This is a genomic window from Sphingomonas aracearum, assembly GCF_003345355.1.
GTDB lineage: Bacteria > Pseudomonadota > Alphaproteobacteria > Sphingomonadales > Sphingomonadaceae > Sphingomonas > Sphingomonas aracearum.
In genome coordinates this window covers 443,959-499,729 of sequence record NZ_QQNB01000001.1, presented here as the reverse complement: position 1 = coordinate 499,729, position 55,771 = coordinate 443,959, and the positions used below count along the sequence as shown (strand labels likewise).

At 69.2% G+C, this 55,771-nt stretch carries 56 protein-coding genes and 1 tRNA gene (1 of these 57 cut by a window edge); 35 read left to right on the top strand and 22 right to left on the bottom strand.

Annotated features, from left to right (window positions below; genetic code table 11):
- Positions 1–217: 217 nt before the first annotated feature.
- Both DVW87_RS02470 and ald read right to left on the bottom strand, forming a co-directional pair.
- Positions 218–436: a DUF3072 domain-containing protein gene (locus DVW87_RS02470; protein ID WP_114686173.1), complete on the bottom strand. Its 219-nt coding sequence runs from the start codon at positions 434–436 to the stop codon at positions 218–220.
- A gap of 38 nt (positions 437–474) precedes the next feature.
- Positions 475–1,581, bottom strand: a complete 1,107-nt coding sequence (gene ald, locus DVW87_RS02465) for an alanine dehydrogenase (RefSeq protein ID WP_114686172.1) — start codon at positions 1,579–1,581, stop codon at positions 475–477.
- Positions 1,582–1,718: 137 nt separating this feature from the next.
- Between ald and DVW87_RS02460 the strand changes: the two genes are divergently transcribed.
- The 5 genes from DVW87_RS02460 (at position 1,719) to trxB (ending at position 6,216) form a co-directional block, all read left to right on the top strand.
- Positions 1,719–2,180: an Lrp/AsnC family transcriptional regulator gene (locus DVW87_RS02460; protein ID WP_114686171.1), complete on the top strand. Its 462-nt coding sequence runs from the start codon at positions 1,719–1,721 to the stop codon at positions 2,178–2,180.
- Positions 2,181–2,306: 126 nt separating this feature from the next.
- A complete protein-coding gene (locus tag DVW87_RS02455) occupies positions 2,307–4,247 on the top strand; it encodes a potassium transporter Kup (protein ID WP_114686170.1) in 1,941 nt (646 codons plus the stop codon).
- 14 nt (positions 4,248–4,261) lie between these two features.
- Positions 4,262–4,771 (top strand): 2'-5' RNA ligase family protein, encoded by a 510-nt coding sequence (locus tag DVW87_RS02450; protein ID WP_114687016.1) that lies wholly within the window; start codon positions 4,262–4,264, stop codon positions 4,769–4,771.
- Positions 4,772–4,815: 44 nt separating this feature from the next.
- Positions 4,816–4,892, top strand: a tRNA-Met gene (locus DVW87_RS02445).
- Between the two features lie 352 nt (positions 4,893–5,244).
- A complete protein-coding gene (trxB, locus tag DVW87_RS02440) occupies positions 5,245–6,216 on the top strand; it encodes a thioredoxin-disulfide reductase (protein ID WP_239017721.1) in 972 nt (323 codons plus the stop codon).
- 14 nt (positions 6,217–6,230) lie between these two features.
- Here trxB and DVW87_RS02435 read toward each other — a convergent pair whose 3' ends face one another.
- From DVW87_RS02435 to DVW87_RS02425, 3 genes are read right to left on the bottom strand one after another with little or no spacing between them, the layout of a single operon-like run.
- Positions 6,231–7,004: a hydrolase 1, exosortase A system-associated gene (locus DVW87_RS02435; RefSeq protein WP_114686169.1), complete on the bottom strand. Its 774-nt coding sequence runs from the start codon at positions 7,002–7,004 to the stop codon at positions 6,231–6,233.
- Positions 6,992–7,711 (bottom strand): hypothetical protein, encoded by a 720-nt coding sequence (locus DVW87_RS02430; RefSeq protein WP_114686168.1) that lies wholly within the window; start codon positions 7,709–7,711, stop codon positions 6,992–6,994. The genes DVW87_RS02435 and DVW87_RS02430 overlap by 13 nt, the downstream gene beginning before the upstream one ends.
- Entirely contained in the window at positions 7,708–7,974 is a 267-nt protein-coding gene (locus DVW87_RS02425) for an acyl carrier protein (RefSeq protein WP_114687014.1), read from the bottom strand. Before DVW87_RS02425 ends, DVW87_RS02430 begins: the two co-directional genes overlap by 4 nt.
- Before the next feature lie 65 nt (positions 7,975–8,039).
- Between DVW87_RS02425 and DVW87_RS02420 the strand changes: the two genes are divergently transcribed.
- From DVW87_RS02420 to DVW87_RS02355, 14 genes are all read left to right on the top strand, one after another.
- Positions 8,040–9,536 (top strand): AMP-binding protein, encoded by a 1,497-nt coding sequence (locus DVW87_RS02420; RefSeq protein WP_114686167.1) that lies wholly within the window; start codon positions 8,040–8,042, stop codon positions 9,534–9,536.
- Positions 9,533–10,756, top strand: coding sequence for a pyridoxal-dependent decarboxylase, exosortase A system-associated (locus DVW87_RS02415; RefSeq protein ID WP_114686166.1), 1,224 nt, complete (start codon positions 9,533–9,535; stop codon positions 10,754–10,756). The genes DVW87_RS02420 and DVW87_RS02415 overlap by 4 nt, the downstream gene beginning before the upstream one ends.
- Positions 10,757–10,883: 127 nt before the next feature.
- Complete coding sequence (locus DVW87_RS02410; protein ID WP_114686165.1) at positions 10,884–11,501, top strand: XrtA/PEP-CTERM system exopolysaccharide export protein; 618 nt, start codon at positions 10,884–10,886, stop codon at positions 11,499–11,501.
- 10 nt (positions 11,502–11,511) lie between these two features.
- Positions 11,512–13,029 carry an XrtA system polysaccharide chain length determinant gene (locus tag DVW87_RS02405; protein ID WP_114686164.1) on the top strand — a complete coding sequence of 506 codons (1,518 nt, stop codon included), beginning with the start codon at positions 11,512–11,514 and terminating at the stop codon, positions 13,027–13,029.
- Positions 13,026–13,979, top strand: a complete 954-nt coding sequence (locus tag DVW87_RS02400; protein ID WP_114686163.1) for a P-loop NTPase family protein — start codon at positions 13,026–13,028, stop codon at positions 13,977–13,979. The genes DVW87_RS02405 and DVW87_RS02400 overlap by 4 nt, the downstream gene beginning before the upstream one ends.
- Positions 13,976–15,577: a TonB-dependent receptor gene (locus tag DVW87_RS02395; protein WP_114686162.1), complete on the top strand. Its 1,602-nt coding sequence runs from the start codon at positions 13,976–13,978 to the stop codon at positions 15,575–15,577. The genes DVW87_RS02400 and DVW87_RS02395 overlap by 4 nt, the downstream gene beginning before the upstream one ends.
- A gap of 43 nt (positions 15,578–15,620) precedes the next feature.
- On the top strand, positions 15,621–16,706 hold the full coding sequence (locus DVW87_RS02390) for an ExeA family protein (RefSeq protein WP_114686161.1): 1,086 nt from the start codon (positions 15,621–15,623) through the stop codon (positions 16,704–16,706).
- A gap of 13 nt (positions 16,707–16,719) precedes the next feature.
- Complete coding sequence (locus DVW87_RS02385) at positions 16,720–17,559, top strand: XrtA system polysaccharide deacetylase (protein WP_114686160.1); 840 nt, start codon at positions 16,720–16,722, stop codon at positions 17,557–17,559.
- Positions 17,556–18,623: a FemAB family XrtA/PEP-CTERM system-associated protein gene (locus DVW87_RS02380; protein ID WP_420822313.1), complete on the top strand. Its 1,068-nt coding sequence runs from the start codon at positions 17,556–17,558 to the stop codon at positions 18,621–18,623. Before DVW87_RS02385 ends, DVW87_RS02380 begins: the two co-directional genes overlap by 4 nt.
- Entirely contained in the window at positions 18,623–19,804 is a 1,182-nt protein-coding gene (locus tag DVW87_RS02375) for a TIGR03087 family PEP-CTERM/XrtA system glycosyltransferase (RefSeq protein ID WP_114686158.1), read from the top strand. Before DVW87_RS02380 ends, DVW87_RS02375 begins: the two co-directional genes overlap by 1 nt.
- Positions 19,801–21,324, top strand: coding sequence for an exosortase A (gene xrtA / locus DVW87_RS02370; RefSeq protein WP_114686157.1), 1,524 nt, complete (start codon positions 19,801–19,803; stop codon positions 21,322–21,324). The genes DVW87_RS02375 and xrtA overlap by 4 nt, the downstream gene beginning before the upstream one ends.
- A 9-nt stretch (positions 21,325–21,333) precedes the next feature.
- Positions 21,334–23,226, top strand: a complete 1,893-nt coding sequence (locus tag DVW87_RS02365; RefSeq protein ID WP_114686156.1) for an XrtA/PEP-CTERM system amidotransferase — start codon at positions 21,334–21,336, stop codon at positions 23,224–23,226.
- Positions 23,227–23,566: 340 nt separating this feature from the next.
- Complete coding sequence (gene parC, locus DVW87_RS02360; RefSeq protein ID WP_114686155.1) at positions 23,567–25,813, top strand: DNA topoisomerase IV subunit A; 2,247 nt, start codon at positions 23,567–23,569, stop codon at positions 25,811–25,813.
- A gap of 51 nt (positions 25,814–25,864) precedes the next feature.
- Entirely contained in the window at positions 25,865–27,604 is a 1,740-nt protein-coding gene (locus DVW87_RS02355) for a putative bifunctional diguanylate cyclase/phosphodiesterase (RefSeq protein WP_239017719.1), read from the top strand.
- Here DVW87_RS02355 and DVW87_RS02350 read toward each other — a convergent pair.
- From DVW87_RS02350 to DVW87_RS02335, 4 genes are read right to left on the bottom strand one after another with little or no spacing between them, the layout of a single operon-like run.
- Positions 27,577–28,776 carry a CCA tRNA nucleotidyltransferase gene (locus tag DVW87_RS02350; protein ID WP_114686154.1) on the bottom strand — a complete coding sequence of 400 codons (1,200 nt, stop codon included), beginning with the start codon at positions 28,774–28,776 and terminating at the stop codon, positions 27,577–27,579. The genes DVW87_RS02355 and DVW87_RS02350 overlap by 28 nt on opposite strands.
- Entirely contained in the window at positions 28,764–29,354 is a 591-nt protein-coding gene (locus DVW87_RS02345) for a CoA pyrophosphatase (protein WP_114686153.1), read from the bottom strand. The genes DVW87_RS02350 and DVW87_RS02345 overlap by 13 nt, the downstream gene beginning before the upstream one ends.
- Entirely contained in the window at positions 29,351–29,914 is a 564-nt protein-coding gene (locus DVW87_RS02340) for a DUF1285 domain-containing protein (RefSeq protein ID WP_114686152.1), read from the bottom strand. The genes DVW87_RS02345 and DVW87_RS02340 overlap by 4 nt, the downstream gene beginning before the upstream one ends.
- A 57-nt stretch (positions 29,915–29,971) precedes the next feature.
- Entirely contained in the window at positions 29,972–30,493 is a 522-nt protein-coding gene (locus DVW87_RS02335) for a GNAT family N-acetyltransferase (protein WP_114686151.1), read from the bottom strand.
- A gap of 133 nt (positions 30,494–30,626) precedes the next feature.
- On the opposite strand from DVW87_RS02335, the gene DVW87_RS02330 reads away from it, so the two are divergent.
- Positions 30,627–30,998: a dihydroneopterin aldolase gene (locus tag DVW87_RS02330; protein WP_114686150.1), complete on the top strand. Its 372-nt coding sequence runs from the start codon at positions 30,627–30,629 to the stop codon at positions 30,996–30,998.
- Between the two features lie 3 nt (positions 30,999–31,001).
- Here DVW87_RS02330 and DVW87_RS02325 read toward each other — a convergent pair whose 3' ends face one another.
- Entirely contained in the window at positions 31,002–31,844 is an 843-nt protein-coding gene (locus DVW87_RS02325; protein WP_181814683.1) for a hypothetical protein, read from the bottom strand.
- 226 nt (positions 31,845–32,070) lie between these two features.
- Here DVW87_RS02325 and DVW87_RS02320 point away from each other — a divergent pair, with 226 nt between their 5' ends.
- The 5 genes from DVW87_RS02320 (at position 32,071) to DVW87_RS17950 (ending at position 35,877) form a co-directional block, all read left to right on the top strand.
- On the top strand, positions 32,071–32,751 hold the full coding sequence (locus tag DVW87_RS02320) for an energy transducer TonB (RefSeq protein WP_114686149.1): 681 nt from the start codon (positions 32,071–32,073) through the stop codon (positions 32,749–32,751).
- Positions 32,752–32,833: 82 nt separating this feature from the next.
- Positions 32,834–33,637: a MotA/TolQ/ExbB proton channel family protein gene (locus DVW87_RS02315; protein WP_114686148.1), complete on the top strand. Its 804-nt coding sequence runs from the start codon at positions 32,834–32,836 to the stop codon at positions 33,635–33,637.
- 96 nt (positions 33,638–33,733) lie between these two features.
- Positions 33,734–34,216 (top strand): ExbD/TolR family protein, encoded by a 483-nt coding sequence (locus tag DVW87_RS02310; RefSeq protein ID WP_114686147.1) that lies wholly within the window; start codon positions 33,734–33,736, stop codon positions 34,214–34,216.
- Between the two features lie 43 nt (positions 34,217–34,259).
- Positions 34,260–34,688 carry an ExbD/TolR family protein gene (locus tag DVW87_RS02305; RefSeq protein ID WP_114686146.1) on the top strand — a complete coding sequence of 143 codons (429 nt, stop codon included), beginning with the start codon at positions 34,260–34,262 and terminating at the stop codon, positions 34,686–34,688.
- 835 nt (positions 34,689–35,523) lie between these two features.
- Positions 35,524–35,877: a tetratricopeptide repeat protein gene (locus DVW87_RS17950; RefSeq protein ID WP_181814682.1), complete on the top strand. Its 354-nt coding sequence runs from the start codon at positions 35,524–35,526 to the stop codon at positions 35,875–35,877.
- 184 nt (positions 35,878–36,061) lie between these two features.
- On the opposite strand, the gene dcd is transcribed toward DVW87_RS17950, so the two are convergent.
- The 3 genes from dcd to DVW87_RS02285 form a co-directional block, all read right to left on the bottom strand.
- Positions 36,062–36,616, bottom strand: coding sequence for a dCTP deaminase (gene dcd / locus DVW87_RS02295; RefSeq protein ID WP_114686144.1), 555 nt, complete (start codon positions 36,614–36,616; stop codon positions 36,062–36,064).
- A gap of 94 nt (positions 36,617–36,710) precedes the next feature.
- Positions 36,711–37,172 (bottom strand): cytidine deaminase, encoded by a 462-nt coding sequence (locus DVW87_RS02290; protein ID WP_114686143.1) that lies wholly within the window; start codon positions 37,170–37,172, stop codon positions 36,711–36,713.
- A 5-nt stretch (positions 37,173–37,177) separates the two neighbouring features.
- The gene (locus DVW87_RS02285) at positions 37,178–37,660 is read right to left on the bottom strand and encodes a UPF0262 family protein (protein WP_114686142.1); all 483 of its coding nucleotides are present in this window, start codon (positions 37,658–37,660) and stop codon (positions 37,178–37,180) included.
- Between the two features lie 98 nt (positions 37,661–37,758).
- Between DVW87_RS02285 and DVW87_RS02280 the strand changes: the two genes are divergently transcribed.
- Entirely contained in the window at positions 37,759–39,249 is a 1,491-nt protein-coding gene (locus DVW87_RS02280; protein ID WP_114686141.1) for a replicative DNA helicase, read from the top strand.
- Between the two features lie 9 nt (positions 39,250–39,258).
- Here the strand turns inward: DVW87_RS02280 and DVW87_RS02275 are convergent, their stop codons facing one another.
- A complete protein-coding gene (locus DVW87_RS02275; RefSeq protein ID WP_114686140.1) occupies positions 39,259–39,798 on the bottom strand; it encodes a putative antibiotic biosynthesis monooxygenase in 540 nt (179 codons plus the stop codon).
- A complete protein-coding gene (locus DVW87_RS02270; protein WP_114686139.1) occupies positions 39,795–41,252 on the bottom strand; it encodes a DUF4403 family protein in 1,458 nt (485 codons plus the stop codon). The genes DVW87_RS02275 and DVW87_RS02270 overlap by 4 nt, the downstream gene beginning before the upstream one ends.
- A gap of 132 nt (positions 41,253–41,384) precedes the next feature.
- On the opposite strand from DVW87_RS02270, the gene DVW87_RS02265 reads away from it, so the two are divergent.
- Positions 41,385–41,741 carry a hypothetical protein gene (locus tag DVW87_RS02265; protein WP_147276183.1) on the top strand — a complete coding sequence of 119 codons (357 nt, stop codon included), beginning with the start codon at positions 41,385–41,387 and terminating at the stop codon, positions 41,739–41,741.
- 17 nt (positions 41,742–41,758) lie between these two features.
- Here the strand turns inward: DVW87_RS02265 and DVW87_RS02260 are convergent, their stop codons facing one another.
- Genes DVW87_RS02260 through cobA form a run of 5 tightly spaced genes read right to left on the bottom strand, consistent with a single transcriptional unit; the run spans position 41,759 to position 45,668 of the window.
- Positions 41,759–42,514, bottom strand: a complete 756-nt coding sequence (locus DVW87_RS02260) for a phosphoadenylyl-sulfate reductase (RefSeq protein WP_114686137.1) — start codon at positions 42,512–42,514, stop codon at positions 41,759–41,761.
- Positions 42,507–42,965, bottom strand: a complete 459-nt coding sequence (locus tag DVW87_RS02255) for a DUF934 domain-containing protein (protein WP_114686136.1) — start codon at positions 42,963–42,965, stop codon at positions 42,507–42,509. Before DVW87_RS02255 ends, DVW87_RS02260 begins: the two co-directional genes overlap by 8 nt.
- Positions 42,958–44,586, bottom strand: a complete 1,629-nt coding sequence (locus DVW87_RS02250; protein ID WP_114686135.1) for a nitrite/sulfite reductase — start codon at positions 44,584–44,586, stop codon at positions 42,958–42,960. Before DVW87_RS02250 ends, DVW87_RS02255 begins: the two co-directional genes overlap by 8 nt.
- Positions 44,587–44,883, bottom strand: coding sequence for a DUF2849 domain-containing protein (locus DVW87_RS02245; protein ID WP_114686134.1), 297 nt, complete (start codon positions 44,881–44,883; stop codon positions 44,587–44,589).
- Positions 44,880–45,668, bottom strand: coding sequence for a uroporphyrinogen-III C-methyltransferase (gene cobA, locus DVW87_RS02240; RefSeq protein ID WP_114687011.1), 789 nt, complete (start codon positions 45,666–45,668; stop codon positions 44,880–44,882). Before cobA ends, DVW87_RS02245 begins: the two co-directional genes overlap by 4 nt.
- Before the next feature lie 109 nt (positions 45,669–45,777).
- Here cobA and DVW87_RS02235 point away from each other — a divergent pair, with 109 nt between their 5' ends.
- Entirely contained in the window at positions 45,778–46,500 is a 723-nt protein-coding gene (locus tag DVW87_RS02235) for a TonB family protein (RefSeq protein ID WP_114686133.1), read from the top strand.
- Here DVW87_RS02235 and astD read toward each other — a convergent pair whose 3' ends face one another.
- Both astD and DVW87_RS02225 read right to left on the bottom strand, forming a co-directional pair.
- Complete coding sequence (gene astD, locus DVW87_RS02230; protein ID WP_114686132.1) at positions 46,501–47,913, bottom strand: succinylglutamate-semialdehyde dehydrogenase; 1,413 nt, start codon at positions 47,911–47,913, stop codon at positions 46,501–46,503.
- A 28-nt stretch (positions 47,914–47,941) separates the two neighbouring features.
- Positions 47,942–49,306 carry a protein adenylyltransferase SelO family protein gene (locus DVW87_RS02225; RefSeq protein WP_114686131.1) on the bottom strand — a complete coding sequence of 455 codons (1,365 nt, stop codon included), beginning with the start codon at positions 49,304–49,306 and terminating at the stop codon, positions 47,942–47,944.
- A 37-nt stretch (positions 49,307–49,343) separates the two neighbouring features.
- Between DVW87_RS02225 and DVW87_RS02220 the strand changes: the two genes are divergently transcribed.
- The 7 genes from DVW87_RS02220 to DVW87_RS02190 form a co-directional block, all read left to right on the top strand.
- Positions 49,344–50,219 carry an alpha/beta fold hydrolase gene (locus tag DVW87_RS02220; protein ID WP_114686130.1) on the top strand — a complete coding sequence of 292 codons (876 nt, stop codon included), beginning with the start codon at positions 49,344–49,346 and terminating at the stop codon, positions 50,217–50,219.
- A 35-nt stretch (positions 50,220–50,254) separates the two neighbouring features.
- A complete protein-coding gene (locus DVW87_RS02215; protein WP_114686129.1) occupies positions 50,255–51,046 on the top strand; it encodes an SDR family oxidoreductase in 792 nt (263 codons plus the stop codon).
- Positions 51,043–52,161, top strand: coding sequence for a glycoside hydrolase family 130 protein (locus DVW87_RS02210; protein WP_114686128.1), 1,119 nt, complete (start codon positions 51,043–51,045; stop codon positions 52,159–52,161). Before DVW87_RS02215 ends, DVW87_RS02210 begins: the two co-directional genes overlap by 4 nt.
- A gap of 47 nt (positions 52,162–52,208) precedes the next feature.
- Complete coding sequence (locus DVW87_RS02205; RefSeq protein WP_114686127.1) at positions 52,209–53,345, top strand: glycosyltransferase; 1,137 nt, start codon at positions 52,209–52,211, stop codon at positions 53,343–53,345.
- A gap of 96 nt (positions 53,346–53,441) precedes the next feature.
- Positions 53,442–54,845 (top strand): NAD(P)H-dependent flavin oxidoreductase, encoded by a 1,404-nt coding sequence (locus DVW87_RS02200; RefSeq protein ID WP_114686126.1) that lies wholly within the window; start codon positions 53,442–53,444, stop codon positions 54,843–54,845.
- Between the two features lie 2 nt (positions 54,846–54,847).
- Positions 54,848–55,594, top strand: coding sequence for a TlyA family RNA methyltransferase (locus DVW87_RS02195; RefSeq protein ID WP_114686125.1), 747 nt, complete (start codon positions 54,848–54,850; stop codon positions 55,592–55,594).
- Between the two features lie 85 nt (positions 55,595–55,679).
- Positions 55,680–55,771 carry the 5' portion of a TspO/MBR family protein gene (locus tag DVW87_RS02190; protein ID WP_181814681.1) on the top strand. The gene runs 463 nt beyond the window's last position, so the window shows 92 of its 555 coding nt (coding positions 1–92); its start codon is at positions 55,680–55,682; its stop codon lies off the right edge, out of view.

The following is a 55,771-nucleotide window of genomic DNA, read 5'->3' as shown; positions in this document are numbered from 1 at the left end:
AGCGCGACGAACTAGGGCAGTCATCGGCAATGGATGCCGACCGGCCGCCGGTGGAGCCGAGTGTTTGGGGGATCAACCCGCGCCCAGGAGGCGCCGAAGTTCGCGCGCCGCTCCGACAGTGCGGGTATGCCACTGCCGACCTCCATGGCGTCGCTCCGGCTCGACCGTCGCGCAGAGCTGCGCAAACAAACCTTCGGCTCCGCTTCCGTGGGTGGGCTTACTGGCCGCGTCCGGTCTTCGCCTGCAATTCGTCGATCCGCTTGGAGGCGTCCGCCTTGTTCAGCGTGTCGTCAAAGCCTTCGCCGGCTTCCTCGCTCAGCGTCTTGAGGTAGGAGGCCTGCGCACCCGTCATCGGTTCGCCGCCTGTGGTCCAGTCGTCCGGATCCTTCTCGGCATTGCCGGTGGGGTGATCCTTGGGATTGGGGTGGTCGGTCATGGAAGTTCCTTTCTCGACCACCCCAACGCGGGCGTTCCTTATCCGTTCCACTTCTCGAACGGCAGGCCGAGATCGTCGGCAACCGCTTGGAACGCGATCTTGCCCTTGTAGACGTTGAGACCGTTGGCCAGGTGCGGATCGGCGGCCATCGCCGCCTCGGCACCCAGATTGGCGAGCTTGAGCGCGAAGGGCAGGGTGGCGTTGTTCAGCGCGAAGGCGGAGGTGCGCGCCACCGCGCCCGGCATGTTGGCCACGCAATAATGGATGACGCCGTCCACTTCGAACACGGGGTCCTGATGGGTGGTGGCGTGGCTGGTCTCGAAGCAGCCACCCTGGTCGATGGCGATGTCGACCATCACCGCGCCGCGCTTCATGGTCTTGACCATCTCGCGCGTCACGAGCTTCGGCGCCGCCGCGCCGGGGACGAGCACCGCCCCGATGACCAGATGCGCGTTCTTCACCGCCGAGGCGATCGCCGCGCGGCTGGCATAGGCGGTCTTGATCTGGCTGGAGAAGAACATGTCCAGCTCGGCCAGGCGGCTCATGTTGATGTCATAGATCGTCACGTCGGCACGCATGCCGACCGCCATCTGCGCGGCGTTGATGCCCGAGATACCGCCACCCAGGATCGCTACCTTGGCCGGCGCCACGCCCGGCACGCCGCCCAGCAGGATGCCGCGGCCGCCCTGTTCCTTTTCCAGATAGTGCGCGCCGACCTGCACCGACATGCGGCCGGCAACCTCGCTCATCGGCTTCAGCAGCGGCAGGCCGCCGTTCGGCGCGGTCACCGTTTCATAGGCGATGCAGGTCGCGCCGGACTTCATCAGGCCTTCCGCCTGCGGCTTGTCGGCGGCGAGATGGAGGTAAGTGAAGAGCAGGTGGCGCGGCTCCAGCAGGGCGATCTCGCTGGCCTGCGGCTCCTTCACCTTCACGATCATGTCGCTCTGCGCGAACACCTCGGCGGGCGTGCCGACGATGCGGGCGCCGGCCGCGACATAGTCGTCATCCTCGAAATCGATGCCGGAGCCGGCCTTGGTCTCGACGATCACCTCGTGGCCGGCGGCGACCAGCTCGGCGACCGACGGCGGGGTGAGGCCGACGCGATATTCGTGGTTCTTGATTTCCTTGGGCACGCCGACGCGCATGGGAACTCTCCTGATAGTCTGTTGCGTCGCTGTACCGCGTGTCCGTGGTGCAAATCCCTGCAAACTTCGCGGCCGCAGCGGCGTTGCTTGCATAAATCCGCTGCCTTCCCACCTTTGTTCCGGTAGATCATGCGTTCATGGACCGAATCGATCTGGCAATCCTGAAATCGCTGGCCGACGACGCGCGCGCGCCGGTGGCGCAGGTGGCGGGGCAGGTGGGCTTGTCGCAATCCGCCTGCACGCGCCGCATCCAGGCGCTGGAGGGGCGCGGGCTGGTGCGCGGCTATGGCGCGCGGCTCGACCATCGGCGGCTCGGCTTCCGGGTGACAGCGCTGGTGGACATCACGCTCGGCACGCAGGTGGAGGAGGATCTCGCGCAGTTCGAGCATGCGGTGGCAAATATCGACGGCGTGGTGGAATGCGCGCTGGTTTCCGGCGGGCAGGATTACCGGCTGAAGATCGTGTGCCGCGACCTGGACGATTACGAGCGGCTGCACCGCGAGCATCTGGGCCGGTTGCCGGGCGTGATGACGATCAACTCCAGCTTCGTGCTGCGCGCGGTGCCGACCCGGAGCGAGGCCGATGCGCTGTTCGCCTGAAGCTTCGGGCCATGCGATTTGCAGCGCCGGGGCGGGGGTGCTAGGGGCGCCGCCGCTCGATGGGGGACTTTGCGGGCCGATGAACGTTATGACCTCGATGCGCCTCTCGACGCCGAATCTCGCCCGATGAACGTCGCCGCCACCGGCGAGGCGCAGGTCGGCCTGCCTGCCGTCGGGCATGCGCCGCACGGCCCACCGGGTCATGGCGGGCACCAGGGCGTGGCGCGTCTGGCGCTGGGCGCGATCGGCGTCGTGTTCGGCGACATCGGCACCAGCCCGCTCTACGCCTTTCGCGAAACCTTTGCCGGCCACCATCCGCTGACGCTCAACCCGGCGCATATCACCGGCGTCATCAGCCTGATGTTCTGGTCGATGATGATCGTGGTGACGCTGAAATACGTCACCATCATCATGCGCGCCGACAACAAGGGCGAGGGCGGCAGCCTGGCGCTGCTCGCGCTGGTTTCGGGGCAAACGAAGACGCGACGCTGGTCCACCGGGATCGTGCTGCTGGGCGTGTTCGCCACCGCCCTGTTCTACGGCGACTCGATGATCACGCCGGCGGTGTCGGTGCTGTCGGCGGTGGAAGGGCTGGGGGTCGCCGCGCCGGGGCTCGCCGGGCTCGTTCTGCCGATCGCGGTGGTGATCCTGATCGGCCTGTTCGCGATCCAGTCGAGCGGCACCGCCAAGGTCGGCCTGTTCTTCGGCCCGATCATGCTGGTCTATTTCGGCGTGATCGCGGTGCTGGGCCTGCTGAGCGTGGTGCAGACGCCGGGCATCCTGTGGGCCTTCTCCCCGCATTATGCGGTGCAGTTCTTCCTGATGGACCCGGTGCGCGCCTTCCTGGCGCTCGGCTCGGTGGTGCTGGCCGTCACCGGGGCAGAGGCGCTGTATGCCGATATGGGGCATTTCGGGCGCAATCCGATCCGCGTGTCGTGGCTGTTCTTCGTGCTGCCCGCACTGATGCTGAACTATATGGGGCAGGGCGCCCTGCTATTTCGCGACGGCACGTCCGCGCTGGAAAGCCCGTTCTACCTGCTCGCGCCCGAGGCGCTGCGCTTTCCGCTGGTGCTGCTGGCGACGATGGCGGCGGTGATCGCCAGCCAGGCGGTGATTTCCGGCGCCTTTTCGGTGACGCAGCAGGCGATCCAGCTCGGCTTCATCCCGCGCCTGCGCATCGAGCATACCAGCGCGGCGACCGCGGGGCAGATCTACATCCCGCTCATCAACTACATGCTGATGACGATGGTGCTGCTGCTGGTGCTATTCTTCCGCAGCTCGTCCAACCTGACCTCCGCCTATGGCATCGCGGTGACGGGCGCGATGACGATCGACACCTGCCTGCTGGCGGTGGTGCTGTTCCGCCTGTGGCGCTGGCCCCGCTATGCGGCGATCCCGCTGCTGGTGTTGCTGTTCCTGGTCGACGGCGCGTACCTGGCGGCGAACCTGACCAAGATACCGGCGGGCGGCTGGGTGCCGCTGCTGATCGGGTTCATCATCTTCACCCTGCTGACCACCTGGTCGAAGGGGCGCAAGCTGATGATCGAGCGCCTGCGCGAATCGGCCATGCCGATGCAGATCTTCATCCAGTCCGCCGCCAGTTCGGCCACGCGCGTGCCGGGAACGGCGGTGTTCATGACGAGCACGGCCGAGGGCGTGCCGCATGCGTTGCTGCACAACCTCAAGCACAACAAGGTGCTGCACGAGCGAGTGATCCTGCTGACGGTGAAGATAGCCGACGTGCCGTACCTGCCGGAGCTGGAGAGGTTGCATCTGGAAACGATGGATGCAGGCTTTTTCCGTCTGGTGGTGAAATACGGCTTCATGGAGGAAGCGGACGTTCCCGCCGCGCTCGCCCGGGTGAACAGTTGCGGCGCCGAGTTCCGGATGATGGACACCAGCTTCTTCCTGGCCCGCCAGACGCTGCTGCCGTCCGAGCATCCAGGCATGATGATCTGGCGCGAGAAGCTGTTCGCCTGGATGCTGCGCAATGCCGAAAGCGCGATGGAGTTCTTCCGCCTGCCCACCAACCGCGTGGTGGAGCTCGGCAGCCAGGTGGAGATCTGAGCCTGCCGGAGCCCCTGTCTGCCCCCGCGCCCATCATCGTCACGGCGGTGTTCGGGCGGCAGGATCAGGCGTGGTTCGACGGGCTGCGCCGGGAATATTTCCCGCCCGAACGCAACGTGCTGGATGCGCACCTGACGCTGTTCCATCATCTGCCGCCGTCTGCGGAAGGCGAGCTCAAGCACCGTTTGTCGCAACTGACCCGCGGCGTGCGGGCACCGCAGGCACGGGCGGCCGGGCTGATGTCGCTCGGGCGCGGCGTGGCCTTTCGCATCGAGGCGCCCGGTCTGGTGGCGATCCGGCGCGATCTGGCGGAGGCGTTCTCCGGCCTGCTGACGCCGCAGGACGCCGGCGGGTGGCGCCCGCACGTGACGATCCAGAACAAGGTGTCACCCTCCGTCGCCAAGCTTCTCCTGCAGTCGCTGTCGGCCGGTTTCCAGCCGCGCGAGGTGGAGATCGCCGGGCTGGCGACCTGGTGGTATCGCGGCGGCCCCTGGGAGCAACTTTCCCGTCACATGTTCGCTTGACCGCCGCCGACGCCCCCCATATAGGCGCGCCTCTCGAACGGTTGGGCGGAGTAGCTCAGCTGGTTAGAGCACGGGAATCATAATCCTGGGGTCGGGGGTTCAAGTCCCTCCTCCGCTACCATCTTGACCGAACGGTCGAGACTTCCAACCGTAGAGAGCCTCCGAGGGGTCGTTGCCAACGCGACGGCCCCTCCGAGACTGCTCAACATCTCCACGTCCCATGCGCCGGCGTTCCGCGGCGTGCACCGCACGCTGACGATCAGGTCGCGCAGCCGCTCGAGCACCTCACAGCCCGTGCCCGGATCGCCGTCGAGGTGGGTAGCCAACGCCCGCACCCGCGCGAGCAGCGTGATTGATGGCCGCTCGCCTTGGCGGTGACCGGCCCGCTTGCCCGCCGGCGCTCCATCCCCATGTTGCCAGCCGGCCCGCTTGTTCCGTAGAGCGGGCGGCAACGACTGACTGGACCGGATTTCATGGCGACCACCCACACCACCCGCATGCTCATCCTCGGCTCCGGCCCCGCCGGCCTCTCCGCGGCGATCTATGGCGCGCGTGCGGGCATGCAGCCGATCGTGGTGCAGGGCATCCAGCCGGGCGGGCAGCTGACCACCACCACCGACGTGGAGAACTATCCCGGTTTCCGCGAGGTGATCCAGGGGCCGTGGCTGATGCAGGAAATGCAGGCCCAGGCCGAGCATGTCGGCGCCCGCATGATGTGGGACACGATCGTCGAGGTCGACCTGTCCCAGCGGCCGTTCCGCCTGATCGGCGACGGCGGGGACGTGTACGAGGGCGAGGTGCTGGTGATCGCCACCGGCGCGCAGGCCAAGTGGCTGGGGCTGGACAGCGAGCAGGCGCTGAAGGGCAAGGGCGTGTCGGCCTGTGCGACGTGCGACGGCTTCTTTTACCGCGGGAAGAAGGTTGCGGTGATCGGCGGCGGCAACACCGCGGTGGAAGAGGCGCTCTACCTCACCAACCACTCGCCGGACGTGACGCTGATCCACCGCCGCGATTCGCTGCGCGCAGAGCGCATCCTGCAGGAGCGGCTGCACGCGCATCCCAACATCACCGTGCTGTGGAACAAGGAAGTTGCGGAGTTCGTCGACGGCGGCGGCAATGCCGGCTTGTGCGCGGTGGAGCTGACCGACACGGTGACGGGCGAGCGTTCGCGGCTGGACGTGGAGGGCGGTTTCGTCGCCATCGGCCACCATCCGGCGACCGAGCTGTTCCGCGGCCACCTGAAGCTGGACGAGGATCACTACATCTGGGTGGAACCGGGCACCGCGAAGACGAGCGTGCCGGGCGTGTTCGCCTGTGGCGACGTGACCGACAAGGTCTATCGCCAGGCGATCACGGCGGCGGGCACCGGCTGCATGGCGGCGCTGGACGCCGAGCGGTTCCTGCAGGCGGCCGAGTTCGCGGAATTGGCCGAGGCCGCGGAGTAGGCAGCCGCCGGCGGCTAGCGAAGCGCCTCGGCCAGGATTTCGCGCAGCGCGGCCCGGTCCTCGGCAGAGGCGAAGCTGTGCGAGGCGGTGGCGATCCGCTGCTCCGTTGCGGGCAGGTCCAGGTTGCGGGTCGCATCGGTGAAGGCGATCGCCGTCGCATCCCCTTCCGCCAGCACGATCGTCGCCGGGCACCAGCCCAGCGCGTCGGCGAAGCGGGCGGGCAAACCGGGGGAAGGTGGCGGCGCGGCGGCGATCTTGCGCAGCCCCCGGCCGAGCTTGCGCAGGTTCACGCCGCCGGTGAGCAGCCGCTGCCACTCGCGCGGATCCTTCAGGCGCGCGGCATAGCGGCTGCGGATCGCGGCGGCCGGCGGCAGGCTGTCGTCGGCTTCCTCCACCACCCAGGGGTTTGCCAGCACGAGCGCGTCGAGCCCTGCCGCCTGACCGAACAGCGCCAGCGTGGTCGCCGCGTCGCAATTACCGAAGCCGACCATCCGGGTCACCTGCGGAGCGGCGGCGCGAAAGGCGACGGCCGCGGCGGCAAGGTCGTCGTCGGCGGACAGATAGCCGTGGTTCTCGCCGGTCGAGTCGCCGATGCCGCGCCGATCATAGCGGAACACGGGCGTGCCGCCGCTCGCGAGGTCGGCCGCGAGCTCGGTCATGCCGCGATGCGCGCCCATGCGTACCTCGTTGCCGCCGGACACGATCAGCAGGCCCGTGGTGCCGGGCGCCTCGTCCAGCGTGGCGGCGAGCGTCTCCCCTCCGCAGGGGAACAGGATCAGCCTTCGCATGCGGCGATCCAGGCGGCGACATCGTCGGCCAGCGCGGCGGCGAGCACGGGGTCGTCCTGCGGCTCCTTTGTGCGCCACAGGGGCGAGCCCTGAAGGTACACGTCCGCGGGTGCGGCGTCGGTGGCGAGGCGGGCGACGCGGCGCGGCACGTCGGCTTGCTGGAACGGCTCCAGCAGGCTGAGGTCGAGCAGGGCCTCTGCGGAAAGAAGCATGCCGCCGACCCGGACATGGCCCGGCGCCTCCTGCCAGCGATCCTCCATGAACCATCGCTCCCCCGCCCGCTCGCGTCCCCCCGCCTCGGCCTGACGAACACGGCCGAGATCGCGGACCAGCCGTTCGCCGGCAACCGGCGCGAGGTGATAGCGGCCATGGGCAAGCACGAAGCCGTCCAGCAGGCAGCCGCTGCGCACGCCCAGCATGTAGCAGCGCTCGCCTGTTCCGCCTGCCAGCGCCTCCAGGGCCTCGCGCGCGGCGAACGGCCGGAATGCGGCGCTGGGCAGCGCGCTTTCCCCGGTGCCGGGCAGGTCGGGGAGGGCGCTGGCGACACCGCGCTCCGCAAGCAGCCGCAAGGTGCGCACCAGGAAGGTGCGCGTGCGATTTGCCTCCTCGAACAGCGGCAGCACGGCCACCAGCAGCGGGCCGTGCGCCGGCCCGAAGCGCAGCACCGTCTCCCGCCCGCCGGACCAGCCATAGTGCTCGATCCTCACGCCTGCGCCTTCGCAGCGGCGAAGCGGGCAAGGGCCCCGAAGGTTTCCAGCATGTCGCCGTTCACCTCGTCATCCTCGATGCGAAAGCCGAGGCGATCTTCCATTTCGCCCAAGAGGTTGGCGACCGCCATCGAATCCAGTTCCGGCATGGCGCCGAACAGCGGTGTGTCGTCCGCCAGCGCGGCGGCGCGCTGTTCCGACAGGCCGAGCGTGTCGCGCAGGATCGCCCGAACGGCGGCGTCGATGGCGGGCGAGACGGACATGGGACAGGCATAGAGCGGGGCGCGGGGCGCTTCCACCCCCAAGCGGATCGTGGCACCACAGGGGCATGGTGCCCCTCGATCCCGTGCCGCAACCGATCGACCACCTCCTGCGGGGGCGGGCGGAGGACGTCGCGCTGGTGGACCGCGACGGCGCGCTCACCTTTGCCGAGCTCGAGATTATGACCGGCCAGGTGGCGGCATGGCTCGCCGCGCGGGGGCTTGCCCCCGGTGGCCGGGTGGCGAGCTGGCTGCCGAAAACGCGCCTTGCCTGCGTGCTGCCGCTGGCGGCGCCGCGGGCCGGGCTGGTGCATGTGCCGATCAATCCGGTGCTCAAGCGCGCACAGGTGGCGCATATCCTCGACAACGGCGGTGCGACATTGCTGATAACACAGGAAAGCCGGGCGGCGACGCTGCAGGCGGGCGATCTGCCGAATGCATGCCGGGTCGCGCTGGAGAGCGAGGCCGAGGGCACCGACACCCTGCCGCCGAGCGGAGCCTCGCCCGATGCGCTCGCGGCGCTGCTCTACACTTCCGGATCGACCGGCCGGCCCAAGGGCGTGATGCTGAGCCATGCGAACCTGTGGCTGGGGGCGGTGTGCGTCGCGCACTATCTGCGGCTGGGGCCGATGGACCGGGTGCTTGCCGTGCTGCCGCTGGCGTTCGATTATGGGCAGAACCAGCTGCTGTCGGCGTGGCTGGCGGGGGCGAGCGTGGTGCCGCTCGATTATGCCTTGCCGGGCGATGTGGTGCGGGCGGTGGCGCGCTTCGGAGCCAATACGCTCGCGGGCGTGCCACCGCTATGGGCCCAGGTGCTGGATACGCCATGGCCGGAGGAGACAGCGGCGTGCCTGGTGCGGTTGACCAACTCGGGCGGGGCCTTGACGCCGGGGCTTGTCCACCGGCTCCGGCAGCGGTTCGGGGGCGCTGCGATCCATGCCATGTACGGGCTGACCGAGGCCTTCCGCTCGACCTCGCTTCCGCCCGAGCTGATCGACACGCACCCGGAATCGATCGGCCGCGCGGTGCCCTTCGCCGAGGTGATGGTGGTGGATGCGGAGGGTCGGCGGTGCGCGGCGGGGCAGGAAGGCGAGCTGGTCCATGCCGGGCCGCTGGTAAGCGGGGGCTATTGGCGCGATCCGGGGCGCACTGCCGAGCGGTTTCGTCCGGCGCCTGCCTGGTCGGCAAGCGGCGGCATGTCCGTATGGTCGGGTGACCGGGTGATTGCCGATGAGGATGGCCTGTTGCGCTTCGTGGGGCGCGGTGACGAGATGCTCAAGGTTTCCGGCTACCGCGTCAGCCCGGGCGAAGTGGAGGAAGCGGTGCTGGCAGGAGGCGAAGTGCGCGAGGCGGTGGCGGTGGGCGTGCCGGACGAGGCGACGGGCCAGGCCATCGTGGTGATCGCCGCCGGGAACGGGACGGCGGAGGCGGACCTGCGCGCACGGCTCCGGCGCGACCTGCCCACCTACCTCCAGCCGGTCCGGTACGAGTGGCGGGAGACGTTGCCGCGCACCGCCAACGGCAAGCTCGATCGGGCGGCCTTGCGGACGGGCCTGGGGGCGTGAAGCCGGTCGGCCCCATACCGCCGGAGTTCGCCGCCGCGCTGCCGCTGATCGCGGGGCGCCCCGCGGCGGCGTGGGTGGAGGGGCGCGACACCCCGGTGTTCGTCTATGATCTTGCCGTGGTTCGCGCGCGCGTGGCCCGGCTGCGCGCCGCGCTGCCCGAGGGCGTGGCGGTGCATTATGCCGTAAAGGCGAACCCTTTCCCGCCGCTCGTGCAGGCGCTGGCCGAGCTGACGGACGGGCTGGACGTCGCCTCGGCAGGCGAGCTCGCGCTGGCGCTCGATTTCCGGGCGGGAACGGCGATCAGCTTCGCCGGGCCGGGAAAGCGCGATGCGGAACTGGAAGCGGCGATCCGCGCCGGCGCCACGATCAACCTGGAGTCCGAAGGCGAGGCCGATCGTGCGCTGGCGACGGCTTCACGGATCGGGCTCGGGCCGAGGCTCGCGCTCCGGGTGAACCCGCCGTTCGAGCTGCGCGGATCCGGCATGCGCATGGGCGGTCGCGCCTCGCCGTTCGGGGTGGACGCGGAACGGGCAGGCGCCCTTGCGCGGCGGGTGATCGCGGCGGGAGCGGACTGGCGCGGTTGGCACATCTTCGCCGGCAGCCAGTCGCTGGACACCGCCGCGATCATCGAAACGCAAGGAGCAAGCCTTGTTCTGGCGGAGCGGTTGAGCGAGGAAGCGGGCGGGGCGCCACCGCTCGTCAACCTGGGCGGCGGGTTCGGGATACCCTATTTCGCAGGCGACACGCCGATCGACGTCGGCGCGATCGGAGCGGCGCTGGGCGAGGCGATCGGCCGCGCTTCACTGCCGGGAACACGCTTCGCCCTGGAACTCGGTCGCTGGCTGGTGGGGGAAGCAGGGGTTTACCTCGCGCGGGTGATCGACCGCAAGGAGAGCGGCGGCGAGACCTTCCTGGTGACGGACGGCGGCATGCACCATCAGCTCGCCGCCAGCGGCAATCTGGGCGCGGCCGTGCGGCGCAACTATCCGGTGGCGATCCCCTCGGCCCCTGCCGATGCGCCGCCCGAGGTCGTCAGCATCGTCGGCCCGCTCTGCACGCCGCTGGACCGGCTGGCCGATCGCGTGGCGCTGCCGCGTGCCGGGGCTGGCGACGTGGTGGCGGTGTTCGCGGCGGGCGCCTATGGCCTCACCGCAAGCCCCACGGGCTTCCTTGGCCACCCGCTTGCGGCGGAGATCCTCGTCGACCAACCGAGCGCCTAACGCAATCTTCACCTCTCCCCGGCCATAGCGGCCGGCAGGATCGTGGAAATGCGCCCGCCGGGAAGGCTGCGCGCAGGCACCGCGACAGGAGGCAGAAGCGATGCGTGTGGGTGCGGGATCGGCAGCGATGTTGAGCATGGGCGTGGCGGCCATGCTGCTGGGCGGCTGCGCGAGCGGTGGCGGGCATTCCGAACTGCCGCCGGCGAGCTTCGTCGCCACGCAGGACCGGCCGAGCGAGGAATATGTGATCGGCCCGCTCGATCAGCTCAACATCTTCGTGTGGCGCAATCCGGAGCTGTCCAGCAAGGTGCAGGTGCGGCCCGACGGACGCATCACCACGCCGCTGATCAACGACATGCCGGCCGTGGGCAAGACCCCGGCGATGCTGGCGGACGACATGAAGGTCGCCCTGTCGGAATATATCAAGGACCCGATCGTCTCGGTGATCGTGGAGAACTTCTCCGGCACGTTCAGCCAGCAGGTGCGCATCATCGGCGCGACGGAAAAGCCGGCCAGCCTGCCGTACCGCGCGAACATGACGGTGCTGGACGCGATGATCGCGGTGGGCGGACTGTCGCAATATGCGGCGGGCAACCGCGCCAAGCTGATCCGCTTCGACCGGGCGAAGAACCGACAGGTGGAATACAAGCTGAAGCTGTCCACGCTGCTCAAGAAGGGCGATCCCTCCGCCAATGTGCGGCTGGAGCCGGGCGACGTGATCATCATCCCCGAGAGCATGTTCTGAGGCGGCGCGGGTGAACGGTCTCTACGACGAGGTGCGGCTGGCGCTGCACGGCATCTGGACGCGCCGCTGGATCGCGCTGGCGGTCGCCTGGGGCATCGCGCTCCTCGGCTGGTTCGCCGTGTCGCAGATCCCCAACACCTACGAATCGCGGGCACGCGTGTTCGTGCAGCTTTCCAACGTCTTGCCCGACGCGGTGGGCATCAATCCGCAGATGGCGCAGAAGAACGTCGATACCGTGCGCCAGACGCTGGTCAGCGCGGTGAACCTCGAAAAGGTGGTGCGCGGCACCGACCTCGCCAACACGGTGGCGACGCCGGCGGACCTCGCGGCGCGGGTCGCCGGCCTGTCGCAGGCGATCAAGATCACGCCGCAGCAGGACAATCTGTTCGAGATCACGGCAAAGGCGCCCAGCCCCAAGATCGCCAGCGCCGTGGTGCAGAAGCTGATCGACATCTTCGTCGAGACCAACCTGGCCGGGGACCGCAGCCAGACCTCGCAGTCGCTTCGCTTCCTGGATGCGCAGCTCAGCCAACGGCAGAAGCAGTTGCAGGAAGCCGAAGCCAAGCGCACCGACTTCCAGAACCGCTATCTCGGCAGCCTGCCGGGCACCGGATCGCTGACCGACCGCATGGGTGCGGCGCGCCAGCAGATGTCGCAGGTGGACGGCGACCTTGCCGCCGCCCAGTCCAGCCTGGCGGCGATCAACGGCCAGATGGCGGGCACCGCGACCACCGTCGCCGGTCCGGGCGGCACCGGCGCGACGGGGCCGGCGCGGGCGCGGCTGTCGGCGATCCAGGGGCAGATCGCCGATGCGCGCGCGCGCGGCTTCACCGATCAGCACCCCGACATGATGGCGCTCCGGAGCCAGCTGGCGCAGGCGACGGCGGCGGCGCGGGCCGAGCCGGTCGGCACGGTCGGCGCAGGCGCCTCGGCCAATCCGCTGTACCTGTCGCTCAAGTCGATGCAGGCGGACAAGCAGGCGCAGGTGGCGGCGCTGCAGATGCGCAAGGCGCAGCTTCAGGGCGACCTCGACCAGATCAGCGGCAAGCTGGCTGGCGACCCGGCGGTCGCCGCCGAGCAGGGCCAGATCGAGCGCGACTATCAGGTGCTCAAGGACCAGTACGACAAGCTGCTGGCCGATCGCGAGGAGATCGCGGTGCGCGGCCAGGCGCAGACCCAGACCGATGCCGTGAAGTTCAACGTCGTCGATCCGCCAACCAGGCCGACCGTGCCCGCGGCGCCCAACCGCACCTTGCTGCTGACGGGCGTGCTGATCGCCGCGATCGGCGGCGGCATCGGCGCGGCCTTTGCGCTCGGCCAGTTGCAGACTACCTTTGCCACCTCCGCCAAGCTGGAGAAGACCACCGGCCTGCCGGTGATCGGCACCGTGCGCGAGATGGTGGGCAAGGCGGAGATCGCCGCGCGTCGCCGCCGCCTGCTGTACTTCGCCGGCGGCGGGGGGGCGCTGGCGGTCGCCTATGTCGCGCTGCTCGGCGTGGAGATGATCCAGAGGGGCCTTGCGGCATGACCGAACAGCCACGCAAGATCCGGCCCTCGCTGATCGAGCGCGCGGCGGAAACCTATGACTTCGGTGCGCAGCTGCGGGCGGCGGAACGCCCCGAGCCGCGCGCCGACCTGCGTGTCGTGGCGCCGGAGCCGGTCGCGCCTGCGCCCGAAGTCGAGACGCCGCCGGCCGAAGGAACCACCGATCGCCCCGCACCGCCGGTTCGGGTGCCGGGAGAAACGGCGCGGATCGATCGCGAACTGCTCGCCGAGCGCGGCTTTCTGGTGCCCGGTGCGCCGATCAGCGCGCTGGCGGAGGAGTTCCGGCTGGTGAAGCGCCAGCTGCTGCTGACCGCCAAGGCCGTGCGCGCGACGCAGGGCGATCGCGCGCGGACCATCCTGGTCTGCTCGGCCAATGTGGACGAGGGCAAGACCTATTGCGCGATCAACCTCGCGCTTTCCATGGCGGCCGAGCGCGACATGCACGTCGTGCTGGTGGATGCCGATTTCGCCAAGCCGGACGTGATGGGCCGGCTGGACCTGGCCGAGAGCCCCGGCCTGCTGGACGCGCTGGCCGATCCCGCGCTCGACGTGGAGACGCTGCTGGTGCCCACGGACGTGCCGCAGCTGAGCCTGCTGCCGGCCGGCGCGAAGTCTATCGCCGACACCGAGTTGCTCGCCTCCGAGCGGACCACGGAGGTGATCGCCGGGCTGCTCGCGGCCGATCCGCGGCGGGTGCTGATCTTCGATTCGCCGCCGGCGCTCGCGGCATCTCCTGCCTCGGTGCTGGCGCTGCATGTCGGCCAGGTGATGATGGTCGTGCGCGCCGACAAGACCAGCGAAACGGACCTGCGGGAAGCGGTCGCGCAGCTCGACGGGTGCGAGCACATCCAGCTGCTGCTCAACGCCGCCACCTATTCGCCCAAGGGCAAGGCGCGGTTCGGAAGCTATTACGGGGAAGGGGACGGGCAATGACCCGCAGGGCAATGGTGGTGGCGCTGGCGGGCGGCTGTGCCGTGCTGGCGAGCCCGGCTGCGGCGCAGAACCGGTCAAAGGTGATCGCGCCCTATATCGAGCTCAACCAGGTGGTGACGGCCGACCTGCAGACCGATGACGTGCTGACCTATACCAGCATCGCCGCCGGCGTGGACGCCTCGATCCAGACGCAGCGCACGCAGGTGGCGCTGAGCTATCGCTACGAGCGGCGGATCGCCTGGGACGACGATGTGGGCGACGACGACGTGCATAGCGGCCTTGCCCGCGCGGCGATCTCGCTGGCGCCGGGCGTGAGCCTGGAAGGCGGCGCGCTGGCGACCCGCGCGCGCTCCGACATCCGCGGCGCGGCGCCCGGGGTGCTGGCCGGCAATGTCAGCAATATCAGCCAGGTCTTTTCGGCCTATGTCGGCCCGACATTGGCGACCCAGTCCGGACCGTTCTCGATCGGCGCGGCCTATCGTTACGGCTACACCAAGGTGGAGGACCCCGGCTTCAAGGACGTGCCCGGCGGCCCGGTGCTCGACAATTACGACGACGCCAACAGCCATGTCGCCACCGCCAGTATCGCGACGCGCGCGGGCACGCTGCTGCCGGTGGGGGTGACCTTGAGCGGCTCCTACGAGCGCGAGGACGCGCATCAGCTGTCACAGCGCTATGAAGGCTATTATGGCCGCGGCGACCTTTTGCTGCCAGTCACGCCCACGCTGGCGCTGGCGGCCGGCGCCGGGTACGAGCGGATCGAGGTCAGCAGCCGCGATGCGCAGCTGGATGCAGCGGGCAACCCGGTGCTCGACGAGAACGGCCGTTTCGTGGAGGCGGCGAACGGCTTCCGCCGCATCGCCTACAACACCGATGGCTGGATCTGGGACGCAGGCGTCGTCTGGCGGCCGAGCCCGCGCACTTCGCTGACGGCGACGGTCGGCCGGCGCTATGGCAGCACCATCTACACCGGCAGCTTCACCTGGGCGGTGCGGTCGGACCTCGGCCTGCAGATCGGCGTGTACGATCAGGTGGATACCTTCGCGCGGCAGCTCCGCCGCGGCATCGCCGGCCTGCCGACCAGCTTCCTGACCGAGCGCGATGCCTTTGCCCAGACGTTCAGCGGTTGCACGTTCGGCACCTCCTCGGCGGCGATCGGGGGATGCCTGAACGGCGTGTTCCAGTCGATCGCCACCGCCAGCTACCGCTCGCGCGGGGTGGATGCGGTGTTGCAGGCGCAACGCGGGCCGCTGAGCTACGGCGTGGGCGCGGGCTATGCCAATCGCCGCTTCTTCGGCAATCCGAACGCGACCTGGTCGCTCTACGGCATCACCGACGAAAGCTATTACGCGCAAGGGTTCCTGGCGGCGCAGTTGACCCCGGTTTCCGGCATCAACGCGGACGTGTTCGCCAACTATTTCGAGAGCGGGCTGGGCGATGCGCCGGGCGTCACGTCGGTGGGCGCCACCGGCCTGTATTATCGCAACTGGGGCCGGCTGGGCGCCACTGCGTCGCTGGGCATCTACAATTTCAGCCAGGACGGTGCGGATGACCAGACGTCGGCAACGGCGCAGGTCGGGATGCGCTACCAGTTCTAAACGGGTAGGCGTGTAGGCACTCGACAGGATCGAGGTTCAAGGCATGTATGACGAACATTACGGGCTGACCGGTCGGCCCTTTCAGCTGACCCCGGACCCGCGTTTCTGGTTCGACACTGCGACGCACCGCAAGGCGATGGCCTATCTCGGCTATGGCCTGGCGCAGGGCGAGGGCTTTATCGTCATCACCGGCGATATCGGCGCGGGCAAGACCACGCTGGTCGGCCATCTGATGGACACGATCGACACCGCGCGGCTGAACGCGATCCGCATCGTTTCCACCCAGATCGAGGCGGACGACCTGCTGCGCATCGTCGCCGAGGGGCTGGGCGTCGATCCGGTGGGCAAGCCCAAGGCCGAGCTGCTGTCGGCGATCGAGCGCGGTCTGCACGCGGTGGCGCGCTCCGGGCGGCGTACGCTGCTGATTGTGGACGAGGCGCAGGCGTTGCCGGTGTCCGCGCTGGAGGAGCTGCGTATGCTCTCCAACTTCCAGGCGGGTGGACATGCGATCCTGCAAATCTTCCTGCTCGGCCAGCCCGAGTTCCGCGAACGGCTGCACGGCTCCGATCGGCTGGAGCAGCTGCGCCAGCGGGTGATCGCCGTGCACCATCTCGATCCGATGGGGCCGGAGGAGGTGGAAGCCTATCTGGCGCACCGGCTGTCGCTGGTCGGCTGGAAGGGAAATCCGGATTTCACGCCGGACGCGATCGCTGCCTTGTACGGCGGATCGGACGGCGTGCCACGGCGACTGAACCAGCTGGCCGGACGGGTGCTGCTGATGAGTGCGATCGAGCAACGCGACGTGATCGACCGCGATCTGGTGGAGGCGGTGATCGCCGACATGACCGGGGAAACGCCGGTGCAGGCGCCCGCTCCGGCGCCGCCTGCCGCGCCGGCGGCCACGGACTATGCCTGGCCGATCGAGGAGGCGAGCTTCACGCCGGAGCCGGTCGCGCCGGCGCCCGCACCCGGCACCGCCGCTCCGGCCGAAGAGGACGGCCTGCGCGCGCGCATCGCCTCGCTGGAGGCGCGGGTGGAGGACCAGGATGCGGCGCTGCGCCGGGTGCTGACGCTGCTGATCGACTGGGTCGAGGCGGACGTGCGCGACCCTGCGCGCCACGCGGCCTGAGGAGCGGCGCGCCATGCTCCATGCCATGTCGGTGGATGTCGAAGACTGGTTCCAGGTCGGTGCGTTCGAGCGCGTGATCGACCGTGCGGACTGGGAGCGGCTGGACCGGCGGGTGGAGCGCAACACCGATGCGGTGCTGAGCCTGTTTGCGGAAAGCGGCGTCAAGGCGACCTTCTTCACGCTGGGCTGGGTGGCCGAGCGGCACCCGGCGCTGATGCGGCGCATCGCCGGGGCCGGGCACGAGATCGCGAGCCATGGCCTCGACCACAAGCGGATCTTCACCTTCACCCCGGCTGAATTCCGCGCCGATCTCGCCCGCGCGCGCGCGGCGCTGGAGGATGCCAGCGGGCAGAAGGTGACGGGCTACCGCGCGCCGAGCTTCTCGCTCGACAAGCGCACGCCCTGGGCGCACGAAATCCTGGCGGAGGAGGGATACACCTATTCCTCCAGCGTCGCGCCGCTCAGGCACGACCATTACGGCTGGGCCGACGCGCCGCGCTACGCCTTCCGCCCGGTGCGCGGGGCCGACCTGATCGAGGTGCCGGTGACCGTGGCGCAGCTCGGCGCCAGGCGGCTGGCGACGGGCGGCGGCTTCTTTCGCCTGCTCCCGGCGGCGCTGACCGACTTCGCCGTGCGCCAGGTGGCAGGGGAGGGGCACCCCGCGGTGTTCTACTTCCACCCGTGGGAGATCGATCCGGAGCAGCCGCGCGTGGCGAGCGCACCGATGCGCTCCAAGCTGCGCCACTACAGCCGGCTGGGCGCAATGGCCGGCAAGCTGCGCGGCCTGGCCGGGCGGCACCAATGGGGGCGGATGGACGCGGTGGTCGCCGCCTTGCGTCCGCACGTCGCGTGAACATGCCCGTGACCTTGCGGCCGATCGTGGCGCCTGCCGAGCTCCGCGACGCCCGCGTCGCCGAGCGGCTGTCCGCTTTCGTGCGCGAGATGGCCGGGGCGACACCTTTTCACCTGCCGGCCTGGAGCCTGGGGGTGGAGCGCGGCTGCCGCCAGCGCTCGCACTATCTGGTGGCGGAGCAGGGCGGCGTGCTGGCGGGCGTGCTGCCGCTGACGGAGGTGCGCTCGATGCTGTTCGGCCGAGCGGTGGTCTCGGCCGGGTTCGCCGTTGGCGGCGGCGTGCTGGCGACCAGCGACAGCGCGGCGCAGGCGCTAGCCGATGCCGCCTGGACGCTGGCGGCGGCGTGCGGCTGCGGCCTGGAACTGCGTGGCGGCTCGCCGCCGGCCGGCGAGGGCTGGAGCAGCGACAACTCGACCTATCTCGGCTTCGTTCGCCCGCTGGCAGCCGACGAGGCGGCGGAGCTTGCCGCCGTGCCGCGCAAGCAACGCGCCGAGGTGCGCAAGGCGCTGGAAATGGGGTTCGACGTGGATGTCGGCCGCGGGCCTGCGCAGCGGCGGGCGCATTACCGGACCTATGCCGAATCGGTGCGCAATCTCGGCACGCCGGTGTTTCCGCAGGCACTGTTCGCGGCGATGCTCGATGCGTTCGGCGGGGATGCGGACATCCTGACGGTCCGCCACCAGGGCCGGCCGGTGGCCAGCGTGCTGAGCCTGTATTTCGGCAACACGGTATATCCCTATTGGGGCGGCGGCACGCAGGCGGCGCGAGGCCTGCGGGCGAACGAGGCGATGTACTTCGCGCTGATGAACCATGCGCGGGCGCGGGGGGCCACCCGCTTCGATTTCGGCCGGTCCAAGGCGGGGACGGGGCCGGCGGCCTACAAGAAGAACTGGGGCTTCGCGCCCGAGCCGCTCCTCTATCACAAGCGCTATCCGGAGGGCGCCGCGCCGCGCGAGATCAACCCGCTGGATCCCCGGTACCAGCGCAAGATCGAGGCGTGGAAGAAGCTGCCCTTGTGGGCCGCCAATGCGATCGGGCCGGTGCTCAGCCGCGGGCTGGGTTGATGGGCGAAATCCTGTTTCTCGCGCATCGCGTGCCGTTTCCGCCGGACCGCGGGGACAAGATCCGCGGCTATCACATCCTCCACCATCTGGCGCGGCATCGGCCGGTGCACCTCCTGGCGTTTGCCGACGACCCACGCGATCTGGAGCCGCATGAAGAGGCGGCGGCCATCACCGCCAGCCTGCGGGTACTGCCGCGGCGCAAGGGACAGGCGCGCGCCGCGGCCGAAGCGCTGGCGACCGGGCGGCCGGTGTCGCTGGCCGCGTTCGACGACGCTGCCATGCGCGCCGCGGTGGCGCAGGTGCTGGCGGCGCGCCCGATCGAGACGATCCACGTCTATTCCAGCCAGATGGCGCAATATGTCCCGGCCGACACCTCGGCGCGGCTGGTGATGGATTTCTGCGACATGGATTCGGCCAAGTTCGCCGCCTATGCCGAGGATGCGCGCGGGCCGATGCGATGGATGATGCGGCGTGAGGCGCGTCTGCTTGCGAGCACGGAGGCCGACATCGCGGCGCGCGCGGATGCCAGCCTGTTCGTGAGCGAGGCGGAAGCGGCCCTGTTCCGCGCGAGCACCGGCGCAAAGCGGGTGCAGGCGGTGGAGAACGGCATCGACACCGTTCGCTTCGACCCTGCCGCCGTGGCGCCGGTGGAGGAAAACGGGCCGCTGTTCGTCTTCACCGGCCAGATGGACTATCGGCCGAACATCGACGCAGTGCGCTGGTTTGCGACGGACGTGCTGCCCCGGCTTGCCGCCGGCCGGCTGGCGGTCGTCGGGCGTGCGCCCGCGGCGGAGGTTCGTGCGCTTGCCGGACCGCGCGTGATCGTGACGGGCGAGGTCGCGGACGTGCGGCCGTGGCTGGCGGCGGCGGCCGTCGTCGTCGCACCGCTGAAGCTCGCCCGCGGGGTGCAGAACAAGGTGCTGGAGGCGATGGCGATGGCCCGCCCGGTGGTCGCGACGCCGGCAGCGGCGGAAGGCATCGAGCATCGCGGAACGCTGCGGCTGGCCGACGATGCGGCGGCATTTGCGCAGGCGATCGCCGGCCTGCTGGCGGACCCGGCCGCGGCTACACAACTCGGGCGCGAGGCCCGCGCCGTGGTGCAGACGCGCTACGGCTGGGAGGCGCGGCTGGCGGCGCTGGATGCGATCCTGGGCTTTGACCGGGTGGGAGCGGCCGCATGACGGCCATGGCCCCGCCGGCAGCCTTCGTGCATCCTGCCAGCGATTGGCGGCGGCATGGCCTTGCCCTGGCGATCGTTGCCGGGCTGCTGTTGCTGCTGTTCCGCCGCGACGTGCTCGATCTTGTCACGATCTGGTGGACGAGCACGACCTTTGGCCACTGCCTGTTCATCGCGCCGGTGATCGCCTGGCTGGTGTGGACGCGGCGGCGGGAGCTGGCGCAGCTGGCGCCGGTCGCCTGGGCACCGGGGCTGGCGCTGGTCGCCGCTGGCGGCTTTGCCTGGCTGCTGGGCGAGGCGGCAAGCGTCAATCTTGTCCGGCAGATGGGCTTGGTCGCGATGCTGCAAGGGGCGGCGGTGACGCTGCTCGGTCCGCAGGTTGCGCGCGGGCTGCTGTTCCCGCTTGCCTATGCCGCGTTCCTGGTGCCGTTCGGCGACGGGCTGGAAGGGCCGTTGCAGGCGATCACCGTGCGCATCACCATGCCGCTGCTGCACCTGTTCGGCGTGCCGGCGCAGGTGGACGGGGTGCTGATCACCATTCCCAACGGCTATTTCGAAGTGGCGGAGGCCTGTTCCGGCGCGAAGTTCGTGATCGCCATGGTCGCCTATGGCGCGCTGGTCGCGAACGTCTGTTTCCGCAGCTGGATGCGGCGCGCGGTGTTCATGCTGGTCGCGGTGATCGTGCCGGTGATCGCCAACGGCCTGCGCGCGTTCGGCACGATCTATGCCGCACATCTCACCTCGGTGGAGGCCGCGACGGGCTTCGACCATATCGTCTATGGCTGGCTGTTCTTCGGGCTGGTGATGGCGGCGGTGATCGCACTCGGCTGGCGCTGGTTCGATCGCGCGCCGGACGACCCGGTGTTCGATCCGGCGCACTTGCAGGGACCGGTGCGCAGCGCGCTGGCGCTGCCGCTGGCGGCGCTGCTGGTGCTGGCCACGGCGGCCGCCTTTCCGGTCTGGGCGCGTGCGATCGATGCGCAAGGCTCCACCCTGCCGGAGCGGATCGACCTGCCGCAGGTGCCCGGCTGGCAGCGCGCTCCGCTGAGCACGCGCGCGCCCTGGGCGCCGTACTATCCGGGCGCGGATCATCAACTGCTCGGGCGCTATGCCGATGCAGGCGGCGACACGGTGGACCTCGCCTTGGCGGTTTATGGCCGCCAGCACGAGGGCAAGGAGCTGATCGCGTTCGGCACCGGTCCCTTGCGCGAGGAGGACGTGTGGGTACGCGTCGCCGACCTGCCGGACGTGGCCGGCGGCACGGCGATGCGCGTCACGGCCCCGGGGCCGGTGGAGCGCTGGATCGTCACCTGGTACCGCGTCGGCGACACGCTGACCGCCGACCCGCGGTGGGTGAAGATCGAGACCCTGCGCGCCAAGCTGACCGGCGCACCGCAGCGCGCGGTGGCGATCCACCTGTCGGTGGAGGTGCAGCCCGGCCGCGATCCGCGCGCGGCGCTCGCCCGCTTTCTTGCCGCGCTGGGCCCGCTCGACCGGCTGGCGGATCGCGCGGCAGGACTGTAGCAGCACGCCATGTGCGGGATCGCCGGCCTTTTTCACCCCCAGACCCCCAAGCCCGTGGACCCTGCCCGGGTCGCGGCCATGGCGGACGCCCTCGCGCACCGCGGCCCTGACGGCAGCGGCGTGTGGACCGCGCCGGGCGTGGGCCTCGGCCACCGGCGCCTGTCGATCATCGATGTCGAGGGCTCGCCCCAGCCGATGCAGACCCAGGACGGCGCGCTCACCGTTATCTTCAACGGCGAGATCTACAATTTCGCCGAGCTTCGCCGCGAACTGGCGGGGCGGGGCGCGCATTTCCGCACGCAGGGCGACACGGAAGTGCTGCTGCACGGCTGGGCGGCCTGGGGGCCGGCGCTGCTCGACCGGCTGAACGGCATGTTCGCGTTCGCACTCTACGACGCCCGCGACCAGAGCCTGTTCCTGGCGCGCGACCGGATGGGGGTGAAGCCGCTCCACTACGTGGAGCTGTCCGACGGCGCGATTGCGTTCGCCTCCGAACTGAAGGGCCTGCTCGCGCACCCGCTGCTGCGCCGCACGCCGGACATCCGGGCGGTGGAGGACTTCCTGGCGTTCGGATACGTGCCGGACGACACCTGCATGGTGGCGGGCGTGAAGAAGCTGCCCGCCGGTCACTTCCTGCACCTGCATCGCGGGCGCTCCATGCCCCGGCCGCAGCGCTGGTGGGACGTGGACTTCTCGCGCCGCGCCAGGGGCTCCGCGCGTGCGCTGGAGGAGGAGCTCGTCCACCATCTGCGCGAGGCGGTGCGTTCGCGCATGGTGGCGGACGTGCCGGTGGGCGCGTTCCTGTCGGGCGGGGTGGACAGTTCCGCGGTGGTCGCGCTGATGGCCGAGGCGAGCCCGCGCGCGGCGCTGACCTGCACGATCGGCTTCGATGAGGCGGGGCATGACGAGCGCGCCCATGCAGCCTTGGTGGCGGAGCGGTTCGCCACCGAGCACCGCACGCGGGTGGTAGCGGCCGACGACTTCGCGCTGATCGACACGCTGGTTCACGCCTTTGACGAACCGTTCGCCGATGCCTCGGCGCTGGCGACGTACCGGGTATGCGAACTTGCGCGCGAAACCGTCACGGTGGCCCTGTCCGGCGACGGTGCGGACGAGGCGTTGGCCGGATACCGCCGCTACCGCTTCCACGCAGCGGAGGAGCGCGTGCGCGGGTTGCTGCCGGCGACCATGCGGGAAAGCGTGTTCGGCACGCTCGGCGCGGCCTATCCGAAGGCCGATTGGGCGCCGCGCCCGCTTCGCGCCAAGACCACGCTGCTGGCCCTCGCGCGGGGCGGCGGCGAGGCCTATGCGCGGGCGGTCGGCGTAACCACGCCGGAGCTGCGCGCGGCGCTGTTCACGCCGGCGGCTCGTTCCGCCCTGGGCGGGCACCGCGCGGAGGACCGCTATGTCGAAGCGATGCGCGATGCACCGGCGCGCGAGCCGCTGGACCGGGCGCAATATGCCGATTTCCAGCACTGGCTGCCCGGCGACATCCTGACCAAATCCGACCGCACCAGCATGGCCGTCAGCCTGGAAGCGCGCGAGCCGCTGCTCGACCACCGTCTGGTGGAGTTCTCCGCCACCTTGCCAGCGTCCATGCGGCTGCGCGGCGGGCAGGGCAAATGGCTGATGAAGAAATCGCTCGAGCGCTACCTTCCGCGCGAGATCCTATACCGGCCCAAGATGGGTTTCGTGACGCCGGTTTCGGCCTGGTTCCGGGGTGCGCTGGCGGGTGAGGCGGCGGCGCTGGCGGGGTCGCGGCGGCTGCTGGACACCGGCTGGTTCGATCCGGTCGTGTTGCGCCGGCTGGCCGACGAACATCGCTCCGGCCGCGCCGAGCACGGGCGCACCTTGTGGCAGTTCCTGATGCTGGAGCGGAGCCTCGGTCGGCTGTTCGGCTGAGCAACCTTCCGCGACGGTCGGTTCAGGCCTTCCCCGCTAGGAGCGCTGGCCACCCCGGGGCGGAGTTCGCGCGGGCGGAGCGGCACCTGATGAGCGAGAGGGGCACGACTTCGCCCGCCGCGCGGTGGCCGGGCTATCCGGCGTCACGCTGATGATCGCCGGTGACGGGCTCGGGAAAGCGACCTGCGAGCGCTGGCGGATCGGTTGCGCGTCAGCGATCTGAAACGGGGCGGCAGCACCGTGCCCCGCTGTCCGCACCGATCGACCCCGCGCTCCTTCGCCCGGCGCGCACCCGCAGCGTTTGATTCGCGGTTCGTTCCGCTGCTAGAACGCGGGCAACATGGCCACCGACTTCCAGGAGCCGCCGATCGGCGTGCTCGATGCCCCCTTCGACAGCGCGCTTTCGGATCGCTACCTCGTGTATGCGCTGTCCACGATCACCGCGCGCTCGCTCCCGGACCTGCGCGACGGGCTGAAGCCGGTGCACCGCCGCCTGCTCTGGGCGATGCGGCTGCTGCGGCTCGATCCCGCGCAAGGCTACAAGAAGTGCGCGCGCGTGGTCGGCGACGTCATCGGCAAATACCATCCGCATGGCGACGCGTCCGTCTATGACGCGATGGTGCGGCTCGCGCAGGATTTCGCCATGCGCTACCCGCTGGTCGACGGGCAGGGCAATTTCGGCAACATCGACGGCGATAACGCCGCCGCCTATCGCTACACCGAGGCACGGCTGACGCAGGTCGCGATCGACCTGATGGACGGCCTGGACGAGGACGCGGTCGATTACCGCCCGACTTATAATGGCGAGGACGAGGAGCCGGAGCTGATGCCCGGCGCCTTTCCGAACCTGCTCGCCAATGGCGCCAGCGGCATTGCGGTCGGCATGGCCACCAGCATACCGCCGCACAACGCCGCCGAACTGTTCGACGCGGCGACCCTGCTGGTCGACCAGCCCGAGGCGAGCGACGCCCAGATGCTGGAGTTCGTGCGCGGGCCGGACTTTCCGACCGGCGGCCTGCTGGTCGATCCGCCGGCGGTGATCGCGGAAGCCTATGCCACCGGGCGCGGTTCCTTTCGCGTCCGCGCGCGCTGGACGGTGGAGCGGGAAAAGGGCGGCGGCTGGCAGATCGTGGTCAGCGAGATCCCGTATGGCGTGCAGAAGGGCAAGCTGATCGAGCAGATCGCCGCGCTCATCAACGACAAGAAGCTGCCGATCCTGGCCGATGTGCGCGACGAATCCGACGCGGAGGTCCGGCTGGTGCTGGAGCCGCGCAGCCGAACGGTGGACTCGGACGTATTGATGGACAGCCTGTTCCGCCTGTCCGACCTGGAAACGCGTGTCAGCCTCAATCTCAACGTGCTGGACGCCACCCGCACGCCGCGGGTGATGAGCCTCAAGCAGGTACTCGCCGGCTGGGTGGAGCACCAGTTCGTGGTGCTGCGCCGGCGCACCACGTACCGATTGGCGAAGATCGCCGACCGGGTGGAGCTGCTGGAGGGCTATCTTGCGGCCTATCTCAATCTCGATCGCGTGATCGAGATCATCCGCACCGAAGACGAGCCGAAACCGGTGCTGATCGCCGAGTTCTCGCTTACCGACCGGCAGGCGGAGGCGATCCTCAACATGCGGCTGCGGTCCTTGCGGCGCCTGGAGGAAATGGAGATCCGCGGCGAACGCGACAAGCTGGAGGCGGAGCGCTCCGGGCTGGAAGCGCTGCTCGGCTCCGACGCGCGTCAGCGCACGCGGCTGAAGAAGGACTTTGCCAAGCTGCGCGCGCGCTACGGCCCCGACACGGCGCTTGGCAAGCGGCGGACCACGGTGGAGGAGCAGGCCGCCGCCCGCGAGATCCCGCTGGAGGCGATGATCGAGCGCGAGCCGATCACCGTTATCCTGTCGCAGCGCGGCTGGATCCGCGCCATGAAGGGCCATGTCGATCTCGCCGCGGCCGAAACGCTGAAGTTCAAGGAAGGCGACGGGCCGCAATTCGCCTTCCATGCGCAGACCACCGACAAGCTGCTGCTGGCGGCGGAGAACGGGCGCTTCTTCACGCTGGCGGCGGACAAGCTGCCGGGCGGGCGCGGCTTCGGAGAGCCGGTGCGGCTGATGATCGACCTGGGCGGCGATGTCGGCATCGTCGCGCTGCTGCCGGCATCGGCCGCTGAAAAGCTGCTGCTGGCGGCGAGCGACGGCCGTGGCTTCGTGGTGCGCAGCGCCGACGTGATCGCCGAGACGCGCAAGGGCAAGACGGTGGTGACGCCGCGGCTTTCCGCGCGGCTGCGGGTGGTGAAGCCGATCGCGCCGGATGCCGATTACGTTGCGGTGATCGGGGAGAATCGCAAGCTGCTGGTGTTCCCCCTGTCCGAACTCGCCGAGCTGTCGCGCGGGCAGGGCGTGCAGTTGCAGCGCTACGGCGATGGCGGGCTGTCCGATGCCAAGACCTTCGTGTTCGCGACGGGGCTGAGCTGGGCGATGGGCGGCGAGACGGGGCGGACGCGCACGGAAACGGACCTCACTCCGTGGCGGGCGGCACGCGGCGCGGCCGGTCGAATGCCTCCGACCGGATTTCCGCGCGACAACCGGTTCTGATCCTTCCAACTTTTAGCGAACCTTAACACAGATCGCCTACCCACGAGGGGTATGGCGCGCTTGTACCCCCTTTCGCTGCTGTCGCGCGCGTCCGCGGGGATGCGGGCGCCATCACCGGCGACCGAGCCCAGCTGTGCCCCGCGCGACGCGCCGGGCGACGCCGACGGCATCGCCGCGGTGGTGGAGCTGCTGCCGCTCGCGGCCGCCGTGGTGCTGCACGTCGATGGCGTTTTGCAGGTCGTCGCGTCCAACCGCTTCTACCGGCAGGCCGGGCTCGGCACCGATCCGGAGACCTCGCCGCTGCTTGCCGAGTTCGGACCCCAGCTGATTGCCTTTCTCGATGGAGGCCTGCTTCACCAGGAGCAGGAATGGGAGCTGGGCGACGACGTCGATCGCCGGCACTTCCAGGTGACCTTCGCCCGTCGCGCGACCACGGGCGTGCGCCGCGCGATGGTGACGCTGCTCGACCGCACCGCCGAGCGCCGCACCGAACATAATCTGCGCCGCGAGATGATGACGGACAGTCTCACCGGGCTCGCCAACCGAGCGGGGTTCAGCGATCGGCTGGAAACGCTGATGGCCGACCCGCGGCAGCGGGATCGCCATGCGGTGCTGGTGCTGGACCTCGATCGCTTCAGCCGCATGAACGCATGCCTCGGCTCCATGGCGGGCGACGAGTTGCTGATCACCGTTGCGCGCCGCCTGAAGGGAGCGCTTCGCGCGCATGACGTGCTCGCGCGCACCGGCGGCGACGAGTTCGGCATCCTGCTGACGCTGGAGGAAGGGCCAAGCGACGCGGAGCATGTCGCCAAGCGCATCCGCGGCGCGCTGGCCACGCCGTTCAGGCTGGCGGAGTATGAGATCCGCGTGTCCTGCTCGATCGGCATCGCCTTTGCCGCCATGGGCATGGAGGATGCGGAGGACCTGATCCGCCACGCACAGTTCGCGGTGAAGCGGTCCAAGGTGTCCGGCAATGCCGAGGCCTATCAGCAGCAGAGCTTCGAGATCGCCCGCGCGCAGTTCGGCATGGAAACGGCGCTGCGCCGCGCGGTGGAAGACGGGTCCATGCGGCTGACCTTTCAGCCGATCTGCGACCTGGGCACGGGGCGCATCGTGTCCTTCGAGGCGCTCGCGCGGTGGACGGACGAGCAGGGACAGGCGCATCCGCCCTCGGCGTTCATCCCGGTGGCGGAAGAATCCGGCCTCATCGTGCCGCTGGGGCGCTGGGCGATCGAGGAAGCGGCGCGCACGCTGGCGTCCTGGGATGCGGCACATGGTGGCGATTGCGGCGTGAAGCTCGCGGTGAACCTGTCGGCGATCCAGTTGCAGCGCGACGCCATCGCGCCGGTGGTGGAACGCGCGCTGGCCCGGCGCGGGCTGGAGGGTCGCCGCTTTACGCTGGAGCTGACCGAAAGCGCGCTGGTGAGCGATCCGGATCGCATCGCCGGCATCATGCATGCGCTGAAGGGCCTCGGCACGACGCTGGCCATGGACGATTTCGGCACCGGCTATTCCAACCTGGCCTATCTCCAGAAGCTGCCCATCGACATCCTGAAGATCGACCGCAGCTTCGTGACGGGCATGCTGGCCGACCGCGACAAGATCGCCATCGTGCGCGCGATCCTCAGCCTGGCGCAGGCGCTTGGCATGCAGACCACGGCCGAGGGCATCGAGAGCAACGAGCTGGGCCAGACGCTCGCCGCTTTGGGTTGCACCTATGGCCAGGGGTTCGTTTATGCCCGCCCGCTGGAAGCGGCGGATGCCTATGCGATGCTGGTCGACCGCCACTGAGCGACCGTGGCGTCGGCCAGTTCCGCGACCCGGGCCGCGTCGGGGAAGCCCTCCGCGATCCAGCCTTCCTCCACCTGGCGGAGCAGGCGGGCGACATCCGGCCCCTTGCCCACTCCGCGCGCGACGAGCGCGCCGCCGGTGAGCGGCAGGCGCGGGGGCGTCCAGCCGATCAGGGCCGCGGCTTGCTCGACCGGACGCTCCGACAGGAGCAGGCGATCGGTCGCGCCTTCCACCCCGAGCCGGTAGGCGAGCACCGGCGCGGGCTCGTTGCCGACCGGCTGGCTGGCGGAGAGCAGGCGCTTGCGCTCCGCGTTCGAAAGCTTGAGCCGCGCCCCGACATCTTCCGCCCGGTCGCCCGGCAGCACCGCCGCCAGCCGCCGGATCGGATCGGGTGCGATGCCGGCGTCCGTCTCTCGCGAACTCAGCCGCGCGAGCGGGGCTGCGTCGGTGATCTCGGGAACCACGGGAGCGAGGATGCCGCGCTCCACCATCAGCGCAAGGACGGGAGCGGCATGCCGCGCGACCAGCAGCTTGAGCAGTTCGTCCCGGATGCGCTCGCGGGACAGCGCCATCAGGTCGTTGGCGCGGATGGTGCAGGCGGCAAGGCCCTCGCCGTCGATCGCTTCGCCGAACCGCGCGTGGAAGCGGAAGAAGCGCAGGATGCGGAGATGATCCTCCGCGATCCGCTGCAACGGATCGCCGATGAACCGCACCCGGCGCGCGGCAAGGTCGTCCAGCCCGCCGAAATAGTCGAACACCTCGCCGGTCAGCGGGTCGGCGTAGAGCGCGTTCATGGTGAAATCGCGCCGTGCCGCATCCTCCTGCCAAGCGTCGGTGAATTCCACCACGGCATGGCGGCCATCGGTGGAAACGTCGCGGCGCAGGGTGGTGACTTCCACCACCGTGCCCTCGCTGATCGCCGTCACCGTGCCGTGCGCGATGCCGGTGGGCACCGCCTTGATCCGCGCCGCTTCCAGCCGATCGACCACCTCGTCGGGCCGCAGCCGGGTGGCAAGGTCGATATCGGCGCCGTCGATGCCCAGCAGCGTGTCGCGCACGATGCCGCCGACATAGCGCGCCTCGCCCGCATCGCCGTCCAGCGCCCCGATCACCGCGGCGAGGCCCGGCAGGGTGCGCCAGCCGGCGCCTTCGGGAAGGGTCAGGCGGTCCATCGCAGCCGCCGCGACAAGTTGACGATCATGCCCGCGGTCGCGCCCCAGATGCGGCGATCCTCCCAGCCGATCTCGTAATAGCGCCGGTTGCGGCCCTGCCAGACGATTTCCGCCTCGACATGATTGGCCGCATCCAGCACGAAATCGAGCGGCACCTCGAACACCGCGGCGACTTCCGCCTCGGCGGGAACCAGCGGCAGGTCGGGCGGCACCACGCCGATCACGGGCGTGACGACATAGCCGGTGCCGGTGCGGTACGGGTCGGTCACGTCGACCACCTCCACGGCGGCGGGGGGCAGGGCGATCTCCTCCTCTGCCTCGCGCAGCGCAGCGGCGATCGCGTCGGCGTCCTCCGGATCGATGCGCCCGCCCGGAAAGGCGACCTGTCCCGCGTGGCGACGCAGCGTCTCCGTGCGCTGGGTGAGGATCACGCCGGGGCGCGGGCGGTCGGTGATGGGGATCAGCACCGCGGCGGGCACCGGCGTGCCGGCGGTCGCGAACTCCGTCGCATCCCCGGTCAGCAGCGCATCGCTCCTGCTCGCCGCGAGCGCTGCCCGCAGCCGCTGCGCCAGCGTCATGCCGCGTCCATCGGGAAGAAGACGCCGTTGCTCCAGATGCCCGGCGCCGCCTCGTCCTCCGCCAGCGCGAGCTCGGCAAGCTCGTAATAAAGCGGCCGGGCGAGCAGCGCTTCCAGTCCGCCGCGCACATGCAGGTAGGGATGCGGCCCGTCGCCGCGCTGTTCGAAGCGCAGCGCGTGATCCGGGCCTGCGCCGACGAGGTCGCCCGTGTTCAGCCGGAAGCCCAGCCGCCTTTCCCGGCCTTCGCCCTCCACCTTCATCTCCACCGCGACGAAGGGCGCATCCTCGACCTCGATGTCGAGCTTCTCCACCGGGGTGACGAGCACGTACCGGCCATCGGGCTCCCGCCGCAGGATGGTGGAGAACAGGCGCACCATCGCCGGGCGCCCGATCGGCGAGCCCTGGTGAAACCAGGTGCCGTCGCGCGCGATCCGCATCTCGCTGTCGCCGCAATGCGTGGGGTTCCAGCGCTCCACCGGCGGCAGGCGCTGCTCCTCGACAAGGCGCGCAACTTCCGCGAGCGAGAGCGAAGCGAGATCGGGCAGGGGCTCCATCGGCATGACCGTGCGGCAGGTATGCCACCGCCACCTGCGTCGCAAGCATGGATCGGCGGGCGTTCAGGCGGAAACGGAACGCGGCACCGCCGGCAACCGGGGAGCAAGCAGGCCCGGCTTGTCCGGAATGCCCGTGCCGCGCGCGAGCAGCCGCCGCCGCTCCACCGGACCGGGCAGCCGCCACGCACCGGTGGCCGCCGCATCGAAGCCGAAGAACCGGCCGTAATATTCGGGGTCCCCGATCAGCATCAGCGCGTCGCAGCCCCCCGCTTCCGCCGCCTCGATGGCGCGGGTCATCAGCGCCCGGCCGATCCCGTCCTGCTGGCGGCCAGGGTCCACCGCCACGGGGCCGACCATCACCATGGCCACGTCCACGCCGTCATCCGCGGCCAGGCGGATCGGCCAGCACTGGATCGTGCCCACCAGCGCGTCTCCGTCCACGGCGGCAAAGCTCAGGGCGGGCAGCGCCTCGGTGCCCGCGCGGATGGCATAAGCGGTGCGCGTGTGCCGGCCCGGCCCGAACGCCCGGTCGAGCAGGCGCTCGACGGCGGCGGGGGCAACGGTGGAGATCGGCACATAGTCCACGGGCGGCGCTCCTCGCCCTTGCGCGCGAAGGGTCGAGCGGGGCGGCGCGCTTTAACCCGGGAGGGGGCGAACGCAAGCGAAAGCGCGTTGGGCGCCCTTCCGCTCCGCGCCCGTTCTGCTATGGCCCGCGCCGATGGAAGACCGTCTGACGCTTGAAGTGCGCGACCTGGAAGTCATGGTGCTGACCGGCATCTATTCCGAGGAAACGCACCTGCCGCAGCCGCTGCGCCTGTCGATCGCGGTGGACCTGGACCTGCCGGGCCGGTTCGCGCCGGACACGCCGCTTTCGGCATCGAAGAACTATCTCGATCTGAAGCATGCGGCGACCACGGCCTTGCCGGAGGGCGTGCACTTCACCCTGATCGAGGGCGTGGCCGATCACATCGCGGAAACCCTGTTCCTGCAGGACGCCCGCGTTGCGCGCGTCCAGGTGCGCATCGTCAAGCTGGCCATCGCAGAAGCCGGCGAATCGATCGGCATCACGCTGGTGCGGCATCGCCGCTGACGCTCAGCCCTCGGTCGTGCAGTCGCCCAGCTGCTGCAGGACGAAGCGATAGTCTTCCCGCGCCTGTGCGGCATCGCCGGGCTCCGCGGTGGCGAGACTCGCATCCGGCAACTCGCGGGGAAGCGCGCAGGCGAGGCGATACCAGGCCAGCGTGTCGCGCGCCGGCGGCGTGGCCGACTCGTCCACCACTTCACTGAACGCGGCGGCCCAGCGCGGCTGCTCGCCCGAGCGGCGGAGCACCGACAGCGAGATCGGACGGCCGTCCCGGGTCTTGAGGAAGATCTGGGTTTCGCCCTCTCCGGGCAGCGCGCCCGGAACATGAAAAGCGTTGCCGATCCCGGTGACTTCGGGCGGTGCGCCTGCCGCGACGGTCTCGGTGGCGATGCCGCGGGCAAGCGCGTCCAGCCCCGGCGTCCAGTCGCGCTGCGCGCCGGTGCCGACGAGCTGCACCTGGGCGGGGTTGGCCGTTGCCCGCGCGAACAGCAGCACGCGGCGCTTCTTCAGCCTGGGCGGGCGACCGCGTGCATCCAGCGGCAGGTCCACCACATAGGCGACCCGCGGCGGCACCCCGCTCGCGCCCCGCACCAGAGCGGTGACATCGGCTTCCACGTAGAAGCGGGCGGTGCCGGGCTGCACGCCCGCCGCGTCGGCGCCCTTCAGGACCTGTGCCGACCGGACCGTCGCGTCCACGATCAGCGGCGCGGCCAGCACCAGCCGGGCGACCACCGGATAGGGCGCGGGCGCCGGCGATTCGGCGGCGGGGGGCAACTGCTGGGCAGGGGCGGAAAGGGGAAGGGCGCAGGCAAGGAGCACCGCCGCGCCGCGGCAAATCAGGGCTGTGGCCATGCTCTGCTGGTTAACCGATCGTCCCCCGTCGATACAGACATAAAACTGCAAGGCGCCGATTGTACGTTTGTTGCGTCCGACAAAGCGTTTGCGTCACCGTTTTTACCGCGATACAGGTTCGGCCTGCCTTGAGGATATGAAGTCCCAAACGGGTGGATGGGTCGGCCTGACGTTACGGATTGGCTACCCCCGGAATGTGTCGGGATTGAGGGAGTGTCGTTTCTGAATGGCCTATGCTGACCAGAAGATGAGCAACGGCAAGATCGCGGCGATCATCATCGTCGCGCTCATCCATGCCGCGCTCGGTTATGCCTTCGTAACCGGCCTTGCTTATCAATATGTAAAGAAGGCAGCCGAAAAGCTGGATACGTTCGACGTCGAGGAGCCGCCGCCCCCGCCGCCGGACGAGCCGCCGCCCCCGCCGCCGCCGGATCAGCCGAATCTGCCGCCGCCGCCGACCACGGTCGTCGCGCCGCCGCCGATCGTGCCGCCCACGGCGCCGACGTTCAACATCCAGACGCAGCCGACGATTCCCCCGTCGCAGCCGACCAGCCCGCCTGCGCCGCCGGCTCCGCCCGCGCCGCCGGCACCGCCGGCTCCGCCGGTGGTGTCCAAGGCTGCTGGCCCGAAGGGTAATCCTGGCCAGTATTTCGGCCCGGATGCCTATCCGGCGGCTGCGCGTCGTGCGGAAGCGCAAGGTCGTGTGAGCGCGCGCTTGTCGATCGGCCCCGACGGCCGCGTGACGGACTGTTCGATCAGCTCGTCCAGCGGCAACGAGGATCTGGACGCGACGACGTGCCGCATCGCCAAGTCCCGCGTCCGGTTCAATCCGGCGCAGGATCAGGCAGGCAGGCCGATCGCCAGCACGTATCCGCTGAACGTTCGCTGGGAACTGCCGAAGGATTGACGACAACCCGGTGGGCAGGCGCGACTTCGGTCGCTCCGCCCGCCGGATAGCCAAGCTACCTATTCGAGAGGGACTAACCGCAATGATCATCACTCTTCTTGCTGCTGCGGGCGCCGCCCCCGGCGAAAGCCCGTACGGCATCGGCCCGGCGCTCCGCGAAGGCGGCATCATCTCGCAGACGGTGTTCGGCATCCTCTGCCTGATGTCGATCGTCTCCTTCTACATCCTGTTCACCAAGCTGTTCGAGCAGCAGAAGGTGATCAACCAGGCCAAGCGTATCCGCCAGGGCTTCTGGTCCTCGAACTCGCTGCGCGAGGCGTCGGCCAAGCTGGAGAAGAACTCGGCCTACAAGCAGATCGTCGACGACGGCCTGCAGGCGCAGGACCAGCACGCCCAGCTGACCGACCCGGTCGAGGCGCATGACTGGCTGCACGGATCGTTGGCCCGCTCGGAAGCGGCCATCAACTCGAAGCTGGGCGCGGGCCTGGCGTTCCTCGCCACCGTGGGCGCGACCTCGCCGTTCATCGGCCTGTTCGGCACCGTGATCGGCATCTACCGCGCGCTCATCAAGATCGGTTCGGCCGGTCAGGCATCGATCGACGCGGTCGCCGGTCCGGTCGGCGAGGCGCTCATCATGACCGCGCTCGGCTTGGCCGTGGCGGTTCCGGCGGTGCTTGCCTACAACTGGCTGCAGCGCCGCAACAAGGGCATCGCGGAGGACCTCTCGGCCTTCTCGAACGACGTGCTCGGCTACCTCGCTTCGGGCGGCGCCGTTCGTCCGTCGCTGCCGGGCAAGGTTGCGCCGAAGCCGGCCGTTGCCTCGCCGGCCAAGCCGGGTGGCAGCACCACCGCCGGTCAGACCGGTGGCGTGCAGACCAAGGCGTAAGGCACGACAAGATGGGGTGGAGCGCGGCACGGTGCCGCGTTCCTTCCCGACCGCCGGGCAAGATCCGGCGGCATGACGAGACGAGGATAGCCCTTCATGGCAATGAGTGTTGGCGGCGACTCCGCCGAAAAGCCGATGTCGGACATCAATACGACGCCTCTCGTGGACGTCATGCTGGTGCTGCTCATCATCTTCCTGATCGCGATCCCGGTCGTGGTGCAGCAGGTCAAGGGCATCAAGATCCCGGACGTGCGCTACGAGCCGACGACCACCAAGCCCGAGAACGTTTCCCTCTCCGTGCAGGGCGGTCCCGGCGGCGAGTGCCAAGTCTACTGGAATCTCACCCGGGTGAACCACACCGAGCTGCTCAACCGCGCGGTGGACAAGCTCAAGGCGGAGATTGCTCGCCTGGGCAACAACATCACGCCGGATCAGCTGCCCGAGGCACATATCCGCGGCGACGTGAACACGCCGTACAAGTGCATTGGCGCGACGATCTTCACGATGCAGAGCGCCGGCTTCGCCCGCGTCGGCTTCATTTCCGAGCCGCCGGCCGGCGAGGGCGTCACCCGGATGTGATCCGGTGTGGCGACCGAGTTGGGCGAATCAGGAGTAATTTGACATGGCAATGAGTGGCGGCACCGAAGACGGCGAGCCGATGAGCGACCTGAACACGACGCCGTTGATCGACGTCATGCTCGTGCTGCTTATCATGTTCATCATCACCATCCCGGTTCAGACGCATGCGGTGAAGGCCGACCTTCCCGTCAACAATCCGAACCCGCCGGCCAAGGTGGTGGATCCGATCAAGAACAAGCTGTTCATCTCTGCCGACGGCCAGGTGACCTGGAACGGCAGCCCGGTGGACGAGGTCACGCTCACCCAGTACCTGGAGCAGACCAAGCAGATCGATCCGGAGCCGGAACTCCATTTCCAGCCCGATCCCGCCGCGCGCTACGCTCGTGTGGACGAGATCCTGGCGGTGGTGAAGCGCTCGGGCATCGGCAAGCTCGGCTTCATCGGCAACGAGCAGTATCGCAACGACTTCTGATCGGTTCGGTCGGACGCGTAAAAGAGGGGCGGTGCCGTGAGGCGCCGCCCTTTTGCGTTCCTGATGGGTGTAGCGTTGCCCTTCAAAGCGCGAGCATCGGAGCACATCGAGCAAGCTCGCTCGCCGCCATGTGGCTGCGTCGGTGCTGCCGAGGCGCACCTTCGCTGCCCGACAGGCCGCCGGGTCTAGCGTGCGAGAAAGCCGCGCAGCCGCGGCCGCCCGATCTCCCGGTAAAATACGAGGAACTGCATTGCGCGGCGGCTTGCGGGCTTGAACCTGACGGCACCTGACGGCACCTCGCGCCACCTTGCGGCGCCTGAGCGGGAAGGCTCTGCAAGCGGCCGGCCGTGGCCCTCTGTGCGCGGTCAACGCAGCGATGACCCGCATCGAGGTTGGCGCCGGCAGGCATGATGTCCCGTTTCCATGCGTTGCCCCGGCGCGGCTGTAATCAACATGACGCGCGTGGTCGCCCCGATCTTGGTCGCGACACGTAGACATTGACCGGCTGCGCTCACGTGAGGGGTTTGGCGTCTCCGAATGTCACCGGATGTTCGAAGTGACCCCCGGTTCCTTCCCGTCCGCGCCGAAACGCCAAGTCGCCACAACCCCGCTGGTGAGTCGCTCGCACAGGTTCGCGCTCAACGGGTATGGTGAGAGACGTTACCCTCCTCCGTCGCTCTGTGCGGGTACTGCGATCGGTCGGCCCATTGGTCCCCCATGCTTTCGTTGGCCTACCAGGAGCGACCTGCACGAAAGCGCTTGCGCGACTGTCTTCGAAGTGAAACAACACTGTCATCGAAATGTAACGCGCGGCGAAGCGCGAGAGGAGGATGAGGTGACGAAACTGGCATTGGCCGGCATGCTGCTGGCCCTTTCGGCCCCGGTTGCAGCGCAGGTAGGCGGCGATCACAACGGAGCGGCGCAGATCGCGCAGGGTGATTACCCGGCGGCCGAGCGTGTGCTTGTGCGCTCGTTGAAGGTGGACGCGAACGATCCGGAGCTGCTGCTGAACCTGGCAACTGTTTACGCCCGCACCGATCGTGCGGATCGTGCCCGCGCGCTCTACCAGCAGGTTCTGGCGGCGCCGGATGAGCGTCTGGCGGTCGGAGGCGGCGACGTGCTGCGGGCACATGCATTGGCACAATCGGGCTTGCAGCGGCTGCAGCCGCTGAACCTCGCCTCGCGCTGACACCAGCATTCCGGGCGGGGACTCGCCGGCGTCACGAGGTTCGCGCCGATCCCGAACCCTCGACTGACGCCGGCGAAAGCTCCCGACCCGGCAGGCGCGGGCGTGCCTTCAGGTGGCACCTGTCGCTGGTACGGAAATGGCCCTCAGAAGGGGCGGGCGCTCCGCCCCGACCGGTTCGTCCCGGCTAGAGCCGGGGCAACGTCACGCCGCGCTGGTGCATATATTTGCCCGCGCGATCGGCGTAGCTCACCTCGCACGCTTCCTCGCCCTTGAGGAACAGAAACTGGCAGGCGCCTTCATTGGCGTAGATCTTCGCGGGCAGGGGCGTGGTGTTGGAGAATTCCAGCGTGACATGTCCCTCCCAGCCGGGCTCCAGCGGGGTGACGTTCACGATGATGCCGCACCGCGCATAGGTCGACTTGCCGAGGCAGATGACGAGAACGTCGCGCGGCACGCGGAAATATTCCACCGTGTGCGCAAGAACGAAGCTGTTGGGCGGGATGATGCAGATGTCGGTCTTGCGATCGACAAAGCTGTTCGCCGCAAAGTCCTTCGGATCGACCACGGCGCTGTCGACATTGGTGAAGATCTTGAACTCGTCGGCAACGCGCGCGTCATAGCCGTAGGAGGACAGCCCGTACGAGATGCAGCCGTCGCGCCGCTGCGCTTCGACGAACGGTTCGATCATCCCGGCCGTTTGCGCCTGCTCGCGGATCCAGCGGTCGGATTGGATGGACATGCTATGCTCCCCTTGACGCCCCCGGTACCCGGCGGCACGCGGATCGGCAACAATCTGGCCGAGGGTTTGGCGGTTGCCGCCGCGATCGAGTGGCTCAGCGGCCCCGCGGAGCGATGCCGAGATCGGCAGGCCCGAATGCGTGCGGCAGCAGCTCGGACACGGTGAAGCTCCGCATCGCGGTGCCCTCGGCGGATCCGCAATGCACCGCGACATCACGCCCGGCGATCTGCGCCGCTTCGTTGATGACCTGCCGACAGCGGCCGCAGGGCAGCACCGGCGTTTCGCCGGTCGCCCTGCCATCCGCGTCCATGCCGCCGCCGATCACGCCGATCGCGACCACGTCGGCGAGTCGGCCCTGCGCGGAGACGGTCGCCAGCGCCACCGTTTCCGCGCACAGCGACAGGCCATAGCTGGCATTCTCGAAATTGGCGCCGGTCACCACGCTGCCGTCGGCCAGCAGCACGGCGGCCCCAACGGCGAAGCGGGAATAGGGTGCGTGGGCGTGGCGAGAAGCCTCGCGGGCGCGCTGGATGAGGTGTGCGGGGGTATCGTCCATGGGGCCTATTGCTTGATGTGCAGCACGCAGATGAGGGTGAACAATCGGCGCGCAGTGTTGAAGTCGATCTCGATCTTGCCCGCGAACCGCTCCTGGAGCAGTTCGGCGGCCTGGTTGTGGATGCCGCGGCGCGCCATGTCGATCGTCTCGATCTGCTGCGGGCTGGCCTGGCGGATGGCCTGGTAATAGCTGTCGCAGATGGCGAAATAGTCGCGGATCGGGCGCCGGAAACGACCCATGGCGAGGATATAGGTTTCGAGGTGCGTGTCGTCCGCGCGCTTGATGTCGAGCGCCAGCCGCCCCTCCTCGACAGACAGCGCGATGCGATACGGCCCCTGGTACCCGTCCGGATAGGCGCGCTGGGGTGCGAAATGGTTGCCCTCGATCAGGTCGAAGATGGCGATCCGCCGCTCCTGTTCGATGTCCGCGGAGCGCCACAGGATGGTGCGCTCGTCCAGCTGGACGTCGATGATCCGCGGGTCGGCCATGCCCGGCTCTACCTTGCCCGCCCGCTCCCACGCAATCCACAGCTCGCGCCGTCGCAATCCGGTTGCGAAGCGGCGGGCGCCGCGTGCAAGGAGGCGTGATGGCTACCGCATTATTCCCGACGCCGGCTCCCGCCGAACCCAAGACGCTGCCGCAGAACGTGGAGGCGGAGGCCGCGATGCTGGGCGCGATGATGATCGACAATCGCCTGGCCGACGACATCGTCGATCGGCTGGAGCCGGACCATTTCTTCGAGCCGGTGCACGGGCGCATCTTCGCCGCGATCAAGACGCTGCGTTCCAACGACATGCTGGCCTCGCCTGTCACGCTGCGGCCGATGTTCGAGGCAGACGAGGGCATGCGCCAGCTTGGCGGCCCGGCGTATCTGGCGCAGCTGACCGGCTCCGGCGCCGGGCTGATCGGTGCGCGGCAGTTCGCCACGCAGATCTACGACCTCGCCATGCTGCGGGCGCTGGTGACGGTCGGCCGCACCCTGGTCGACCGGGCGATGGACACCTCGGAGGAGGTGAACCCCCGCGCGCAGATCGAGCAGGCCGAGGAGGAGCTGTTCAAGGTCGCCGCGGACGGCGGCTCGGAGAACGCCACCAAGACCTTCGCCCAGGCCACCACCATGGCGGTGAAGATGGCCGAGCGCGCCTTGAACTCCGGCGGCAACCTGTCGGGCGTGACCACCGGGCTCGATTCGGTGAACGCCAAGATCGGCGGCATGCACCATTCCGACCTCATGATCCTTGCCGGCCGCCCCGGCATGGGCAAGACGTCGCTGGCGACCAACATCGCCTTCAACGCCGCGCGGCGCTGGATGCGGGACATGGCGGACGGCATCAAGCCCGCAGACTCGGTCGGCGCCAAGGTCGCCTTTTTCAGCCTGGAAATGAGCGCCGACCAGCTGGCGACGCGCATCCTGGCCGAGCAGTCGCGGATCAGTTCCGAGTCCCTGCGTATGGGCAAGATCAGCAAGGCGGAGTTCAACCAGCTGGCGGCGGCGGCAGCGGAGCTGGAGAACCTGCCGCTGTTCATCGACGATACCGGCGGCCTCTCGATCAGCGCACTGCACACGCGCGTGCGCCGGCTGATGCGGCGGCATGGCAACGAGATCGGGCTGGTGGTGGTGGACTATCTCCAGCTGCTGACCGGGTCGGGCAAGTCGTCCGAGGGGAACCGCGTGCAGGAAATCTCCGAGATCTCGCGCGGGCTCAAGACGCTGGCCAAGGATCTCAACGTCCCGGTGCTGGCGCTTTCCCAGCTCAGCCGTGCGGTGGAAAGCCGCGAGGACAAGCGGCCGATGCTGTCGGACCTTCGCGAATCGGGCTCGATCGAGCAGGACGCGGACATGGTCTGGTTCGTGTTCCGCGAGGACTATTACACGGCGCAGCGGGAGCCCAAGCGGCCGATGGAAGGCGATGACGCCCGCGTGTTCGAGGACCATGCGAAATGGGCCACCGACATGGAGCGGGTCTACGGTCTGGCCGAGCTGATCGTCGCCAAGCAGCGCCACGGCGCCACCGGCAAGGTCGTGCTGAAATTCGATCCGACGATCACCCGGTTCAGCGATTACGCGGGCTATTGATCCGCAGCGTCAGGTGCTCGGGCGGCCGCTGCCGTCGGACAGTCGCCAGGCCCGCGTCCGGCGGTTGGCCCAGGGAAGGACGAGCCAGGTCAGCGTCGCGGTGAGCAAGGGCGAGCTGATCGCCAGGCGCGCGAACATCGGCAACCGGACCGGGAGCAGCTGAAGCAGCCCGTTCAGGACCAGCAGGATCGGGAACACCGCCAGCCAGGTGACGAGGAACCGGCGCCACTTGGCCCCGCTCGCCTCGGCCGGGAGCGCAAAGCGTGCGGCGCTCGCCTGCGCGGTGTCCTCGCGCATGGCGGCATGGGCCCGGCCGCCACGCATCAGCGCGAGCGTCGCCGGATGTGCCTGCCAGCGCCGCAATGCCTCCGCATCGTCGAAGATGGTCAGCAGGTGAACCAGCCCGCCCGCCTGCTCGAGGCGGAGCGTCTGGCGAAAGCCGGGGCAGGTGGCCGCCTGCTTTTCGAGCCGATCCGCCCACTCGCGAAAGGCATCTTCGCTGCTCGCCTTGACGATGCAGCTGGCGAGATGGGTCGCCGGCTCGCTCACCGCGGGTGGAAGCGGATGCGCGCTTCGCCTTCGGCCCTGACCGGCAGGAACAGGCCCTGTCCCGTTACCTGAACCCGGCCGTTGGTGACCGACGTGATGTCGGCCGACAACAGGAAGTCGCCTTCCCGCCGTTGCCCGATGGCGCGGCGGGCGGCCGCGACGACCTTCTGGTAATCGGGCGCGAAATCATGACGCAGCGCGCCCGCGATGTTGGCGCGCACCGCATCGTTGGCGAACAATGCGCTGAGCAGGTTGACGACCGTGCTGTCCGTCTGCGTCGCGAAGCGGATGTCGCGGGCTTCCACCAACTGGCTGCCGGGCGCGTTGAAGGGGACGGCGGAGAGCCATACCTCGCCCTTGGTCGTGGCCCAGCTGCTGCCCTTCGCGCGCACCCGTGCCTTCACGCCGACGGCGAGGCGTCCGCCCGCCGTTGCATAAACCGTGACCTTGCCGAATTCCGCTTCCACCGGTCCGATGCCCGAAAGGGTAATGCCGCGGGCGGCAAGCTTGCCCAGCGTCCGCTCGACCACCGGCTCCAGCTGCCGATAATCGGCGAGCACCGGAATGAAGAAGCGCAGTCCTGGCCTGGCGGCGCCGCGCGAGGGCGGGGGCAAGGGGGCGGGGCGGGGATCGGACGGGCGATCGCCCACAAAGGTTTCGGTCAGCGCCTCGGCGGCGATCGTCATTTCCACCGTGCGACCGGTCACGCGATAGCCGCCGAATCCGATCCGCTGCGGCGTGATGCGCATCCAGGCTGGCGGGCGATCGCCGTTCAACTGGATGGAGGTGAAGGCCTGACGCCATACCCCGGCCAGCCGTCCGCGCAGGTTCAGTCCGGCAAGCTTGGCGGGGAGTGCGCGTTCGAGATCGGCCAGCACGCCCTTCAGCTTGCGATCGGCGGGACCGACAAACTCGATCCGCCGGCCAAGAAAGTCGATGCCCGGCGGCTGCGTCCAGTCATAGGCGAGATCGACGTTTGCCGTCGGTGACCAGTTCGGCGCGATGCCCAGCCGCGCCACGGCGCGTACCGTCGCGGCGCCGGTTGCCGTCTTGCTGGCGACACCGCCGACATCCCGTGCCGCGATGGTGGCGGAAACGGGAAGGGTGATGGCCAGCTGCGATCCGCGACCCGACAAGCGGATGCGTCCGCGCCTGACCTGGCCGGTGATGCGGCAGCCAAGCGTCGGCAGCACCTTCACCTTGGCGATGCCGAGGTCCACCCGCTGCGCCGGCACGCATTTCTCCTCGTACCGATCGATCCTCCACAGCGTTCGTGGCACGCTCTGCTCCAGTGCCGCTTCCACATCGGCGAGCGGGGCGGAGACGGGCACCACGATCGACGAAACCTGCCTCGGCAGGACGGCAGGCCCATCGACCCGGGGCGGCGCCGGGTTGCCGCCCTGCTTGCTGCAGGCGGCAAGCGTCAGGAGGATAGCGGATGCGAAGAGGCGCAAGGGCGAGCCTTCACCGGGAATGGAGCAGGATGAACCCCGAAGCGGCCGGAACGATCCGCGTTCGTTTCGGATGCGTTCGGGTACGGTTCAGGCGCAATGCCCGATGCCTGCGGTCAGAAGGGAGACGTTCCGATGCGCTGTCTCGTGCTTGCCTGCCTCTTCGTCGCCACCACCGCGCCGGCGCAGTTCCGTGCCCCGCCGCGCACCACCCCGAACCTTCCGCGCTCGCCCATCGCGTTCGATCCCGCTCCGGCAAGGCCGCCGATCGGGCGTGACCTGGGCGACGTGCGCGACCGCATCGAGGACGGGCGCGACAACGGGCAACTCAGCCGCCGCGACGCACGGCGGTTGCGGCGCGGGACCGACCGCATCGCCGCGAGCGCCGATCGCTACGGCAGCGACGGCTTGTCCACCGCAGAGGCGCGGGAGCTGGAAGCGCGCGCCAGCCTGCTGCGGGATCAAGTCGGGCTGGCGCGCGGCAAGAGGTAGCCGCCCGCCGCAGAGCGTCACACGACCGGTTCTTCGCCCGCCGGATGGGCGACATGGATGCCGCATTCGGTCTTGTCCCAGCCCCGCCAGCGGCCGGCGCGAGGATCCTCGCCCGGCCTGACCTTGGACGTGCAGGGCGCACAGCCGATCGAGGCATAACCTTCCGCCTCCAGCGGGTGGCGCGGCAGGTCATGCTCCGCGAAATAGGCGTCGAGCGCGGTCTTGTCCCAATCGGCCAGGGGATTGATCTTCAACCGGCCCTCATCCGCCTCGAACCGGGGCAGCGCGCGACGGGTGCCGGACTGAAAGCCCTTGCGGCCGGAAATCCATGCGTCGAACGGCGCGAGCGCACGGCGCAGCGGCTCCACCTTGCGCAGGTCGCAGCAGCCATCGGGATCATAGGACCAGCGCAGCCCCGTTGCGTCCTTCGCCCGGAGGAGGCGCGGATTGGGACGGAAGACGCGCAGGTCGGTAAACCCCAGCCGTTCGGCGAGTTCATCGCGATAGGCCAGGGTTTCGCCGAACATCTTCTGCGTGTTGGTGAAGACCACCGGCACGTCGCGGTCGATCTGGGCGACCATGTGGAGCAGCACCGCCGACTCGGCCCCAAAGGAGGAGACGGCAGCGACATGCCCGGCCAGCTCGCCGACCAGCAGCTCGGCGAGCATTGCCGGCGCCGGCACGCCCGCGAACCGGGCCTCGTAGTCGGCCGCGTCCGCAGCGGTGAACAGCCGGAGATCGATGGTGTCGAGAATGCGGGCGGGCTCACCCATGGCGCAGTTTCCAGATCGGCACCGCAGCATCCGCGGCGCGCTGATAATGATGGTCGTAGCGGCTCAACGAGGCGCGCAGCACGTCGGGATCGATCGGCGCCTGCGGGGCGAAGCTGTCAAAGCCGCACCGACGCATATGGGGAAGCTGGTCGACCAGTACATCCCCGGCTGCCCGCAACTCGCCCGCAAAGCCCGCCTCGCGCAGGATGCGGGCCGAGGAATAGCCGCGGCCGTCGCGGAACGTGGGAAAGCTTATCTCGACCAATGCCAGCTGTCCAAGCCGGGGCAGCAGCGCGCGCGCATCGTCGCCCGCCTCCAGGCGCACGGCGGTGGCGTTGGTCTGGCCGTCCAGAAAGGCGTCCAGCGTCACCGCGGGCTCGTCATGCACCTCGTCGGTCCGCAAGCGCAGCAGCGTCTCGCCGCCGGTATCGGTGGCGTCGGGATCAGCCATAGATCGCTTCCTTGAACGGCTCCATGCCGACGCGGCGATAGGTGTCGAGGAAGCGTTCGCCGCTTTCGCGCACCTCCAGATACTTGTCGGTGACCCGCTCGATCGCATCCACCACGCCGTCCTCCGAAAAGCCCGGACCGGTGATCTTGCCGAGGCTGACATCTTCCGCGCCGGACCCGCCGAGCAGGAGCTGGAAGTTCTCCGTGCCTTTCCGGTCGACGCCCAGGATGCCGATATGGCCTGCATGGTGATGCCCACAGGCATTGATGCAGCCGGAAATCTTCAGCTTCAGCTCGCCCAGTTCGCGCTGTCGGCCGAGATCGGCGAAGCGGGTCGCGATCTTCTGCGCGACGGGGATCGAACGCGCATTGGCCAGCGCGCAGTAATCAAGGCCGGGGCAAGCGATGATGTCGCTGATGAGGTCGAGGTTCGCCTCGGCCAATCCCGTCTCGGTAAGCGCCTGCCAAATGGCGGGCAGGTCGGCCTGCGCAACGTGCGGCAGGACGATGTTCTGGGCGTGCGTCACCCGCAGCTCGTCGGCGCTGTAGCGTTCGGCCAGATCGGCCATGACGTCGATCTGGTCGGCGGAGGCATCGCCCGGGATGCCGCCGATCAGCTTCAGCGAGATCGTGACGATCGCATGGCCGGGCTGCTTGTGCGGGCGCACGTTCTGGTCAAGCCAGACGGCGAAATCGGGATCGCTGCGGTCCAGTTCGACAGGCTCGGCCGTCAGCGGCGGCGGCGCGAACATGGCGGTGATCCGCTCCAGCTCGGCGGCAGGCGGATCGAGGCCGAGCGCCTTCACCGCCACGAACTCCTCCTCCACCTGACGGCGATATTCGTCCGCGCCGATCTCGTGCAGCAGGATCTTGATCCGCGCCTTGTAGATATTGTCGCGCCGCCCGTAGCGATTGTAGACGCGCAGGCACGCCTCCAGATAGCTCAGCAGGTCGTCGGCGCCGATGAAGTCGCGGATCTCGTGGGAGATCATCGGCGTGCGGCCCATGCCGCCGCCGACGAAGATCTTCGCGCCGAGCCGGCCGTCGCGCTCCGTGAGCTCGATGCCGATATCGTGCAGGCGCATCGCCGCGCGGTCCTCGGGCGCGGCGATCACCGCGATCTTGAACTTGCGCGGCAGATACGTGAACTCGGGGTGGAACGTGCTCCACTGACGCAGCAGCTCGGCCCAGGGGCGCGGGTCCGTCACCTCGTCGGCGGCGGCACCCGCGAACTGGTCCGACGAGATGTTGCGAATGCAGTTGCCGCTCGTCTGGATGGCGTGCATCTCGACGGTAGCGAGTTCGGCGAGGATGTCCGGCGTGTCGGCGAGCTTGATCCAGTTGAACTGGATGTTCTGCCGCGTGGTGAAATGGCCGTACCCGCGGTCATACTTGCGCGCGACATGTGCGAGCATCCGCATCTGGCGGCTGTCCAGCGTGCCATAGGGCACCGCCACGCGCAGCATATAGGCATGGAGCTGAAGGTAGAGCCCGTTCATCAGCCGCAGCGGCTTGAACTGATCCTCGGTCATCTGCCCGGCGAGCCGGCGCTGCACCTGATCGCGGAACTCCTCCACGCGGGCATCGACCATCGACTGGTCGTATTCGTCGTATTTGTACATTCAGATCACCCAGCTGCCGGCGTTCGGATCGGCCGGCTTCAGAGTCAAATCGGGCCGCACGGTGGGGCCGAGCGCGCGGATGCGATCCTTGATGTGCGCGGGGCGGGGGCCGTCCGGGGTCATCGTCGCGTCGATGATGACGGGACCATTCACCCGGCGCGCGCCTTCCTCTGCCAGGGCGATCGGCTCGCCCTGATCGCCGACATCGCCCGCCTCCTCGACATGGCGCGACCAGCCGGAGCCGGTCCACCAGATCACGTCGCCGGTGACGAGATCGTTTCCGGTGAGCAGCTTCATGCCAGCGCCTCCGCCGCCCGCGCCCAGGCGGCGAGCTTGTTCTCCGCGTCGGACAGCTCGACCACCTCGCCGACCACGATGATCGCCGGGCTTCCCACGCGCTCGCGCTCCACCATCGGGCCGAGATCGGCGAGCAACGTGCGGATCGCGCGGTGGCCGGCCAGCGTGCCTTTCTCCAGCACCGCAACCGGCATGTCCGGCGCGACACCGTCCGCCATCAGCTTGTCGGCGATCTGTGCGGCGGTGGCGACGCCCATGTAGATGACCAGCGTGCGGCCCTGGCCAGCGAGCCCTGACCAGTCCTGTTCGGACAGGCCCTTGCACTGGCCGGCCACGAAGCTGACCGCGCTGGAATGATCGCGATGGGTGAGCGGCAGCATCGCCTCGGCCGCGCAGCCCAGGGCGGCGGAGACGCCGGGAATCACCTCCACCTTCAGGCCGGCGGCGCGTACGGCTTCCACTTCCTCGCCACCGCGGCCGAAGATGAACGGGTCGCCGCCCTTGAGGCGCACCACGACGCTGCCGGTCTTCACATGCGCGACGATGAGTGCGTTGATCGCGTCCTGCGGCAGCGTGTGGCGCGCGCGGCGCTTGGCCACCGAGATGCGCTGCGCCGCGGCGGGGGCGAGATCGAGCACGCGCGGGTCGATCAGGCCGTCATGAACGACGATGTCGGCGGAGCGAAGCGCCTCCACCGCGCGCACGGTGAGGAGGCCCGGATCGCCGGGGCCCGCACCGACCAGGATGACGCGGCCGCGCTGGGCGGGATCGAGAAGGCTGGGCATGATCCGCAGATGCGCCAGCAAGCGTCTCGCGGCAACCGAAGGATGCTTGGCGAACCACAAGAAAGGCTTGGCCAGCACCGGTTCACCGGCTTGTGCGTTAGGAGCGGGCATGACCACGACGCGCTACCAGGCTCCTTCCCGTGCCCGCTTGCCTGCCGCGGCGGCGGCGCTTGCCCTCCCGGCGGCGCTGCTGTGGGTGTTGAGCGGGCAAAGCGGGCGGGTGGGGGCTGCGGCAAGCGAGACGCTCAAGACCTTTGTGGTCGCGCCCGAGCCGCCGCCGCCCGCCCCCGAACCGCAGCCCCGTCGTGCAACGCCGCGAAAGGAAGGGGCGTCTGCGCCGCCGAACCTGCGCGCGAAGCCGAAGGAGATCGTCGCGCCGAAGCCCGAGGTGGTGCCGCCGCCGCCGCCGGTGCTCGCGCCCACGATCGCCTCCACCGGCGCGGAGGCTCGGGCCGGCGCGGCGCCTGTCGCGGGGCCGGGCACCGGCGCGGGCGGCGAAGGCGAGGGGCTTGGCAGCGGTGGACAGGGCAACGGCACGGGCGGCGGCGGCGGCGGCACCCCATGGGAGCAGGTGGCGGGCATACGCGATGGTGACTGGCCTGCCGAGGCGAAGGGCAGCGATGCCACGGGCACCGTGGGCGTGCGCTTCGTGATCGGCGTGAACGGCCGGCTGACGAGCTGCGCCGTCACCCGGTCGAGCGGCGATGCGGCATTGGATCGGGGGACCTGCCCGCTTCTCGTCAAGCGGCTGCGCTTCCGCCCCGAGCGGGATGCGGCCGGTCGCCCGGTGCCGGCCACGGTGAACGGCACGCAGGAATGGTTCGAGCGCTAGCTACTGGTCGCGCAGGCCGATGCCGATCTGCGCCCGCGCCTGTTCCGCCTCGGCGGACACGACCGGATAGGCGCAGTAATCGGCGGCGTAGTAGGCGCTCGGGCGATGATTGCCCGACCAGCCGATGCCGCCGAACGGCATGCCGGAGGAGGCGCCGTTGGTTGGCTTGTTCCAGTTGACGATGCCCGCGCGCGCATTGGCCCAGAACCGGTCGTAGAGCGCCGGATCCTGGCTCAGGAGGGAAGCCGACAGGCCGTAGCGCGTGTTGTTGGCCTCGGCGATCGCCCCGTCGAAGCTTTCGGTGCGGATCACCTGGAGGATGGGGCCGAACAGTTCGACATCGGGCCGCTCGCGCATCTCGGTGGTGTCGATCAGCGCGGGCACCAGGAAGGGGCGATCCGCCACCGGCCGTTCGAGGTGCCGGATCGGGCGCCCGCCGCGCATCATCAGCTCCAGGAAACTCTCGGTGAGCCGGTCCGCGGTGTCGTTGTCGATCACCGGGCCGAGAAACGGCTGCGGCTTGGCGAAGGGCTCGTCGACGATCAGGCGGCCGATCATGCCGTTGAGCACCCCGATCAGCGGATCGTACAGCTTCTGGTCCACGATCAGCCGGCGCGCCGCGGTGCAGCGCTGGCCTGCCGTCGTGAACGCCGACTGGATGATGAGCGTGGCGGCGGTGTGCAGGTCCGGCGCATCCCATACGACGATCGGATTGTTGCCGCCCATCTCGAGCGCCAGGATCTTTTCCGGCCGCTCGGCGAACTGGCGGTTGAGCGCGATGCCGGTGGGCGCGGAGCCGGTGAACAGAAGGCCGTCGATGCCGGCATGCGCCGCCAGTGCCTTGCCCTCGGCCGGCCCGCCGATCACCAGGCGAACGCAACCCTCCGGAATGCCGCTTTCGTGAAAGCAGCGCACCAGCATCTCGCCGGACGCGGGCGTCTTCTCCGACGGCTTGAACACCACGGCGTTGCCGGCGAGCAGGGCAGGCACGATGTGGCCGTTGGGCAGGTGCGCCGGAAAGTTATACGGGCCGAGCACCGCCAGCACGCCGTGCGGCTTGTGCCGCAGCGCCATGCGCGCGCCCATGCCCTCCTCCTGCCGCCGCTGCGCCGTTCGCTCGGCATAGGCCTTTACCGATATGTCGACCTTGGCGATGACCGTGTCGACCTCGGTCTTGGCCTCCCACAGCGGCTTGCCCGTCTCGCGGGCGATCAGCTCGGCGAAATCCTGATGGTGTGCGCGGACGGCATTGGCGAATCGGCGCAGCGCCTCGATGCGATAGGCGAGCGGCTTGGCGGCCCATTCGGCCCAGCTTGCGCGGGCGAGCCCCACTTCCGCATCCACGTCGCTGGTCGCGCCGCGCCACAGCTCGGCACCGGTCGCGGGTTCAAAGGAGACAAGCTCGGCCATCAAGGTCGGTTAGCGGCCCGTTCGCTCAATCTCAAGCGAGCGCCTCGCCCATGGCGCGAATGGCGGCGACCTTGGCGTGCAGCGGACGCCAATCGTCGTTGCGGTCGATCGCGGCCCAGATCGCCTCCACCTCGTCGATGAGCATGGAGCAGGGCTCGCCGGACCAATAAGGGTGCGACCGGTCCTTCCGTGGTGCGTGACGCGCAAGGAGCTGGCGGACCTCGGCCCAGGGCTTGTCGTACGAGGCTGGAAGCGTGCCTCCGAAGGCGTCGAAGAAGAAGCGGTCGATACCCAGCCCGGTGCCGCGCAGCGCGCGTTCGCAGGTCTGCACCAGCGCGACATCGGCAGCGGGATCAAGCGTTTGCACGCCCAGCCGCCACAGAAAGGCATCGGCGATAGCCTGTCCGTAGCGCGGACCGAACTGTTCCAGCAGCTCGATCAGCGGCTCGGCCGGCGTGATCTGGCGGAGCGACAGCGCGAGCTGCGCGACATCCCAGTGGATCGCCTCCGGCTGTCGCCCGAAGGCATACAGGCCGGCATGGTCGAAATAGGCGGCGGTGAACGCGGGATCCCACACCGGGGCGAAGCGCCAGGGGCCGTAATCGAAGCTTTCCCCGGTGACGTTGATATTGTCCGAATTCAGGACACCATGAACGAAGCCGGCCGCCATGTAGCGGGCCGCCAGCGTCGCGGTGCGGCCCACGACAAGGTCGAGCAGCCGCACCGCCGGGTCGTCGCCCGGCGCCTCGTCAAACAGTTCGCGGAGGCAATACTCGGTGAGGCGGGCGAGGCGGGCCTCGTCACGATGATAGGCCAGCCGCTGGAACGTGCCGATGCGGACATGGCTGTGGCTCAGGCGAACGAGCACCGCGGCCCGGGTGGGAGAGGGCTCGTCGCCCCGCTCCAGCGCCTCGCCCGTCTCGATCAGCGAGAAGGTGCGCGAGGTGGGCACGTTCAGCGCCTGCAGCATCTCGGTGGCGAGGATCTCGCGCACCCCGCCCTTCAGCGTGAGGCGTCCGTCGCCAAACCGGCTGTGCGGCGTCTGGCCGGAACCTTTCGTCCCCAGATCGAGCAGGCGACCCCGATCGTCCCGCAGCTGCGCGAACAGGAAGCCGCGCCCGTCCCCGATCTCCGGATTGTAGTTGCGGAACTGATGGCCGTGATAGCGCAGGGCGAGCGGCTCCGGCAGATTGCCTGCCAGCGGTTGAAACCGCCCGAAATGCCGGAGCCATTCGTCGTCGCTCAGCGCATCGAGGCCCACCTCCGCGGCGGCGCGATCGTTGCGGAAGCGCAGGATCGTTTCCGGAAAGTCGGCCGCCCGAACCGGATCGTAGAAGCCGTCCCCCAGTTGCAGGATGGCGGTTTCGGCGCGGTACGCTTGCGGGTCGAAGGTCATGCGTGAATATGGGGACGCTCGAACTCGGGACGCAACCATGCCGCTTTATGAAAACCGCAGCTGGATTTCGCCCGACGGGCTGAAGCTGCATTATCGCGACTATGCCGGGCGGGCCGACCGTCCGCCCATCCTGTGCCTGCCGGGGCTGACCCGCAATGCTCGGGACTTCGCGGAACTCGCCAAACGGCTGGGGGGCGAGTGGCGCGTGATCGCCGTCTCGCTGCGCGGGCGGGGGGAGAGCGCCTATGCCCGCGATCCGATGACCTATGTGCCGGCGACCTATGTCGCCGATGTCGAAGCCCTGCTCGCCGAACTGGCGGTGCCGCGCTGGATCGCGTTCGGCACCTCGCTGGGCGCGATCGTGACCATGTTGCTGGCGGAGCGCGGGCGCGTTCCGCTGGCCGCCGCGCTGCTGAACGATGCCGGGCCCGATCTCGAGCCGAGCGGGTTGGGCCGCATCCGCGCGCAGGTCGGCCGGGCGAGCAGCTGGCCGACCTGGATGCACGCCGCGCGCTGCGTCGCGGAGGCGCATGCCGACATCTATCCGGCGTTCCAGATCGACGACTGGCTGGGCATGGCCAAGCGATTGTACCGCGTGACGAGTTCGGGCCGGATCGTGCTGGATTACGACATGAAGATCGCCGAGCCGTTTCGCGTGCCGGGCAACGAGGCGGCGCCGGACATGTGGCACGCGCTGGCCGGTTTGCGTCGCGTGCCGACGCTGATCGTCCGCGGCGAACGCTCCGACATCCTGGGCGCCGCCACGGCCGAGCGGATGGCCGCCGGCCTGGACCGGGCCGAGCTGGTCACGGTGCCCGCCACCGGCCACGCGCCGCTGCTGTCCGAGCCCGAGGTGGCGGCGGCGATCGATCGCCTGCTGGCGCGCGTGGCGGCGGAACCAGCCGCCGCCTAGCGCGTCTCTGGGGCATCTTCCCCGGAGTTGCTGCCATGACCGACACGCTGATCGACCGCCCCGCGCAGGACGCCGCGGACGCCCATACCGAACAGCCGAGCCTGCAGGGCAAGCGGGTGTTCGTCACCGGCGGCACCACCGGCATCGGGCGGGCCATCGCCGTGCTGTTGGCTTCGGAGGGCGCCAAGGTCTTCATCTGCGGCCGCGACCGGCAGCATCTCGACGACGCGCTGGCGCGCATTCGCGAGGTGGGCGAGGGCGAGGGCGTCGCGCTGGACCTGGCGGAAACCGACAATGTCGGCCGCTTCGTGGAACAGGCCGCACAATATCTCGGCGGGCTCGACATCGCGATCATCAATGCCGCCATCGCCGCGGAAGGCCTTGCCGATACCAGCGAAGCGGACCTGCGCTACGTCATTGCGGCCGATTTCACCGCCTATCTGGTCGCCGCGAAGCTCGCGTCCGAGCGGATGATCGAACAGGGGGCGGGCGATATCATCTTCACCGGTTCCATGTCCGCGCATGCGCTGGGCGGCGGGTCGACCGTATATGCCGGGATCAAGTACGGCATTCAGGGCTTCACCGAGGCGTTGCGTCGCGAACTCGGCGACAAGGGCATCCGCGTCGGCGTGGTGGAGCCGGGCAAGACGGGCGCCGACATGCAGGAGCCCGACATCTCGCCGGAGGAGCAGCGCGAGATGATCCGCAAGGGCGAGATGCTGCGCGCGGAGGACATCGCCGTTGGCGTCCGCTACATGCTCACCCAGCCGCGCCGTGCGGTGGTGCAGCAATTGACGATCACGCCGATCGCACAGGGCGGCGAATGAGCTTTCCGGTCGATCGGCTGGTCTTCGGCCCCCGCGACGTCGATCTGACGCGCTCGCCCCTGGCCGGGCGGATCAATGCGGAAACCTATGTGCTGGGGGCGTTCAACCCCGGCATGACGCGGCTGCCCAACGGCAACCTGCTGCTGATGGTGCGGGTGGCGGAGGCGCTGCGCGAGCCGAGCTTCGGCGGGAACATCCATGCGATCCGCTGGGAAGGCGGCAATTACGTGCTGGACGCCTGGCCGCTCGCGCAGGTGGATACGAAGGATCCGCGCAAGTTCCTGATCCCGGGCGGCGGCTGGAAGGTGATGGCCCTGACCTCGCTGAGCTGGCTGCTGCCGGTGGAGCTTACGCCGGACGGGCTGGAGGTGGTGGAGGTCCATTATGATCGCGCGGTCGTGCCGCGGGCGCCCTACCAATGCTACGGCGTGGAGGATGCGCGGATCAGCCGGGTGGGTGACCGCTATTACATGACCACCTGCTCCGTCAGCCCGGAGCGGCATTCCACCACGCTCTACACCTCCGACGACGCGCTCGACTGGACGCTGGAAGGCATCGTCCTCGATCACCAGAACAAGGACATGCTGATCTTCGAAGGGCTGGTGGACGGCAAGTTCTGGGCGCAGACGCGGCCGCTCGGCGACCTGTACTTCGCTTACCCGCCGGGCAGCGCCTGGCGGGCAGGGCCGTCGATCAATCTCGCCACCTCGCCAGACGCACTGCACTGGAAGCCGTTCGACAGGCCCGGCATCCGGCCGCACTCCGCGACGGTGGCCACCGCGCGGATGGGTGGGGGCACGCCGCCGATCCTCACCGACCGCGGCTGGCTGACGCTCTGGCACGGGGTGGAGCCGTCGGGCGTCGTCGGCATCTATCGCACCTATTGGTCAATCCTGCACAAGGACGATCCGTCGCTGGTGGTGGCCACCAGCCACCCGCCGCTGCTGGAGGCGAAACCCGAGCTGACGGCGCCGCTGGACGACCTGATGTACGTGCATGATGTGGTGTTCAGCACCGGCATCGCCGATGGCGGGGACCATTATGTCGTCGCCAGCGGCGAAGCGGACCTTGCCTGCCGGATCACCCACATTCCCAAGGCGACTTTCGCGGCCTGATCGGCCGGGGTGACGGGGCGTCGGCGCTCGGCTAATCGTGGCGCGTCATGCCCCAGCCCGTCTCCATCCTGCACCTCCATTCCTCCTTCAGCCTGGGCGGCAAGGAGGCGCGCGCGGTGCGGCTGATGAACCTGATGGGCAAGGCGGCGCGGCATACCATCGTGTCCGGCGTGGCGGATCAGCTTGGCGCGGAGAAAGCGATCGCCAAGGGCGTCGACTACGAGATCGCGGTCAACCCCCCGCCGCTGACCGGCAAGCCCTCGGTCGCCCGCTACGAGGCGCTGGCGAAGTACATGCGTCGCTTCGACCTGGTGCTCACCTACAATTGGGGGGCGATCGACGGGGTCATGTCGCGGCGCGTCTTCGGCAAGGGCGCGCCGCCGCTCGTCCATCACGAGGACGGATTCAACGCCGACGAGGCCGGCGGGCTCAAGCGCGAGCGCAACCTGTATCGCCGCATCGCGCTACCGGCCGCCAACGCCCTGGTGGTGCCGAGCCAGGTGCTGGAGGAGATCGCGCTCGGCACGTGGAAGCAGCCGCGCGCCCGGGTCCACCGCATCGTGAACGGCATCCCGACGATGCAATATGCGGAAGCGGCGGACGCCCGCGCGATCCCCGGCTTTAAACGCAAGCCGGGCGACGTGGTGGTGGGCACCATCGCCGGGATGCGCGAGGTAAAGGACCTGCCCTCGCTGGTGAACGCCGTGGCCGGCCTGCCGGACCGGGTGAAGCTGGTGATCGTGGGGGAGGGGCCGGATCGCGACCGCATCGAGGATGCGGTCGAGCGCATGGGGCTAGAGGACCGCGTGTTCCTGCCCGGCTTCCTGCCCGAGCCGCACCGCTATGTCGGGCTGTTCGACATTCTGGCGCTGTCCTCCAGATCCGAGCAGTTCCCGATCGCCATTGTCGAGGGCATGGCAGCCGGCCTGCCGATCGTGGCGCCGCGGGTGGGCGACATCGCGCGCATGGTCTCCGAAGTGAACGAGCCGTACCTGCCGCCGCACCAGGGCGTGGTGTGGCTGCGCGATGCGTTGCAGCCCTTCGTCGCGGACGAGGGACTGCGGCGCACGGTGGGCGCGATGAACCAGGTGAAGGCGCGCATGCAGTTCGACGAAGGGCAGATGGTGGCGCGCTACCGGGCGCTGTACGAAGGCGTGATGGCGCGGCCGGGCGCCCTGGCCTGATCGACCCTGCGGCTCGCTATGCGGCCGAAATCATCTTTTTGTCGCGCGGCCGGAACTTAATCGGTATCGCCGCCGCTTCTATTTCGGAGGTCCGCGTTGTTCAAAGGTCTCAAGCCCATCGTCTATAACGGCCGCGAGGTGTGGCCGCTGGTGGAAGGCGGCAAGGGCGTTGCGGCAACGAACCATGCCTCGGCCGGCGCCTGGGCGGCGGCCGGCGGCATCGGCACCGTGTCGGCCGTGAACGCCGACAGCTACGATCCCGAAGGCCGTATCATCCCTCAGGTCTACCGTGCGCTCACCCGGCGCGAGCGGCACGAGGAACTGATCGACTATGCGATCGAAGGCGCGGTGCAGCAGGTGCGCCGCGCCTGGGAGATCGCCGGCGGCAAGGGCGCGATCAACATCAACGTCCTATGGGAAATGGGCGGTGCGCAGCGGGTGCTGCACGGCGTGCTGGAGCGGACGCGCGGGCTGGTGGCCGGCGTGACCTGCGGCGCGGGCATGCCATACAAGCTCAGCGAGATCGCCGCGTCCTACAACGTCCAGTATCTGCCGATCGTGAGCTCCGGACGTGCCTTCCGCGCCTTGTGGAAGCGCGCCTATTCCAAGGTGTCCGAGTTGCTCGGCGCGGTGGTGTACGAGGATCCGTGGCTGGCGGGCGGGCATAACGGCCTGTCCAATGCCGAAGACCCGCTGAAGCCGGAGGACCCCTATCCGCGCGTCAAGGCGCTGCGCGAGACGATGCGCGAAGGCGGGATCTCGGACGACGTGCCGATCGTGATGGCCGGTGGCGTGTGGTTCCTGCGCGATTGGGACCACTGGATCGACAATCCGGAACTCGGCTCCATCGCGTTTCAATATGGCACGCGCCCGCTGCTGACGCAGGAAAGCCCGATCCCGGAGGACTGGAAGCAGCGGCTGATGACCTTGGAGGAGGGCGACGTGCTCCTCCACAAATTCTCGCCCACCGGCTTCTACTCGTCGGCGGTGCGCAACCCTTTCCTGCGCTCGCTGGAGGCGCGGTCGGAGCGGCAGATCGCCTTTTCGACGCAGGAAGCGGGCGACCACACGTTCCAGCTCGACGTGGGCGTGAAGGGGAAGAACTTCTGGGTCACCCGCAACGACCTGCTGCGCGCGCGGGAATGGTTCGGGGCGGGCTTCACCGATGCGCTGAAGACGCCGGACAACACGCTGGTGTTCGTGACGCCGGAGGAGAAGCAGGTGATCCGCAAGGATCAGGCCGATTGCATGGGCTGCCTCAGCCAGTGCAGCTTTTCGAGCTGGGCCGATACCGAGACCAACTCCACCGGTCGCCTGGCCGACCCGCGCAGCTTCTGCATCCAGAAGACGCTACAGGACATCGCGCATGGCGGCGACGTGGAGCAGAACCTGATGTTCGCCGGGCACAACGCCTATAACTTCAAGCGCGACCCGTTCTATTCGAACGGTTTCGTGCCGACGGTGAAGCAGCTGGTCGATCGCATCCTGACCGGGGATTGAGCGTGGCCCAGCGGCCGGCAAAGCTGCGTGCGGACCAGTTGCTCGTCGACCGCGGGCTGGCGGAAAGCCGGACCCGTGCGCAGGCGCTCATCATGGCCGGGCTGGTGTTCGCCGGCGACCGCAAGGTGGACAAGCCCGGCCAGTCGATGACGGCAGACGCGCCACTGGATGTGCGCGGACGCGATCACCCCTGGGTGTCGCGCGGCGGGATCAAGCTGGCGCATGGCCTGGATCATTTCGGCTGGGACGTGACGGGGGCGGTGGCGATTGATGTGGGATCGTCCACCGGCGGCTTCACCGATGTGCTCCTGACGCGGGGCGCCGCGCGGGTCTATGCGGTGGACAGCGGCACCAACCAGCTCGCCTGGAAGCTGCGGCAGGACCCGCGGGTGATCGTGCACGAGCAGACCAGCGCCCGGCTGCTGACCGAGGCGCACGTGCCCGAGCCCGTCGACCTGATCGTCTGCGATGCAAGCTTCATCGCGCTGGCCAAGGTGCTGGAAGTGCCGCTCGGCCTCACCGGGCCGGACGCTCGCCTCATGGCGCTGGTGAAGCCGCAATTCGAGGCGGGGCGGCACGAGATCGGCAAGAACGGCGTGGTGCGCGACGACGCCGTGCGGGAGCGTGTCTGCGATGCGTTCGCCGACTGGGTCACCGCGCGCGGCTGGACGGTGGAGGGGATCGTCCCCAGCCCGATCACCGGCCCGGAAGGCAATGTGGAGTTTCTTCTTGCCGCACGCCGCGAATAGATCCGCATTTTACGCGGACGCTGGCGCAACTGCTTTGCGCTCGCTAGACGTGCCGCGACGCAGCACGAGATGAGGTTGGCGCCACGTGAGTGAAATCGCATCGCCCGGGCAGCTCCGACTGTCGTTCCTGCGCTGGGCGCTGATTACCGTGCCGTTGATCCTGTTGCTGGGCTTCGC

Coding starts and splice junctions, on each gene's coding strand:
- DVW87_RS02260 (WP_114686137.1), bottom strand. CDS start 42,514: ATGGGTGAGCCCGCCCGCATTCTCGACACCATCGATCTCCGGCTGTTC.
- DVW87_RS02255 (WP_114686136.1), bottom strand. CDS start 42,965: ATGGCTGATCCCGACGCCACCGATACCGGCGGCGAGACGCTGCTGCGC.
- DVW87_RS02390 (WP_114686161.1), top strand. CDS start 15,621: ATGTATGACGAACATTACGGGCTGACCGGTCGGCCCTTTCAGCTGACC.
- dcd (WP_114686144.1), bottom strand. CDS start 36,616: ATGTCCATCCAATCCGACCGCTGGATCCGCGAGCAGGCGCAAACGGCC.
- DVW87_RS02235 (WP_114686133.1), top strand. CDS start 45,778: ATGACCACGACGCGCTACCAGGCTCCTTCCCGTGCCCGCTTGCCTGCC.
- DVW87_RS02340 (WP_114686152.1), bottom strand. CDS start 29,914: ATGCCGATGGAGCCCCTGCCCGATCTCGCTTCGCTCTCGCTCGCGGAA.
- DVW87_RS02320 (WP_114686149.1), top strand. CDS start 32,071: ATGGCCTATGCTGACCAGAAGATGAGCAACGGCAAGATCGCGGCGATC.
- DVW87_RS02470 (WP_114686173.1), bottom strand. CDS start 436: ATGACCGACCACCCCAATCCCAAGGATCACCCCACCGGCAATGCCGAG.
- DVW87_RS02375 (WP_114686158.1), top strand. CDS start 18,623: ATGGGCGAAATCCTGTTTCTCGCGCATCGCGTGCCGTTTCCGCCGGAC.
- DVW87_RS02325 (WP_181814683.1), bottom strand. CDS start 31,844: ATGGCCACAGCCCTGATTTGCCGCGGCGCGGCGGTGCTCCTTGCCTGC.
- DVW87_RS02395 (WP_114686162.1), top strand. CDS start 13,976: ATGACCCGCAGGGCAATGGTGGTGGCGCTGGCGGGCGGCTGTGCCGTG.
- cobA (WP_114687011.1), bottom strand. CDS start 45,668: ATGCCCAGCCTTCTCGATCCCGCCCAGCGCGGCCGCGTCATCCTGGTC.
- DVW87_RS02330 (WP_114686150.1), top strand. CDS start 30,627: ATGGAAGACCGTCTGACGCTTGAAGTGCGCGACCTGGAAGTCATGGTG.
- DVW87_RS02420 (WP_114686167.1), top strand. CDS start 8,040: ATGGTGCCCCTCGATCCCGTGCCGCAACCGATCGACCACCTCCTGCGG.
- parC (WP_114686155.1), top strand. CDS start 23,567: ATGGCCACCGACTTCCAGGAGCCGCCGATCGGCGTGCTCGATGCCCCC.
- DVW87_RS02350 (WP_114686154.1), bottom strand. CDS start 28,776: ATGGACCGCCTGACCCTTCCCGAAGGCGCCGGCTGGCGCACCCTGCCG.
- DVW87_RS02425 (WP_114687014.1), bottom strand. CDS start 7,974: ATGTCCGTCTCGCCCGCCATCGACGCCGCCGTTCGGGCGATCCTGCGC.
- DVW87_RS02460 (WP_114686171.1), top strand. CDS start 1,719: ATGGACCGAATCGATCTGGCAATCCTGAAATCGCTGGCCGACGACGCG.
- DVW87_RS02285 (WP_114686142.1), bottom strand. CDS start 37,660: ATGGCCGACCCGCGGATCATCGACGTCCAGCTGGACGAGCGCACCATC.
- DVW87_RS02265 (WP_147276183.1), top strand. CDS start 41,385: ATGCGCTGTCTCGTGCTTGCCTGCCTCTTCGTCGCCACCACCGCGCCG.
- xrtA (WP_114686157.1), top strand. CDS start 19,801: ATGACGGCCATGGCCCCGCCGGCAGCCTTCGTGCATCCTGCCAGCGAT.
- DVW87_RS02290 (WP_114686143.1), bottom strand. CDS start 37,172: ATGGACGATACCCCCGCACACCTCATCCAGCGCGCCCGCGAGGCTTCT.
- DVW87_RS02400 (WP_114686163.1), top strand. CDS start 13,026: ATGACCGAACAGCCACGCAAGATCCGGCCCTCGCTGATCGAGCGCGCG.
- DVW87_RS02310 (WP_114686147.1), top strand. CDS start 33,734: ATGGCAATGAGTGTTGGCGGCGACTCCGCCGAAAAGCCGATGTCGGAC.
- ald (WP_114686172.1), bottom strand. CDS start 1,581: ATGCGCGTCGGCGTGCCCAAGGAAATCAAGAACCACGAATATCGCGTC.
- DVW87_RS02215 (WP_114686129.1), top strand. CDS start 50,255: ATGACCGACACGCTGATCGACCGCCCCGCGCAGGACGCCGCGGACGCC.
- DVW87_RS02355 (WP_239017719.1), top strand. CDS start 25,865: ATGGCGCGCTTGTACCCCCTTTCGCTGCTGTCGCGCGCGTCCGCGGGG.
- DVW87_RS02305 (WP_114686146.1), top strand. CDS start 34,260: ATGGCAATGAGTGGCGGCACCGAAGACGGCGAGCCGATGAGCGACCTG.
- DVW87_RS02315 (WP_114686148.1), top strand. CDS start 32,834: ATGATCATCACTCTTCTTGCTGCTGCGGGCGCCGCCCCCGGCGAAAGC.
- DVW87_RS02385 (WP_114686160.1), top strand. CDS start 16,720: ATGCTCCATGCCATGTCGGTGGATGTCGAAGACTGGTTCCAGGTCGGT.
- DVW87_RS02250 (WP_114686135.1), bottom strand. CDS start 44,586: ATGTACAAATACGACGAATACGACCAGTCGATGGTCGATGCCCGCGTG.
- DVW87_RS02210 (WP_114686128.1), top strand. CDS start 51,043: ATGAGCTTTCCGGTCGATCGGCTGGTCTTCGGCCCCCGCGACGTCGAT.
- DVW87_RS02345 (WP_114686153.1), bottom strand. CDS start 29,354: ATGACGCTGGCGCAGCGGCTGCGGGCAGCGCTCGCGGCGAGCAGGAGC.
- DVW87_RS02455 (WP_114686170.1), top strand. CDS start 2,307: ATGAACGTCGCCGCCACCGGCGAGGCGCAGGTCGGCCTGCCTGCCGTC.
- DVW87_RS02245 (WP_114686134.1), bottom strand. CDS start 44,883: ATGAAGCTGCTCACCGGAAACGATCTCGTCACCGGCGACGTGATCTGG.
- DVW87_RS02365 (WP_114686156.1), top strand. CDS start 21,334: ATGTGCGGGATCGCCGGCCTTTTTCACCCCCAGACCCCCAAGCCCGTG.
- DVW87_RS02280 (WP_114686141.1), top strand. CDS start 37,759: ATGGCTACCGCATTATTCCCGACGCCGGCTCCCGCCGAACCCAAGACG.
- DVW87_RS02410 (WP_114686165.1), top strand. CDS start 10,884: ATGTTGAGCATGGGCGTGGCGGCCATGCTGCTGGGCGGCTGCGCGAGC.
- trxB (WP_239017721.1), top strand. CDS start 5,245: ATGGCGACCACCCACACCACCCGCATGCTCATCCTCGGCTCCGGCCCC.
- DVW87_RS02205 (WP_114686127.1), top strand. CDS start 52,209: ATGCCCCAGCCCGTCTCCATCCTGCACCTCCATTCCTCCTTCAGCCTG.
- DVW87_RS02435 (WP_114686169.1), bottom strand. CDS start 7,004: ATGCGAAGGCTGATCCTGTTCCCCTGCGGAGGGGAGACGCTCGCCGCC.
- DVW87_RS02225 (WP_114686131.1), bottom strand. CDS start 49,306: ATGACCTTCGACCCGCAAGCGTACCGCGCCGAAACCGCCATCCTGCAA.
- DVW87_RS02220 (WP_114686130.1), top strand. CDS start 49,344: ATGCCGCTTTATGAAAACCGCAGCTGGATTTCGCCCGACGGGCTGAAG.